Source organism: Actinophytocola xinjiangensis (assembly GCF_001921215.1).
GTDB classification, from domain to species: Bacteria; Actinomycetota; Actinomycetes; order Mycobacteriales; family Pseudonocardiaceae; genus Actinophytocola; species Actinophytocola xinjiangensis.
Window position 1 is genome coordinate 1 of the sequence record NZ_MSIF01000024.1, and the last position, 57,671, is coordinate 57,671.

The following is a 57,671-nucleotide window of genomic DNA, read 5'->3' on the forward strand; positions in this document are numbered from 1 at the left end:
CCGCGCGGCACTGCGCGAGCTGCTCGGCGCGGCCGGCGTCGACGCCGCGCCCGGCGGGTTCGTCGTGCCGGCGACCGGCCGGCGGGTCAGCTGGGCCGAGCTGGCCGCGCTGCTCGTCGAGGCCGGCCGGCCCGGCCTCGACGAGGTCCACACGTTCGCCCCGCCCACGGTGACCTGGACGATGGGGGTGCACGCGGTGGCCGTGGTGGTCGACACCCTGACCGGTGGCACGTCGGTGCGCCGCTACGGCGTGGCGCACGAGACCGGCCCGTCGCTCAATCCCCGGGTCGTCGACGGCCAGCTGCGCGGCGGTGTCGCCCAGGGCATCGGCGGCGCGCTGCTGGAGCGGGTCGACCACGACCCGGCGGCCCAGCCGCTGTCGGCCACGCTCGCCGACTACCTGGTCCCGGAGGCGACCGACGTGCCGGCGATCCGCCTGGCCCACCTCGACGCGCCGAGCGGGCTCAACCCGCTGGGCATCCGGGGGGTCGGCGAGAGCGGGATCATCGCCAGCGGGTCGGCCATCGCCGCCGCCGTGGACGACGCGCTGGAGGAGTTCGGCGTGCACGTGGCCCGGCACCCGATGACCAGCGACCACCTGCTGGGCCTGATCGAGGAGGCCCGCCGGTGAAACCCGCCCCGCTCACCCTGGTCCGGCCGCCCGACGTGGCGGGCTGCCTGGCGGCGCTCGATCGGCACGACGGGACGGTGGCCAAGGTCATCGCCGGCGGCCAGAGCCTGATGCCGTTGCTGGCGCTGCGCATGGCCACCCCGGACGTGCTGGTGGACCTGGGCCGGGTGAGTGAGCTGACCGAGGTGTCGGTCCGCGACGACGAGGTCGAGCTGGGTGCGCGGGTACGCCACCGGGACCTGGCCGCCGGGACCGCCGGGCCGCTGCCCGCCGTGCTGGGCCTGGCCGCCGCGCACATCGGCCACGACGCCATCCGCAACCGGGGCACCCTGGGCGGCAGCCTCGCGCACGCCGATCCGGCAGCCGAACTGCCCGCCGCGATGGTCCTGCTCGACGCGCGGCTGGTGTGCCGGTCGGTCGGGGGCACCCGCACCGTCGCCGCCAGGGACTTCCTGGTCGGCCCGTACCTGACGGCGCTGCGCGAGGACGAACTGCTCACCGGCGTGCGCGTTCCCCGGGCGGCGGCCGGCACCCGGTACGGGTTCGCCGAGTTCTCGCCCCGGCACGGTGACTACGCCCGTGCCGGGGCGCTCTGCGCGGTCGGCGTGACCGGCGGGACGGTGCGCTCGGCGCGCGCCGTGCTGTTCGCCGTCGGCCCGGTGCCGGTCGACCTCGGCGACGCACTGGCCCCGGCGATCGGCCGCCCCCTCGACGGGTGCCCCTGGGACGAGCTGGCGTGGGCCGCCGTGGCCGGCCTGCCGGTCGAGGACCCCGCCCGGCGCCGTCTGGTCGCCACCGTGCTCGCCCGGGCCCTGGCCGGGGTCGGCGGAGAGGAGGACCGGTGACCGAACCGCGCAACGCCGTCGGTGTCCGGGTGAACGGCGAGCCGGCCCGCGACGTCGTGCCCGACCGGCTCACGCTGGTCGACTACCTGCGCGACCGACGTGGGTTGACCGGTACCAAGATCGGCTGCGAACAGGGCGTGTGCGGTGCGTGCACGGTGCTGCTCGACGGGTGTTCGGTGCGGTCGTGCCTGGTCCTGGCCGGTCAGGCGGACCAGGCCGACGTGGTGACCGTCGAGGGCCTGGCTGCCGCGTCGCCCGCCGTCGGGGAACTGCGCGCGGCCTTCGACCGGCACGACGCGTTGCAGTGCGGGTTCTGCACCCCGGGGTTCCTGGTGGCCGCCGTCGAACTGCTCGCGCGGGAACGGCTCGACGAGCCGACCGTGCGCGCGGCGCTGTCCGGGAACCTGTGCCGCTGCACGGGGTACGGCGGGATCGTCGCCGCCGTGCTGGAGACGCACGAACGCCTCGGCCCGGTCCCGCTCGCCGCCCCGCCACCCGCTCCGGAGCCCCCGCCGCCGGCCGGGCGCCGGTCGCTCGGCCCGCCGCTCGCCGTGGCCGGGGTGCTGCTCGCCCTCGGTCTGCTCGTCCGCCGGCTGGTCGCCCGCCGGTCCCGAACGGAAGGAACCGCATGACATTCCCCGACCCGGTCGCCCAGGCCAGGCACCTCACCCAGCGCTTCGTCAGCAACGGGGTCCCGCTCGACGATCTGCACACGATCACCGGGTCCCTCGACGACTGGCCCAGCTGGTACGCGGCCTGGGAGCGGATGGGGGACACCCAGCTGGCGCACGCGGCCGACGCCGAGCGGGCCGGCGCGACGCTCACCGCCGCCGAGCTGCGGCTGATCGCCGCCCTGGAGTTCCACTTCGGCAAGTTCCTGTTCGTGCACGACCAGGGCGCGCTGCGCGCCGGTACCGCGAAGTCGGCGCTGGCCTACCGCCAGGCGCTGCCGCACCTGCCGTGGCCGGGCCGGATCGTGGACGTGCCGCACGCCGGCGGCACGCTGCCGGGGGTGTTCCGCGCCCCGCACGGGCCAGGTCCGTGGCCGGCGATCGTGCTGGTGCCCGGCCTGGACGCGGCCAAGGAGGAACTGCATCTGTTCAGTGAGGTGTTCCTGCGCCGGGGGATGGCCACGTTCGTGGTGGACGGCCCCGGGCAGGGCGAGTCGGAGTTCGACAGCCGGCTGCCCTCGGCGTGGGAGGACGTCGCCGCGTCGGTCCTCGCCACGCTCACCGGGATCGCCGGGGTCGACCCGGGTCGGATCGCGATCGTCGGGGTCAGTCTCGGCGGCTACTACGCGGCGCGCGCCGCGGCCAGCACCCCTGGCCTGCGCGCCGGGGTCTCGCTCGGCGGGTGCTACAGCATGGCGCAGGCGTGGCCCAGTCTCGCTTTCCTGAGCCGGCAGGCGTTCCAGGTGCGCACCGGCGCGGCGGACGAGCCGGCGGCGCTGGCCAACGCCGAGGAGTTCAGCCTGGCCGGTCATCCGCCGGAGCGCGACATCCCGTTCCTGGTGGTGCACGGGGAACGGGACCGGTTGTTCGACCTGACCCAGGCCAGGCGGCTGACCGAGCACTTCGGCGACCGCGCCCGGCTGGTCCTCGAACCGGAGGGCAACCACGTCCTGCACAACCTGGGCTACCGGGTCAGACCGCTGGTGGCGGACTGGGTCCTGCGCCTGCTCGGCGCGCTGCCGGTTGCCGCCTGACCACCCTGACACATCACACGTCAGAACCGCCCCTGTGTGGGGCATCGACAGAGAAGTCGAGAAGAGAGAAGGCCTGACATGCGCACACTCATGGCATCCCTGCTGGCGGTGACCACCGCCGTGACCCTCGCCGGCTGTGGCTCCGACGCCGGCGAGGACGGCGACGTGACCCGGATCAAGATCGGCTACCCGTCCGACACCGCCTCCTACGGCGATCTCTACGTCTGCCAGGACGAGGGCATCTTCGACAAGCACGGCCTGCAGGTCGAGCTGACCCTGCTCAAGACCAGTTCCCAGCTCGTCGCGGCGCTGTCCAGCGACGCGGTGCAGATCGCCGGCGGCGACGGCCGCGCGATCGCCACCGGCGCGCTGCAGGGCGCCGACCTGAAGATGATCGAGCTGAAGCTGCCCAAGTACTTCGTGGAGATGTTCGGCGACCCGTCGATCAAGACCGTGGAGGACCTGCGCGGCAAGAAGGTCGGCGTCACCGCGCCCGGCTCGGTCACCGACGCGGCCACCCGGCTGATGCTGGAGGACAAGGGACTCAAGGACGACGTGCAGGTGTCCAACCTGGCCTCGCTGCCCGCGCTGATCGCCGCGGCCAAGAGCGGCGAGATCGACGCGCTGGTCACCGCGCCGCCGCAAGGTGTGTCCACGGAGGACCAGGGCTGGCACAAGATCACCGACATGACCGAGTACGAGACCGCCGGCAGCGTCTACGCGGTCACCGGTGAGTACGCGCAGGAGAACAAGGACACCGTGTCGAAGTTCGTCCGGGCCAACGTGGAATGCCTGGCGTTCCTCAAGGACGAGGCCAACCGGGACGCGAGCATCGACGCCATCCAGAAGTACACCAAGACCGAGAACCGCGACATGGCCGCCTACGCCTACGACTTCTTCACCAAGGTCTGGACCACCGACCCGGTGGTGGACGAGGACATCGTGCGCGAGGCGTTCGTCGACGCGGCCAGCGGCGGCGAGGTCCCCGACGACATCTCCCAGTTCATCGACAACAGCTTCCTCGACGCGCTGCGCGACGAGGGCGTCATCGAGAAGTCGGACAGCTGATGACGCTCACCAGCGACCTCTCCCCGGCGACCCGCCGCGCCGCCTCGGGAATCCGCGAGCACTACGACCTGTCCATCGGCGGGGAATGGGTGCCGGCCGCCAGCGGCGCGCGCACCCCGTCGATCGACCCGACCACCGAGGAGCAGGTCACCGAGGTGGCCGAGGCCGGCCCGGCGGACGTCGCGCGCGCGGTCGACGCGGCGACGCGCGCGGCCGGTCCGTGGGCGGCGCTCGGCTGGCAGGCCAGGGCGGCCGCGCTCACCGAACTGGCCGACCGGGTCGCCGCGCACGCCGGCGAACTGGCCAGGATGGACGCCGTCGACGCCGGTATCCCGGTGGACGGCATGGCCAAGGACGTCGACAACGCGGTCGCCACCCTGCGCTACTTCGCCGGCCTGGCCAGCGAGCTGAAGGGCCAGACGATCGAGGTCCCCGGCGTCGGGCTGAACCTGACGCTGCGCGAGCCCTACGGCGTGGTCGGGCGGATCGTGCCGTTCAACCACCCCATCCAGTTCGCCGCCAGCGGCATCGCCGGCCCGCTGGCGGCCGGCAACGCCGTGGTGCTCAAACCCGGTGACACCACACCGGTGTCGGCGCTGCGGCTGGCCGAACTGGCCGACGGTGTCCTCCCACCCGGGGTGCTCAACGTGGTCACCGGCGGCCGGGAGGCCGGCGCGGCGCTGGTCGCGCATCCCGGCGTGCCGAGGATCGCGTTCACCGGCGGCGTCGAGTCCGGCCGGGCGGTGGCGCGCGCGGCGGCCGACCGGCTCAAGGCGGTGACCCTGGAGCTGAGCGGCAAGAACCCGCTGATCGTGTTCCCCGACGTGGACGTCGCGGCGGCGGCCGAGGCCGCGACCCGGGCGATGAACTTCACCAGGGGACAGGGCCAGTCCTGCGGGTCGCCGTCGCGGATGCTGGTGCACGAGTCGGTGCGCGCGGAGTTCGTGGCCGAACTGGTGGCCAGGGTCGAGGCGCTGAGCGTGGGTGACCCGCTGGTCCCCGGCGTGGAGATGGGGCCGCTCGCGTTCGCCGGGCACCACCAGCGGGTGCTCGGCCACCTCGAACGCGGCCTGGCCTCCGGCGCCCGGCTGGTGACCGGCGGCGGCCGGCCGGAAGGTCTCGGCCCGGCCGGGTACTTCCTGGCCCCGACGGTGTTCGACGACGTCACCCCGGAGATGGCGCTGGCCACCGAGGAGATCTTCGGGCCGGTGGTCAGTGTGCTCGGCTGGACCGACGAGGACCAGGCGCTGCAGATCGCCAACGCGCTGCCGGTCGGTCTGACGGCCAACATCTGGACCAACGACGTGACCACCGCGCTGCGGTTCGGCCGCGCGGTCCAGGCCGGCTACGTGTGGATCAACGGCGCCGGTCAGCGGCCGCTGGGCGCCCCCTTCGGCGGGCACAAGCTCAGCGGTATCGGTACGGAGAACAGCCTGGAGGAACTGGTGAGCTTCACCCGTGTGAAGAACCTGTCGATCGGTCCGGGGAGCCGGCCGTGAACGGGCGGGTGGCCGTGATCACCGGCGCCGCCCACGGTCTCGGCCGCGCCTACGCGGTGCGGCTGGCCGAACAGGGCGCCTCGGTGGTGGTCGCCGACCTGGACGGGGCCGGCGCGAAGGCGGTGGCCGAACAGATCACCGCCGACGGCGGCCGGGCGCACGCGGTCGCCGTCGACGTCGCCGACGAGGAGGCGACCGCGGCGATGGCCGCCGAGGCGGTGGGCGCGTTCGGCCGGATCGACGTGCTGGTCAACAACGCGGCGATCTTCCTGACCGTCGCGATGGCGCGGGTGCCCTTCGACGAGATCACGGTGGCCGACTGGGACCGGATGATGGCGGTCAACGTGCGCGGCACCTGGCTGGCCTGCCGGGCGGTCGTCCCGGCGATGCGCGAGCGGAGCTACGGCAAGATCGTCAACGTGTCCTCGGACACCGCGCTCAAGGGCTCGCCGTCGCGGGTGCACTACGTGGCCAGCAAGTCGGCCATCCTCGGCCTGACCCGCACGCTGGCCTCGGAGCTGGCTCCCGACGGCATCCGGGTCAACGCGATCGCGCCGGGCATCGTGCTCAGCGAGCCCGATCCGACGCCCGAGCGGCGAACCCGCGCGGCGGCCAGCCAGCTGCTGGCCGGCGCGCTGGTCCCCGACGACCTGGTCGGCACGGTGGCCTTCCTCGCCTCGGCGGCGTCGGACCCGATCACCGGCCAGATCCTCGCGGTCAACGGGGGCGGCTACATGTGAGGTGTCTCAGCCGCCGACGCGGCCGTCCCACGGGCGTGGGGCGGCCGCGGCCACCCCGGCCCGCACGAGCGCCCGGCGCACCGAGTGGTCGACCAGGTCGTCCACGGTCGCGGGCAGGGTGTAGAAGGCGGGCACCGGCGGCATGATCACCGCGCCGGCCTCGGTCGCGGCGGTCATCGCCCGCAGGTGGCCCAGGTGCAGCGGGGTCTCCCGCACCATCAGCACCAGCGGCCGGCCCTCCTTGAGGCACACGTCGGCGGCCCTCGGGATGAGGTCGTCGGCGTGGCAGTGGGCGATGGCCGAGAGCGTCTTGATCGAGCACGGCGCGACGAGCATCGCGTCGACCGGGTAGGACCCGGAGGCGATGGTGGCGCCGACGGCCGACGGGCGGTGTGTGACGTCGGCGAGGTCGGCGACGTCGGCCGGGGTCAGCCCGCCGCACTCCTGGGCGATGGTCAGCGCCGCCGACCGGGAGATCACCAGGTGGGTCTCGACGTCGGGCAGCTCGCGCAGCACCCGCAGCATCCGGACGCCGTAGGGCGCCCCGCTGGCCCCGGTCATGGCGACGACAACCCGCATCGTTCGTCCTCGGTTTCCTCGGAAGTGTGGACAGAAGTCGACACTTTCTCTTCATGGGCTACCCGTTCAGTATGCCCTAAAACTACAACCAACAGCGACGATGCTCCGAACTGGACATCACGTCGCCGCGTCTGATTCACTGAGGTGTCGACACTTTGCGGTCGACCGGACCAAAGGGGTGAAGCTCGATGGGTGTGTCCCTCGACGAGATCGTCGACCTGCGGACCTGGCTGACGGCCGTGCGGGACATCGGCGACCTGCGCGACGTACACGGCGCGGACTGGAACCTGGAGATCGGCGCCGTCTCCGAGGTCAACTACCGGCTCCCGTCGCCATCGGCGCTGCTGTTCGACCAGATCACCGGCTACCCGGCCGGCATGCGGGTCCTCACCAGCAGCATGTCCAACGCCCGCCGCCTCGGCCTGACCCTGCGACTGGGCACCGAACTCGACGACCACGCGCTGGTCCGCGCCCTGCGCGGCAAGCCGGCGCAGTGGCTGCGCGACCACGAGCACTACCGGGCGCGCACCGTCGACACCGGACCGGTGATGGAGGTCGTCGAGCGCGACGAGGAGATCGACCTGCTCAGCTTCCCGGTGCCGTTCTGGCACGAGCACGACGGCGGCCGCTACATCGGCACCGGCTGCGCGGTGTTCACCACCGACCCGGACACCGGCTGGGTGAACGCCGGCTCGTACCGGATGCAGGTCCAGCACGCGCGCGGCGCCACCATCAACATCGAGGCCGGCAAACACGGCGCCATGCACGTCCGCGAGTGGTTCGCCCGGCACGGCCGCGCCCCGGTCACCGTCACCCTCGGCGGCGACCCGCTGATGGTCGTGGCCGCCGGGACCGAGGTACCGGCCGGGGTGTCCGAACTGGACTACGTCGGCGCGATCCAGGGCCGGCCGGTGGACGTCATCCCCGGCGAGGTCACCGGCCTGCCGGTGCCGGCCAACGCGGAGATCGTCGTCGAGGGCTGGCTGCGCCCGGAGGTCACCGCCGAGGAGGGCCCGTTCGGCGAGTGGACCGGGTACTACAGCGGCGGCGCCGGCCAGGTGATCATGCTGGAGGTCGAGCGGGTCTACCGCCGCCGCGACCCCATCCTGCTGGGCACCCCGCCCGGCAAGCCGCCGCACGACTACTCGTACATGCGCAGCGTCATGAAGTCGAGCATGATCCTCGACGCGCTGCTGGCCACCGGACTGCCCGAGGTGCGCGAGGTGTGGGCGCACGAGGAGGGCGGCGGGCGCCAGCTGCTGGCGGTCTCGATCGACCAGAAGTACGCCGGACACGCCCGCCAGGCCGGCCTGCTCACCTCCCAGCTGCCCGCCGCCGCGTACATGAACAAGTTCGTCATCGTGGTCGACAGCGATGTCGACACCCGCAGCCTCAGCGAGGTCATGTGGGCGGTCTGCACCCGCACCGAACCGGCCGCCGACATCGAGATCCTGCGCAAGACGTGGGGCAGCCGGGTCGACCCGCTCGCCGACCCCGGCGCCCCGCGCTACAACACCCGCGCGGTGATCGACGCGTGCCGGCCCTTCGAACGGCTCGCCGACTTCCCGGTCGTCGCCGAGGCCAGCCGCGAGCTGTGCGACCGGGTCGTCGCCAAGTGGCCCGACCTGTTGGGGGGACGGTGAATCCCGAGCCGGCCGCCCGGCCGGGCGACACCAGCCGCGCGGAGCTGCTGCGGGTGCTGGGTCGCGAACACGGCGCCGGTCTGGTCGACGAGATCGTGGTGAAGGTCGGCGCCGACATCATCGAGGGCCGCTACGAGCCGGGCGACGACCTGAACTCCGTCGAGCTGGCCAGGGTCTTCGGCACCAGCCGCACCCCGGTCCGCGAGGCGCTGCAAGCGTTGCAGCGCGAGGGTTTCGTGGACATCTCGGCCCACCGGCGGCCCCGGGTCACCACCCAGTCCCTCGCCGAGGTCCGGGACATGTACCAGGTGCGTGCCCACCTGTACCGGATGGTCAGCCGGTGCGTCGTGGACGTCGCCACCGACCGGGACCTGGCGGGGCTGCGCCTGGTGCAGACCAGGCTGCACGACGCCGCCGAGGCCGGCGACGTCGACGGCTACTTCTGGACCAACGTCGAGTTCCGCAACACCGAGGCCCGGCTGACCGGCAACGCCACCCTGTGCCGCCTGCTGGACAACCTCGGCCTGCGGATGCTGCGGCTGCGCCACCTGAGCCTGTCGATGCCGGGCCGGATGGCCGAGTCCGTGGCCGACCACGAGCGGCTGCTGGCCGCCTACGACGACCGGGACGCCGACGTCGCCGCCGCCCTGACCGCCTCCATCGTGCTGCGCGGGCTGCGGGCCATCGAACGCTCCGGCTGGATGACCTCGAGGGGGACCGTCACATGATCGTCGACTGCCACGCGCACGTCGTTCCGGAACCACTGCTCGCCGAGGTGGCCGGCGGGGCCTGGGACGGGGTCACCGCCCGGCACACCGACAACGGCTGGCTGGTGTCCCTGCCGGGCACCGGCGAACGGCTGGTCCGCGAACGCATGTGCCGCGCTGAACGTCGCCTGGAGTACCTGGCCGGCACCGGCATCGACCGCCAGGTCGTGTCGCCGTGGCTGGACGTGCAGCCCACCGCCGGCATGTCGCCCGGCGCCGCCCGGTCGTGGGCCCGCCGGCTCAACGAGGCGTTGCGCGAGCACACCGGCGAGGGCACCGCGGGCCGGCTGGCGACCGTCGCGCTCGACGACCCGGACACCGCCGCCGCCGACCTCGCCGAGGAGATCACCCGCCACGGCATGAGCGGGCTGGTCCTGAGCACCGACCCGGCCAACGCCACCACCCTCGCCGACCCCCGGCTGGAACCACTGTGGACGGTGGCCGCCGAGCTGGGGATCCCGGTGCTGCTGCACCCGTCGGCCGACGGGCCGTCCCGGGTACTGCCCGACAGCGACGAGTTCGCCAACGCCTACTGCCGGCTGGTGGACACCAGCTTCGCCCTCGCGCGGCTGCTGCTGTCCGGGGTGCTCGACCGGCACCCGGCGCTGCGGCTGGTGACCGTGCACGGCGGCGGCCTGGTCCCGTTCCAGAGCGGGCGGCTGGACGGCGCGCACCGCGCCGACCGCCTGGCCGCCCACCGGATCGAGCGCGACCGGCCGTCGGACTACCTGGCCGACCTGTACTACGACACGGTCGCCCTGTCGGCGCCGGCCATCCGGTTCCTGGTCGACCTGGTCGGCCCCGACCGGGTGCTGCTGGGCAGCGACTACCCGTTCGCGCTCGGCGACCCCGACCCCGTCGGCACCGTCACCGCCGCCGGCCTGACACCCGCCGCGACGACCGCCGTGCTCGGCGGCACCGTCACCGGCCTGATCCAGGGGAGCGTTCGTGCCTGACTTCGTCGACGGCCCCGGTGGCCGGATCGCCTACCGGCGCCGGGGCAGCGGGCCGCCCCTGCTGCTGTTGCACCCGCTGGCCCTGTCCGGCCGGGTGTGGGAGCCGCTGACCGACCGCCTCGCCGCCGACTTCGACGTGATCGCCCCGGACGCGCGGGGCCACGGCGAGTCCGGGTGGGACGGTGCGGAGTTCGGCGTCACCGACCTGGCCGACGACGTCGTCGCGCTGCTCGACGGGCTCGGACTGGCCAGTGCGCACGTGCTCGGCATGTCCATGGGTGGCAGCGTGGCGCTCACCCTCGCCGGCCGCGCGCCCGGCCGCGTCGACCGGCTCGTGCTGGCCGACTCGACCGCCTGGTACGGCGAGGACGCCGTGCCGGTGTGGACCGAGCGGGCCGGGCGGGTCGCCGCCACCGCTCGCACCGCCCAGATCCCGTTCCAGGTGGACCGCTGGTTCACCGACGCCTTCCGCCGCACCCACCCGGCCCAGGTGAACCGGGTCGTCGGGATCTTCCTGGCCACCGACCCCGCCGCGCACGCCCAGGCCTGCCTGGCGCTGGGCCACCTGGACAGCCGGGAGCTGCTGGCCTCGGTCACCGCGCCGACGCTCGCGTTCGCCGGGGAACAGGACTACGCGACCCCGCCGGCGATGAGCGAGTACCTCGCCGCGCACGTCCCCGACGCCACCGCGCTGACCCTGCCCGACCTGCGTCACCTGTCGCTGGTCGAACGCCCGGAGCTGGCCGGCCTGGTCCGCGCGCACCTCACCGGCGCGCCGCCACCGGCCGAGTTACCTGGCCAGGACTGCGGTTGCCACGCCGAGGCGGTGGCGTCGTGAAGCCTCGCGCGTTCGCCTACCACGCCCCGGCCTCGGTGCCCGAGGCGCTGGCGCTGCTGGCCGAGCACTCCCACGACGCCAAGGTCCTCGCCGGCGGTCAGAGTCTGGTGCCGTTGCTGAACTTCCGGATGTCGGCGCCCGAGCACCTGATCGACGTCAACCGGCTGCCCGGCCTGGACACCGTGGTCCGCGAGGCCGGCGGCTGGCGGATCCCCGCCCTGGTGCGGCAGCGGACCGTCGAGCGCTCACTCGAGCTGGCGGCGGCGTTCCCGTTGTTGCCGGCCGCGCTGGCCCAGGTCGCGCACCCGCAGATCCGCAACCGGGGCACGGTGTGCGGCAGCGTCGCGCACGGCGACCCGGCCGCCGAGCTGCCGACCGTGCTGACCGCCCTGGGCGCCACCATGCACGTCGCCTCCACCCGGGGTGTGCGGGCGGTCCCGGCCGACGACTTCTTCCTGTTCCACTTCACCACCGCCCTGGAACCCGACGAACTGCTCGTCGGGGTCACGCTGGCCGACCTGCCGCCCGGCACGGCCACCGGTTTCGCCGAGTTCGCCACGCGCAACGGTGACTTCGCGCTGGCCGCGGTCGCCGGGGTGGTGCACCGCGACGACGACGGCGTGGTGCGTTCGGCCCGGCTGGTCGCCGCCGGGGTGGCCGGGACACCGGTGCGCCTGGCCGCCGCCGAGGCGGCCCTGGTCGGTTCGGCGCTGACGCCGGCCGCGTTGGTCGCCGCGCAGCACGCCGCGCGGGGCGAGGTCGACCCGTCGGGGGACATCCACGCCCCCGGCGCGTACCGCAAGCAGCTCGTCGGCGTGCTCACCCGCCGGGTACTCACCGGCCTGACCAGGCAAGGAGGTGTCGCTCGTGCCGGAGAACACGGTCGGTGAGGACACACACCGCATCACCACCACGGTCAACGGCGTCACCCAGGAGTCCGTTGTGGACAGTCGGCTGTCACTGGCCGACTTCCTCCGCCACCGGCTGCGGCTGACCGGCACCCACGTCGGGTGCGAGCACGGCGTGTGCGGGGCCTGCACGGTGCACCTGGACGGGGCCGCCGTCCGGTCCTGCCTGATGTTCGCCGTCCAGGCCGACGGGCACACCGTCGACACGGTCGAGGGCCTGGCGAACGGGGACGAGCTGTCCCCGTTGCAGGAGAGCTTCGCCCGCCACCACGCCCTCCAGTGCGGCTTCTGCACCAGCGGTTTCCTGATGAGCGCGGCCGAGGCGCTGCGCGAGGGACCGGTGGACACCCCGGAGCGGGCGCGCGAGGTGCTCTCGGGCAACCTCTGCCGCTGCACCGGCTACGCCGGCCTGGTCTCGGCCGTGGTCGAGGCGTCGGACGGGGGCGAGGGCCGTGGCTGAGAAGATGATCGGCGTGGCGGTGCCCCGCCGCGAGGACCGCCGGCTGCTCACCGGCGCCGGCACCTACCTCGACGACCTCGACCTGCCCGGCTGCTACGAGGCGGCGTTCCTGCGCAGCCCGCACGCCAGCGCCAGGGTGCTCGCCATGGACACCACCGCCGCCAAGGCTCTGCCGGGCGTGATCGGCGTGTGGACCGGCCGCGACCTGGCCGACCTGGTGAAGCCGATCCCGCCGAAGGTGACCAACCCCAAGCTCTACGACGTTCCCCGCTACCCGCTGCCGCCGGAGTACGCGCGGTTCGTCGGCGAGCCGCTGGCGGTCGTGGTCGCCACGTCCCGGCACATCGCCGAGGACGCCCTGGAACTCATCGACGTGGACTACGAGGTGCTGCCGGCCATCGCCTCCACCGGGGCGGCGCTCGCCCCGGACGCCCCGTCGGTGCACGACGAGGTGCCCGGCAACGTCGCCGTGCACCTCACCCAGACCGCCGGTGACCCGGAGACCGCGCTGGCGACCGCCCCGCACCGGCTGCGGGAACGGTTCGTGGTGGCGCGGGGCGGCGGGCACTCGATGGAGACCCGGGGGATCGCCGCCAGCGTCGACCGGGCCACCGGTGAGATCGTGGTGTGGCCGTGCACCCAGTCACCCCACTACACCCGCAACCTGATCGCCTACTTCTGCGACGTGACCGAGGACGAAGTCCGGGTCGTCGTGCCGAGGGACAACGGCGGCGGCTTCGGCCCCAAGGCCCAGTTCCACGGCGAGGACGCGGTCGTGCCGTACCTGGCGCGGCTGCTGGGCCACCCGGTGAAGTGGATCGAGGACCGGTCGGAGAACTTCGTGGCCACCATGATGGAGCGCACCCAGGTGCACGACGTCGAGGTCGGTTTCGACGACGACGGCCGGCTGCTGGTGGTGAAGAACGTCTTCCAGCACGACCAGGGCGCCTACTGCGCCGGGCTCCAGGTGCCGACGATCACGCTGAGCACACTGCCCGGCCAGTACCGCATCCCGAACATCCACACCGAGCTGATCGCCTGCTACACCAACATGGTGCCGACCAGTTCGGTACGCGGCGCCGGGCGTCCGCAGGCGGTGGTGGCGATGGAGCGGATGATGGACCGCATCGCCGAGCACCTGGGCGCCGACCCGGCGCAGGTGCGCCGGGTGAACCTGGTCCAGGCCGACCAGTTCCCGTACCAGGTCGGCCTGACCTTCCGCGACGGCTCCCCGCTGACCTACGACAGCGGCGACTTCCCGGCGCTGCACGAGGCGGTCCTCGACCGTTTCGACTACGCGGGCGAACGCGACCGCCAGCGGGCCGCCCTGGCCGAGGGCCGGCTGGTGGGCATCGGCCTGGGGGCCTATGTGGAGGGTTGCGGTCTCGGCCCGTACGAGGGCGCGCGGCTGCGTCTGCGCCGCGACGGCACGGTCCTGGTGACCCTGGCCGCCACCCCGCTGGGCCAGGGCTACGAGACGGTGTACGCCCAGATCGCGGCCGACGGTCTCGGCCTGGACATGCGCCACATCACCGTGGCGACCGGTGACACGGCCAGCATCCCGTTCGGCCAGGGCAGTTTCGCGTCCCGCACCACCGTCACCGCCGGCTCGGCCACCCTTCAGGCGGCGCGGCGACTGCGGGAACGGATCCTGGACGTGGCCGAGGTGCTGCTCAAGACCAGTGCGGCGAACCTGTGCTTCGTCGACGACCGGGTGTGCGTGGTCGGCGAGCCGGACCACGGCCTGACGCTCACCGAGATCGCCCAGGTGGCCAACATCGGCAAGCACGGGATCACCCTGCCCCCCGGCGTGAACCCCGGCCTGGAGACGACGTCGTACTTCGCGCCCGAGCGGGCGGCCTACGCCAGCGGCATGCACGCCGCGACCGTCGAGGTCGACCCGGAAACCGGCCAGATCCGCATCCTGCGCTACGTCATCGGCCACGACTGCGGCACCGTGATCAACCCGATGCTCGTCGACGGCCAGGTGCTCGGCGGTTTCGCCCACGGCATCGGCAACGCGCTGTACGAGGAGCCGCACTACGACGCCGCCGGCCAGCCCCAGACGACGAGCTACCTGGACTACGCGCTGCCGTCGGCCGTCGAGGTGCCGCCGGTGGAGCTGGTGCACCTGTACACCCCGAGCCCGCTGAACCCGTTGGGGGTCAAGGGGGCGGGGGAGGGCGGCACCATCCCGGTGCCGGCGACGGTCGCCAACGCCGTCGAGGACGCGTTGCGGCCCTTCGGTGCCCGGATCACCAGCCTGCCGCTCACCCCCGCCAAGATCGTCGCGGCCCTGACGGCCGGCTGAGAGGAGTCCGAATGCAACTCACCAACACGTTCACCGTCCCGGTCCCGGTGGACACCGCCTGGACGACGCTGCTGGACGTGGAACGCGTCGCCCCCTGCATGCCCGGCGCGTCCCTGGACAGCGTCGACGGGGACGACATCACCGGCAGCGTCGCGGTCAAACTGGGCCCCATCATGATGCGCTACCACGGCACCATGACCTTCACCCACCGCGACGACCAGTCCCACCGCGTCGTCCTGACCGCCAAGGCCAAGGAGGTCCGGGGCGGCGGCTTCGTCAGCGCCACCGTCACCGCGAGCCTGGTCGCCGCCGCCGAAACCACCGAGGTCAACGTCACCACCGACCTGGAGGTGACCGGCAAGGCGGCCCAGTTCGGCCGCAACGTCCTGGCCGACGTCAGCCACCACATCGTCAGCCAGTTCGCCGCCAACCTGGCCAAGGAGATCCAGACCGTCGCCGCCCCGTCCACTTCGGACACCCCGGCCGTGGCCGCCCCCGCTGCCGCGTCGGTCGTCGAGCCGGCGGAGTCCAGCCTCAACGGCCTGTCCCTGCTGGCCGCCCCGGCCCGCCGCCTCCTGCCGCCGGTCCTCACCGGCGTCCTCGTCGGCCTGGTCATCGGCCGGGTCACCAAACGCTGACGCCCTCCCTACCGGGAACGGCCGCCGAGCAGCGCGCGGGCCAGGATGCCGGGGCGGGTCAGGGCCGTCGGGGGTTCCAGCAGGCCGATGACGCGGATGAACGCGTTCGCGACGACCGGGTCGTGTTGGGCGATGCGTTGGAGGCGGGCCACGTAGCGGTTGGTGAGGCGGGTGCGCAGCGGCCGGTCGCCCTCGATCTCCGGGAGGGCGAGGTCACCGCCGGCGTTGAACTGCCAGACGGGGTCGACGATCGTGGCCGCCTCGGCGAAGAAGCGGTGGGCCAGGTCGGTGTCGCCGGTGGCGAGGCAGCGGTGGAGGGCTTCGGCTTCCAGGCAGGCCACGGTCATGCCCTGGCCGTAGATCGGGTTGAAGCTGCAGATGGCGTCGCCGGTGACGATCAGGCCCTCGGGGAAACGGCGGAGGTGTTCGTAGCGGCGGCGCAGGCTCGCCGGGAACTTGTGCACCTTGGGGTCACCGATGGGTTCGGCGGCCTTGATGGTGTCGAGGACGTCGGGGGGCGCGGAGCGTGCGACGAACTCCAGCAGCGCCTCGGGGTCGGCCGGCGGGTGGTCGCCGGCCATGCCCACGACGGTCAGGATCCAGCGGCCGCCCTCCTGGGCGGCGTAGACGAAACCGTTGGGGCGCCCGGGAACCGGGCCGACGAGAATCATGTCCTGCGCCGGGCGCAGGTTCGGGTCCAGGCGCAGGAGTTGGGTCACGTAGGCGATGCCGACCTTGATCCGGTCCTCCGCCGGGGCCGGGTAGCCCTGCTCGGTGAGCCAGGCCACCGCGCGGCCCGACCGGCCGGTGGCGTCCACCACCAGGTCGGCCTCCAGCAGGTCGGGGCGCCCGCCCGCCCGGTACACGACGTTCGCGCCGGTGACGCGGCCGTCGGTGAAGTGCGGGCCGGTGGTCTCGCAGTTGTCGACGATCTTGACGTTGGTCAGGGCGGCGACCCGGGCGCGGACCATGCTTTCCAGCAGCGGCCGGCTCAACTGGATCGCCAGCGAACCGGTGTCCACTGTGGCCAGTTGGTAGCCACCGAGGCGGAACCTGGCCTCCAGCAACAGGTTCGGCATCGACGCACCGGCCTCGACGAACTCGTCCACCAGGCCGGGGAACAGCGAGTCGAGCACCTGGCCGGCCCGCAGCAGCACCGTGTGGTAATGCCGGCTCTGCGGAACACCCTTGCGGTGCACCGGCCCGGCGGGAAGTTCGTCCCGCTCGACCACGATGACCCGCTCGTAGAAGTCCGCGAGTGCCCGCGCGGCCAGGAGACCGGCCATACTCCCGCCCAGCACCACTGCCTGTTCCCGCCCAGTTGTCGTCATACGACCCAGTTTCCGGTCGCCGCCCGGTCGAATCAACGGCCGAAAACGGATACCTTACCGGCGCTCCAGTGGATGCCCGGCGCCATTTCACAATTCAACAATGCGGTGACCAGGAGTTTGGTGCCTGTTCGATCATCACATCAAGTGGAAATGATCTCGAATTCTCCGACTGCGGGTCGGTCGTTCATTTCGGATGACCATTTCCCGGTCGCGGGGCGTCGGTGTTCACATTTCGGGCGGCTGTGTCGTCGTACCCGGGGACAGCGACCCACCCCCTGAGGAGGACACGGATGAGCAACCTCGCGGCCATCGTCGACCGCGTCGAGATCGAGGCGTTGCGCGGTGAGCACGTCGACGCCCCGCTGAGCGGCGACTACGACCGGTTCGCGGCACTGTTCACGGACGACGCGGTCTGGCGGATCCCGTTCGCGAACGTCGAGCTGGTCGGGCGCGCGGAGATCCGCGCCGGGATCGAGCGGCTGCAGAACGCGTGGGAGTTCTGGGTGCAGAACACGCACACCGGCATGATCCGGCTCGACGGCGACACCGCCACCGGCCGGGAGTACGTCTTCGAACTCGGCCGGCAGGGCACCGGCACGTCGGTGGTCATGTACGGCGTGTTCCACGACCGCTACCGGCGCACCGAGGACGGCTGGCGGTTCGCCGAACGCGTCCTGCGGCCCCGCTACCTCGACACCACCCCGCTGACCGGCGGACCGCCGCGGGGCTCCTGGTCCGACGTCTGATCAGCGCGGTTTCCGTGCCACGGCACGGAAGAGGACGTGGCTGTGGTCGAGCAGGTTCGGGTCGGCGAACGCGGTCCGCGCCGAGGCGAGGTCCTCGGCGGTCAGGATGCCGGCCGCCACCAGCTGCGGGCTGAGCCGTTCGAGCCCGAGTTGGCCGAGCCGGGCCGAGGGGGTGCCGCCGCGCACGGTCATGGCGGTGGCACCGACCTCGGCGTCGGTCAGTCCGGCCTCCTCCAGCGGCAGCGGCAGTGTCGACGCCCACGTCGAGAAGTCGCTGCCGACCCGCTCGCTGAGCAGCCGCACCACGCCCGCCCGCGCCGCGCGCACGGCCGCGCGGTTGATCAGGTCCGGGCTGATGTGCGCGTCCTCCACGACCAGCCACCCGCCGGGCGCGAGCCAGGACACCAGCCGGTCCAGCACCGCCCGCCGCGCGGGCAGGTGCACCAGCAGGTGACGGAGGTGGATGAGGTCGAACGCGTCCCCCGGCGCCGGATCGGCGACGACGTCGTGGCGCAGCACCCGCACGCCCCGCTCCGCGAGGTCGTCGAGGAACCGGACGTCCACGTCCGTCGCCACCACCGATCCCGCCCCCGCCCGGTCGGCCAGCCACCCGGCGATCGACCCGGCGCCGGCGCCCACCTCCAGGCACCGCCACCCGGGCGCGACCCCGATCCGCTCGAACGCGGCGACCGTGCCGGGGTCGGCGGCCCGCTCCAGCAGCCGGAGGCGGTCGAGTTCGGACGCGTCGACGTCGAGGACCGTCCCGTAGGGATCCGGTTGGTGCTGGCTCAGGCTCACAGGGAACTCCCTCCGGCGCATGCGGACCACCCCCAGCGTGCCCCGGCCCACTGGAGCACCGATGATGTCGGCGGTGAAGCCGAAACCGTCCCATCAGGAGTTTCCACCAGGAACCGGACCGTGAGGACGAATGCCCCAGGGGAAGGACATTTCCTGTCCGGCGCGACGAGGCGACCTACGAGAGCGTCGCCAGCGTGGGAGCGGCTACCGATGTCAGTCCGATGTGGACGAAGAGAGGTCCTCGGCCACGTCGGACCGAGGCCGGGCGAGGACGCAGAACTCGTGACCTTCCGGGTCGGACAGGCAGGTCCAGGAGACGTCGTCGCCCTGGCCGACGTCGAGGTCCGTGGCGCCGAGGTCGCGCAGGCGGGCGACCTCCGCCGCCGAGGTGGTGTCGCCGTGGGGGAGTAGGTCGAGGTGGAGGCGGTCGGGGGCCGTCCTGCCCACCGGGGAGCGGTGGAACTCCAGGGACGGGCCCGAGGCGCGGAGGACCGCGTGCTCGTCGGTCACCTCGCGCAGGGGCCAGTCGATGGCCCGGGACCAGAAGTCGGCCATGGCGCGGGGGTCCACGCAGTCGAGGGTGATCGCCGACACCGGGGTGGGGTCGCCGTCGCGGACGGGGAACTCGTTGCCTTCCGGGTCGGTGAGGGTCGGGCCGTCGCCGGTGGACAGCCGCAGGCGCAGCCGGGTGCCGGCCACGGGGGCCGGTACCCCGACCACGTCGATGCCGATGGCCGTGGGATGTGGCCAGCGCAGGCCGCCGGTGGGGCCGACGTAGGTGGTTTCGCCGGGGTAGGCCGTCCAGCCGAGGGCCCGCGCCCAGAACCGGGCGACGGCCGGCGGGTCGACCGCCTTGATGTTCACCTGCACCGGGCGCAACGACATCCGATGATCCTAGTTCCACCCTTTGGGCGCTGACCGGGAGTCCGCCACCGTGTCACGATGCGCCGTCCATGATCGATTGACGGTGAAGGAGACAGGCCCATGGAGGAAACCACCAGGCGAACCCTGTTGCGCTCCGCGGCTCTGGCCGGCGCGGCGGTGACGGCCGTGGCCGCCGCCCCGGGCACGGCGTCGGCGAGCACGCCGCCGTGCAACTGGACCAAGGAGGAGCGCGAGGACCGCGAGCGGGTCATCAACGTCGGCTTCACCGACGCCGAGGCCGACGCCTGGCTGCACCTCAACCGGGGGATCGCCGCGATGCTCGCCCTCCCGGTCATCCACCCCTCCTACAACGCGGAGGTCGTGGTTCTCGCCCACGGTCTGCAGGAGAAGCTGATGATGCGGCCCTCCTACCGCGACTACGTCGCCCAGTGGCCGCAGGGCGCCGCCCCCACGACCGTGCCCGAGTGACCCTGTCGACACCTCCGGTCCCCACTGACCCCCGGGAGGTCTGCTGACGCGGCGGCGCGAGCCCGGTGCCGGGCCCTCGACCGGCGCCGGGTGTCGTTCGTCCGGGTGTCCGAGGTTGTCCGCACTCCCCGGAAACGCGGTCGCGTGCTCCCCTCGGCTGGTTACCTCCGGCCACCGACCGAGCGAGATGAGGGGATGACCCATGGGAGGATTCCGCGTCGACGACCAGGCCGTCGACGGGTTGGCCGGCCAGCAGGGCCGGCTCGGTGAGGACGCGAACGCCGGCAGGACCTACCTCGCCGCGCACACCGACCTCGCCTGGAACGGCGAGGGCCTGATCAACCTGCTCGCCGGTGGGCACCGGGACGCCAGGGCGCTGGCCGAGCGGTTCCACGAGACGCTGAACCTGCGGTCGGCCACACCGGGCCAGGAGGCGTTCCGCGCGGCCGCCGCCTACTACCGGCGCACCGACGGCGAGTCCGCCGAGCGCTACGACCGGACCTACCCGCCGCGCGACCCGGCGCAGGCCAGGAAGGGACTGCCGGACCTGCGGCTGGCGGTTCCGCCCAATCGCGACCCGCACGAGCCGACCGCGCGGTACACCACGCCGCCCGACCACAACGCGGAGTTCCCGCACGAGCCGGCGATCACCGACCTGCTGAGCCCGACCGCGCTGGCCAGGGACGCGATCTGGACGGTCACCGACCTGGCGGCCAAGCTCGGGTTCCTCGACCGGGCCTACGATCCGCTGGACTCGTTCGTCAAGCCGATCTCGGGGGACTGGGCCGCGCTGCGGGGCTGCGCGGACGTCTACCACAACGTCGCGGCGGCCCTGGGGGACATGGCGGAGAACACCACGTGGGCCGGTGACCGGCTCGACGACTTCTGGGAGGGCAACGCCGCCGACGGCGCGCAGACCTACCTCTACCAGCTGGCCAGGTCGGTCGGTGTGGCCCAGGCGCCCTTCGACGAGTTGGCCGAGCAGTACAAGGCGGTCGCCCAGGGCGCCGCCGACGTCGGTGACCTGGTCGGTGGGCTCATCTGCGACCTGATCGACGCCGTGCTGATCGCCATCGCCGCGGCCGAGGGGGCGGCGATCTCGGCCGGCACGATCGTCGGCATCCCGCTGGCGGTCGTCATCGCCGACGTGGCGCTGGTGGCGGAGATCATCAAGTGTGTCCAGATCGTCCTGAAGATCCTTGAGGTCATCGACAAGGTGAACAAGGTCATCGACGTGTTCAACCTGGCCGCCGGCAACTTCGGGCGCGTCGTGGTTCCGGAGAACCTGCGGCAGCTCTCGCCGCAGGGCGCCCCGGCGAACCTTCCCCGTTGAGACCCGAGTGGACGGACGAGAGAGATGACCGAGGAGCGACCGACGGCCGCGCAGCGGGCCCAGGAACTGTTGGCACGGCTGGCCGACTCCCCACTGGGCGCCGGCCTGCGCGACGAGAACCAGCGCCGGCGCGCCGTGTTCGACCTGCTGGCCACCAGCGACACCCCGGTCGTGCGCGAACTGGGCCACGAACTGGGCGCGGGCAACATCGGTGTGCGCGCGAGCAGTGACGTGCCGGCCTACCGTGAGGTGCTGGACAGCGGCCTGCGCCGCCTGGCCGCCCTCGACCTCGACGCGGTCACCACCCGCATCGAGCAGGCCATGGCCGCCGTGCCGCCGTCCGTGCAGCCGTCCGAGCCGCCTCCCCAGCCGCCGGTCGACGACGACGAGGAGTTCCAGCGGCCCATCATGCGTGACTACCGGAACTGACCCGTTACACATCCACTAGGGTTGCCACACCGCGCGGGCGGGCGCGACGAGGGATGGTGTGGGGGTCTGGATGGGACAGTCGCCGGAGTTGGCGCGTGCGGACGGTGACACCGCCACCGGCCCGGGACCGATCGCGACCCGCGCCGAGTTCGGGGCCCGGCTGACCGGCCTGCGCGACCGGGAACGGTTGAGCATCAACGCGGTCGCCGGCCGCACCGGCATTCCCCGGTCGACCGTCGCGGACTGGTGCCGGGCGCACCGGCTCCCGCACGCCGGCCAGCACACCCAGTTCGAGTCGATGCTGCGGGTGCTGGGCGTCGAGGACACCGGGCCATGGCTGACCGCGCTGGCCAGGATCCGCGCCGGGACACCCCGCCCGGAACCGGGAGCGCCCTACCCGGGCCTGGCGAGCTTCCGGATGGCCGACGCCGAGTGGTTCTTCGGCCGCGCGGAGCTGACCCGCCAGGCGGTGGCGCGCTGCCACGACGCGCTCAGCTCCCCGGACCGGCCGGCGGTGCTCGTCGTGGTCGGACCGTCCGGGGCCGGCAAGTCCTCGCTGATCCACGCCGGACTGTGCCCGGAGCTGACCGGATCGGGGTTCGCGTGCGTGTCGCTGACCCCGGGGGCGACGCCGCTGCGGCGGCTGGACGACCATCTCGCGGCCGCGCAGGGGCGGCCGGTCGTGGTGGTCGACCAGCTGGAGGAGCTGTTCACCGAGTGCGCCGACCCGCGTGAGCGGGAACGGTTCCTCGACCGGCTGGTGGCGTTGGCCGACGGGCCGGTCGAGGACCGGACGCTCGTGGTCCTCGGCCTGCGCGTCGATTTCTACGCGCGGGCCGCGGCCCACCGGTCGCTGGCGCGGGCACTGGAACGCTCGCAGCTGGTCGTCGGCGCGCTGACCAGGGACGAACTGGTCGACGCCGTCGTGGAACCCGCGCGCCGGGCTGGTTTCTCGGTCGACGAGGACCTGCTTGCCATGGTGCTCAACGACTTCGTGCCCAGCGGCGCGGTCACCGGCCTGCACGACGCGGGGGCGCTGCCGCTGCTGTCCCACGCGTTGCGCGAGACCTGGCGGCGCGCCCGGCGCCAGCGGATGCGGGCCGCCGACTACCTGGCGGCCGGCGGCATCGACGGCGCGATCGCCCAGACCGCCGAGGAGGTCCACGACGGTCTGGACGCCGCCGCCCGGGACGTGGCGCGCCAGGTCTTCCTGCGGCTGGTGCGGGTCGACGGCGATGGTGACGGCGACGGCCCGGTCACCCGGCACGAGGCCCGGCTCTCCGAGCTCACCGGCATCGGCGGGCGGGACGTGGTCGCGCTGTTCGTGGCCGCTCGTCTGCTGACGGCCAAGGCGGACACGGTGGAGATCACCCACGAGGCGCTGGTGGTGGCCTGGCCCAGGGTCCGGTCGTGGATCAGCGGTGCCCGCGAGCAGTTGCGGCTGCACGCCCAGGTGCGTCAGGCCGCCCGGTACTGGATCGACAGCGGCCACGACGGCGCGGCGCTGCTGCGCGGCGGCCGGCTGGCGGCCCTGCGGGTGCTGCTGGAGGACAGCGCGCCGAGCCTGGAGCTCAGCGCGGACGAGCGGGCCTTCCTGCTCGCCGGGATCGCCGCCGAGCGACACTCCGAAGTGGACAGACGGCGCCGGGACCGGCGGCGCCACCAGCTCTCGGCCGGGGTGATCGCCCTGGTCGTCGTGGTGGTCGGGGCGATCGTCGTGGCCGTCCAGACCCGGGCCGCCGCCGACCGCGTCGAGCGCCTTGCGCGCTCGGGCGACATCGCCGGCAAGGCCGAGCGGCTGCGCGAGCACAGCCCGGAACTCGCCGCCCAGCTGGGCCTGGTGGCCTACCGGGTCGATCCCACCGTCGAGGCGCGCTCGGTGCTGCTGGACGCCACGGCCCAGCCGCTGGCCACCCGCCAGGTCGACGAGCGGCGCCCGGCCGACCTGGTCGTCCCGGTCGGCGATCTCCTTGCCGTGGCAACGGAGAACGGCGGGGTCCTGCTGCGCGACCGGTCGGGCGCGAGCCCACCGGTGACGGTCGTGGCCGAGGGCGGCGAGGCGGTCACGGCGATCGCGGCGAGCGGGACCAGGCTCGCGGTCGTCACCGAGCGCGGCGCGCTGCGGCTGTGGGACCTGCGCGACCCGGCGACCGTTCCGCCGCCGGTGGAACTGTCCACGCGGGCGGTCGACGTGTCCGCGCTGGCCTTCGCCCCCGACGGCCGGACCCTCGCGGCGGGCGGCGACCGGCAGGGCGAGCCGGGCACGGTGACCCTGTGGCCGCTGACCGGCCCCGCGCGCGAGCCGGTCCGGCTGACCGGGCCGACGATGGGCGTCACCGACGTGGCGTTCGCCCCCGACGGTGCCACGCTCGTCGCCGCCAGCCGCGACCGCCGCGTGTACCGCTACCGGCTCGCGGGGTCCGGTGCCCCGGTGGCGTTGCCGCCGCTGGCCGGCCCGGACGGCCAGGTCCACGCGGTGGCCTACGCGCCCGACGGGCGGACCGTGGCCGGCGGCGTCGCGGCCGACCACGCCGTGTACCTGTGGGACGTCACCGACCCGCGCGGCCCCCGTCTGGTCGCGAAGCTCGACCAGCCCAAGAGCTGGGTGAACGCCGTGCGGTACAGCCCCGACGGCCGCCGGATCGTCGCGGCGAGCGGCGACGGCAAGCTGTGGGTGTGGGACGCGGGGACCCACCGCGTGCTCGGCACGTTCGCGCACCCGGTGGCCGTCGAGTCGGTGGACCACGTCGACGGGCGCACGATGGTCACCGTCGCCGGCGACGGCGTGGTGCGCACGTGGACGATGGACGGCCCGGTGTACACCGACACCCTGGACGCGGTGTTCACCGTGGCGTTCACCGGTTCCGGCGACACCCTGCTCGCCGTCCCGAACCTGCACGACAACCGGCTGCACCTGCTGGACGCCGCGAGCCAGGCCCGCCTGTCCCGCGTCCGCACCCTCACCCACTCCGGCCGGTTCGACGGCCTGTCAGCGACCGGCGTGTTCTCCCCGGACGGCCGCTACCTCGCCGCCGGAGCACGGTACGGCGGCCTGTACGTGTGGGACCTCGCGGCGAGCCCGCCGGTGGAGATCGGCGCCGCCCAGGTCGCCCAGGACGGCCTGACCTGGCTCGACCACCACCCGACGAGGCCGCTGCTGGTGGCCAGCGCCGGCAACGACGCCGCCGTGGTCGTCGACCTGTCCGACCCGCGCCGCCCCCGGTCGCTTGCCCGCCTCGACGACACCGACGCCCGGCTCAACGAGGCCAGGTTCAGCCCCGACGGTTCCCTGCTGGTCACCGCCGACGCCGAGGGCGGGGTGCGGCTCTACCGCGTCGACGACCCGTCCCGCCCGAGCCTGGCCGGCACGGTCACCGTCGACAGTGCGATGAGCCCGGTGTTCGACCCCCGGGGCCGGCTGCTGGCCGTGGGGTCGGGCGACGGCCGGGTGCACCTGTGGGACGTCAGCGACCCCAGCCGCCCCCGGGCCGTCGGCCAGCCACTGGACGGCCCGGTGTCCGACGTCTGGCAGATCGCCTTCCACCCCGACGGCACCCGGCTGGCGGCGGCCAGCACCGACGAGTCGGTGTACGTGTGGGACGTCGCCGATCCGGCCGAGCCCCGGCCGTTCGCCGTCCTGCGCGCCACCACGGACTCCGTCCGCTCGGTGAGCTTCGCGCCGACCGGCGACACCCTGGTCGCGGGCGCCGGCGACGGCTCCGTGCGGCGCTGGATCACCGATCCGGACGCCGCCGCCCGCTGGATCTGCGCCACCGTCGGCACCCCCATCACCCCCACGGAGTGGACCCGACTGCTGCCCGACCTCCCGTACACCCCACCCTGCGGTTGACCGTCCGCGTCTGATGCCCGTGGCACGAATGGCGGATTGGAGCCGCTTGCCCACTCTGCGTAATGTGAAAGGTTGCTAGTAAGTACCCAACGGAAGCGGGATGCTGTGAATATCGCGCGAAGACAGGCTGTTGTGTTCCTGTTGGCCGTTCTCGTATCCGCACTGGTTGCCGTGCCCGCCAGCGCGACCGATCGTGGTTCTGGCCCGGAGCCCGCCTCGGTGACCGGGCCACCACTGCTGAACCAGCCCGTGTTCAACGACCCCACGGTTACCGTCGCCGGGGGTGGGCCGAGCGTCGAGCAGAGCGCCATTATGGACCAGCTCATCAGGCTGATCCGTGCGGTCCCCGGCGACGGCTGGATCCATTTCGCCATGCATGAGTTCGCGCCTGGTGATCGTTCCTCTGAGGTGGTCGACGCGCTCATCGAGGCCCACGACCGAGGCGTCGGGGTTCAGGTGATCCTGGACGGCCAGGAGGACGGCAACAACAACGCGGTGTTCGCCCTGCTGGCGGCGGAACTCGGTTCGGTGGAGTTGGCCAGATCGTGGGTGATCACCTGTGACGAGCCCCTACTGCCAGACACTCGTGGCTGTATCGCCAGGAACTACCTGCATTCCAAGTTCGCGCTGTTCTCTAGTGTCGTCATTGACGGGACCGAACATTCGAACGTCGTCTTCCAGACTTCCTCGAACTTGGACGACTGGTACCTGTACAACTCCTACAACGATTCCTACACGTTTACCGATGCGGCCGTGTACCAGGATTACCTGACGTACTTCGGGGACCTGCGGGTCGGCCGGAACCAACCGGTCAACCCTGGCTACTACTGGAGTTCGGCGACTGGCACCCGGCATCGCGGGATCTTCCTGCCCAGGGAGCAGAGTTCCGGCGACACGATCGTCAGCATCCTTCGCCTGGTGGAATGTAGCTACACGGATGCCGACGGCGTCACCCGGCAGACCGACATCAGGATGGTGCTGACCGCGTTCAATCAGCATCGCGCCGACATCGCGAGGGAGTTGCTCCGGCTGCGCGGGGAAAACTGCTGGATAGACATCGTCCACCTCGAGGACGCCAAGGAGCCACCGTCCAGTGTCGACACGGCGATCAGGACGATTCTCGGTATGCCGGCCTCGAATGGAAAGCTGATCCAGATGACACCGTGTCGATTCCAGGTGCCGACCAATTCGCTCTGGGTCGTGCCGCACACGAAGGTGATGATGGTGGACGGCTTCTACGACGACGACATCGTGCCTCGGGTCTATACCGGAAGTGCCAACTTCGTGCACCAGGAGAACTCCGACGACTCGTTCGTGAGGATCATGGACCGGGGCATCCACACCCAGTACCTCACCTGGTTCTACAAGATCAGGAGTGCGTGCCAGTCGAACGGCTGACCGTGTTGAGTACTGACCCACCGTCCGCCCATCCGGAAAGTCTTTACTAAACCTTTACTTACGGCCGGGGTGGCGTGACACTGGCTGGGAGGGGAGTACTTCCGTAGGGCTTACCCGGTCAGTACGGACATCCCGATCGGTGTCCTCGGGAAGCCGCCCGGTGGGTGAAGGAGACCTCGAACCCGAGCGTTCGAGGAGGTCCTGTGCCTGACACGACCATTGGCTCACCCGCGTTGTGGGCCGTGAGTATCGCGGTGCTGCTGGCGCTGCTGGTCGCCGACTTCGTCGTGACCCGCCGCCCGCACGAGGTGTCGATGCGCGAGGCCGTCGGCTGGTCGGTGTTCTACCTGACGCTGCCCGTGCTGTTCGGACTGTGGCTGTGGTCGGCCTTCGGTGGCGGGCAGGCGTTGGAGTTCATGACCGGCTTCGTGGTGGAGAAGTCGTTGTCGGTGGACAACCTGTTCGTCTTCATGTTGCTGCTGACGGCGTTCGCGGTGCCGGTGGCCGTCCAGCAGCGGGTGCTGCTGTACGGGATCGTCGGCGCGCTGGTGCTGCGTGGCGTGTTCATCGCCGCCGGGGCCGCGTTGCTGGCGGCCGGCACCTGGGCGTTCCTGGTGTTCGGCGTGGTGCTGCTCGCCTCGGCGGCCAAGATCCTGCACCAGGCCGGTTCCGAACCGGTCCGGGACACCTCGCGGATGCGGTCGGTTCGCCTGCTGCGCCGGCTGATGCCGGTCACCGACGACTACCGCGGGGCCCGGCTGACCGTCCGCGAGAACGGGCGGCGCGCGCTCACCCCGCTGGCGGTCGTCGTGGTGGCGGTGTTCGCGACCGACGTGGTGTTCGCCGTCGACTCGGTGCCCGCGGTGTACGGCATCACCGAGGACCCGTACCTGGTGTTCGCCACGAACGCGTTCGCGCTGCTGGGTCTGCGGGCGCTGTACTTCGTGCTGCACTCGGCGCTGGCCAAGCTCGTGCACCTCAACCACGGGCTGGCGGTCATCCTCGCGTTCATCGGCGTGAAGCTGGTGCTGCACTGGGCACACGAGGTGTGGCCGGCGGTCCCGCAGATCCCCACGCCGGTCTCGTTGCTCGTCATCGTCCTGGTTCTGGCCACGGTCACCGTCACCAGCCTGCTGGCCCGCCGCCGCGAGGCCGCCAGGGTCGACGCCCCGGGGAGCTGATCGTGATGACCGCACTCGTCGTCAACGGCCTGGTCGAGCTGTTCACCACCCTGCTGGTGATCGCCGCCCTGGTGATCGCCTGCGCGGCGATCACCCCGCCCCGGCCGTGACCGAACGCACCCGCAGCGCGTGGTACAGGTCGTAGCGCGCCGACGGGCCGCGTAGCAGCGCGCGGCCCAGCAGGTCCTCGACCCTGGCCAGGCGCTTGCGCAGGCCGTGCGCGGAGATCCCCAGTTCGCTGGCCACCGCGGTGGTGCGCAGGTCGTGCCGGAACCAGGTCGACACGGTGGTCAGCAGCGTGCGCCGGTCCTCGCCCAGCAGCGGGGAGAGTTGGACCTCGGCCCAGCGGCGGATCTCCGGGAGCGTGAACAGCTCGTCGAACCCGAGCGGCTCCGGCGGGTTGCCGGGGTGCGGGCGCTCGTCGATCAGTTGCAGGGCCAGGTTGAGCTCGGCCTGGATGGCGAAGCGTGACAGGTCCCGGTCGAGTTCGGTGCCGATGCGGGTCAGGCGCGCGGACAGCGTGTTGCGGTGGATCTTCAGCTGGGACGCCGCACTGGCCCCGAAGTCCAGCCACGACAACAGGGTCGCGAGCAGTTCGAACGCGTCCGGGTCCTGGGGCCGGGCCGGCCGGTAGGCCAGCAGCGGCGCCAGCGTGCCCCTGGCCCACGCCTGTCCCGCCTCGCCGAGCAACTCGCCCAGCTCACCGTGCGGCGAGAACCGGGCGAAGCGCTCCGGCCGGTTGCGGGCCACCGACAGCGCGTGGAACGCCTGCTTGTAGCCGACCGGCAGGTCGCGCAGCGCCACCCGCAGGCCGACCCCGACCGTGGTCTCCGGCACGGTCGCGGTCAGCTCCTCGACCAGCGCCGCCGGGGTGTCCTCGCCGCCGGGGGCGATCACGATCACGTGCCCGCCGTACACCGGGCAGGGCACCACCCACGCGCGTTCGCCGAACACCTCACGGCAGCGCGGGGACAGCCGGTCCCGCGAACCGGGCGTGCCGGAGACGATGTACACCCGCGCCAGGTCGGGCAGTGCCGGACGCAGCGCGGCGGCGGTCCGCCGGGCCCCGGACACCTGCCCGACCATCAGCAGGTGCAGCACCGCCTCCCGGACGGTCGCGTCGGCGGCGTCGAGGCGCGCGGCCCGCCGCTCGGCGACCGCCGCGCGCCAACACAGCCACAGTGGACCCACCGCGGCGGCGACCAGGCCACGGTGCGCGCTGGTCAGCGACCCCTCCCGGGCGAGGACCAGCACCGGGCGCTCCGGCGCCGGCCCGACCGGCAGCACGGCCACGTCGTACCCGCCGGCGTGCACCGCGACCGACCCGACCTGCCCGGACCGCACCCGCGCGAGGTCGCCGGCGAGTTCCCCGGCGACCAGCCGCGAGAGCCGCCCGGCGCCCTCGGGGGCCACGACGGTCGGCTCGCCGGCCGGACCGGCGAGCACCGCCTCCCCGCCGAGGCGGCGGGCGAGCAGGTCGAGCACGCGTGCCACGCCGTCCGGTCCCGACGCCTCCTGGTACACGAGGCGTAACTGACCGTCGTCGGTGTCGCGGGTCGGCATCCCGGGGCAGCTCCCTGTCTCTCCGCCTGATCGACGCGCCTGGCGCAGCGGAGAGTGACCCCAACACCAGGCGCACTGTGCACACCAAAACTGGGGTGACTCGCCCTCCCAGTCTAGCGTTGCCGGTGACCGTGAGTGACTCGCGAGGGTTGCGCACGGGCGCCCGTTCCGGGGGGACACGGGCGCGACCGGGGAAGGGGTGTCCCGGGCACCGGCGGGGAGTGCCCGGGACGGCCCGGTGTGATTCCGAGAGTGGTTCCGGTGTGGACGGTGCGTGGTCAGGTGGTGGCCGCGCAGGCCCGCCGGCGGTAGCTGTCGAACACGGTGGCCGCGTTGTCGCCGAAGTCCTCCCACGGCCGGCCGGCGGCGTCGGTGCCCAACTGTGCGAACAGCGGCACCGCCTCGGCGCCCCGGCCGGAGCTGACCAGGCCGTAGGCCGCCCAGCTCCGGTCGCTGTTGGCGTGCACGCCCCGGCCGCCGGTGGCGCTGCCCAGCCAGGTCAGCAGCACGTCCAGCGCGCGCCGCACCCTCGGGTCCTGCCAAACCCGCTCGTCGTGGTCCTCCAGGTCGTAGGCGACCTGCACGACCAGGAACGCCAGCGACGGGGACGCGGCCGCTGCCCGCTCGGCGAAGGCGAACAGGTGCTCGTAGGACCCGTTGCCCTCGGGCGACAGGTACATCAGGGCGAACTCGTGCCCGGTGCGGTGCAGCGGATCGCGGGCCTGGAGTTCCTTCCAGATCGCGGCGAAGGCGATCGGGTCGTAGCCCTGGGCGCGGGCGAGCGTGACCAGCGTGCACCACGGGGTGGGGTCGTTGGGCGCCAGTTCGGTGGCCCGGCGGGCGGCGGTCTCGGCGCGTACGACGGTCTCGTGGAACGCGTCGTGCTGGTCGGCGCGGGTGGCGGCGCCCGGCTTGTTGCCGCGCAGCTTCCACGCCAGCCAGAACAGCGCGTGCGCGTCGAGCACCGCCAGGTGCGGGTCGTACTCGCCGGTCACCGCGCGCCAGGACCGCACCCAGGTGTCGTCGTCGGCCGCGGCCTCGCCCAGCGCGTGCACCGCGACCGAGCGCAGTGCCCAGTCGCCGGCGCTGCGGGTCAGCAGGTCGACGGCCGGGCGGTGGTCACCGGCCCGCGCGGCCGCCACCGCCGCGCTGACCACCGGGATCCGCCGGGACAGGCTGGTGCTCAGTGTCTGCTCGGGCGGCAGGCCCCACCGGGTCACGTCGACCGCCGGCAGGTCGGGCAGGCCCGGCACGATCTCGGCCGGGTTGACCGCCGGGTCGACCTGGCGGATCAGCGCGATCAGCGTCTCAGGCGGGGCGGCCTCCATGTAGGCCGTCACCGACAGGCCACGGCGCTTGGCCTCCTTGCGCAGGGCCATCAGCACGCGGGTCTTGGTTCCCAGCAGCAGTGCCACGATGTTCTCGCCTTCCGTGTGGTGGTGCGGCCGCGTCGAGCAGGGCGCGCAGGGCGGTCGTGTTCGGCGGGCTGGCGACCGCCGCGTCGACCAGCCCGCGCAGCGACGCGCGGAACCGCTGGTCGAGCACCATCCGGCCGACCGAGGGCCAGGACTCCTGCCAGCGGATGGCACCGGCGTCGGTGAGCGTCGCCACGACCGCACCAAACAGTCCTTTGTGTACGTACAGCCGGGCGCGTTCGGCCCGCACCCGTGGGCTGTCCGGCTGGCCGGCTGGGTCCGGCGCGAACTCGCCCAGCCGGCCGGCGTCCAGCGCGTCGAGCAGCGTGCGCAGCCGTGGGGGCCGCCCGGTCAGCCGGGCGGCCGTGGCCAGTACCTGGTCGGTGTTCCCGGTCAGCGCGGCGACCCCGCCGACGCGCACCAGCGTCGGCCAGTCCACCCGCCGCTTGCCGTGCGCCTCGGGCACCAGCCCGTCCAGCAGCGCCGCGTCCAGCAGTGGCAGTGGGTCGCGCAGCAGGCCCAGCGCGTTGCCGGCCGGCACCCGGACCGTGCCGGGCGCGGCGAGCGCCTCGATGGCCGCGATCCGCTGGGCCAGCGGCGGGTGCGTGTCGTACGGGTCGGACTCGGCCGGCGGGTCGGCGCGCAGCCCGGCTAACTCGTCGTGCAGCGCGGCACACAGCCTGCGGTACCCGCTGAACGCGTCGGCCGGCAGGTAGCCGGCGTCCCAGCCGACCACCAGGTGGTTGTTCACGAACACGTCCCACGACTCGGCGATCGGCGCCAGCTCGCGGAACGCGGCCACCGTGGCCGCCGACCCGACCGCGACGGCCGCCGCCTCGTCCGCCGCGCTCTCCTGACGCCGGCTCAACCTGGTCGACGCGCGCAGCGTCACCCCGCCGGTGTGCCGCAGCAGGAAGTGCAGCCCCCGCTGGAGCAGGTCGTCCCGGTTGATCGTGCCCAGCGTGTGCACGAACGCCCGCCGGCTGCGGTAGGCGATGCCGGCGAAGCGGGTGTCCCGGTTGCTGTAGTGCGCCAGCTCGTGGGTGAGCACCGCGGCGAACTGGGCCGAGGTCAGCTCGGCGACCAGCGGGGCCCCGATGAACAGGTGTCGCCGGGTGGCGATCAGTCCCAGCAGCCGGGTGTCCTCCCGCACGGCGGCGTTGGCCTGCGCCACCAGGTGGATGTCGTCGGGCGGGGCGGTGCCGGCGACCTCGGCGAGCCGGCGGACCAACGCCCACAGCTCCGGCTGCTCGTGCTCACGCACCGGCACGCCGTGCACCGGGTGGTCGATCCTGGCCGCCAGCACCCACAGCCCACGGCCCAGCACCAGCACCGTGGGCACCACCCCGATCGCGATCTTCACGGCGGTGACCGGGGACTCGGTGAAGGCCCAGACGTTGAACCCCACCAGCCCCACGATCAGCACCAGCATCCCGAGCGGGACGACACTGACCAGCACCACCCAGGTCACGGTGCGCGCCAACAGTTTCACGATGTCCACCCAGGACGGATCGGCCGTGTCAGTTGGACCAGACGACCGGGCTGTCGCTGTAGTCGTCTCCCTCGGAGAAGGTGGCGCCGGTGACCGGCGTGCCGTTGGACGCGGTCAGCGAACACGTCTCGTAGGACGCACCGGCGGTGGTGAAGTCCTTCGACGCGGTCTCGTTGTCGCACTTGCCGGGGATGTCGCCGATGAGCACGACTCCGGTGCCGGAACCGCCTTCCAACTGCCCGCGGAGCTTGAGCGAGGCGTAGGACAGGTCGGTGCCGCCGACGTTCTCCACCGTCATCTTGATGAAGTAGGGCGTCATGCCCTTCGCCCGCTCGCCGAACGCGGCCATGTCGGCCTCGGTGCCCTGCTCGATCGCCGTGACGGTGACGGCGATGGTGCCCTCCTTGTCGGCGGTGTACCGGAACGGCAGCACGGCCCGGTCTCCGACCTTGAGCTCGGTGCCCGGCGCGGTCACCTCACCGCCGGCGGCGGCGTCGTCACCGCTGGTGGTGGTTTCCTCGCTCGACTCGGAGGTGACCGGCGCCTCCTCCTCGGTGGTGGCGGCGGTAGTGGTGGTCTCCGCCGCCTGCGCGCTGCCGTCCTCCTCGCCGCCACAGGCCGACAGCAGCAGCCCGACGGTGGCCATGCCGGCCGCGAACACGATACGTCCCTTGTGCACTTCCCCAACCTCACTGATCCCCGAGAGAGATGTTCGACGGAAGCAACCTTCCAGGCCCCGGTACACGTCCGGAACATTCCCGGAACACTCCTCAGTGGATCGTGGAACGCACGCCGGCCGCCTCACCTCCCAGCCGCGCCGCCTGCTCGTCGTGGCCGGCGGCCGCGTGCAGCCCGGCGAGCTTGTCCAACACCCCGGCCAGCAGGTACGGGTAGTCGATGCCTCTGGCGATCTCCACGGCCCGCTCACCCTCACCGATCGCCGCCGGCAGGTCGTCGCCGTGCAGCCGGGGGTCGAGCAGGTCGACCTGGACGCGGATCTCGAACATCGGGTCGTAGAGCACCCGCGCGATCTCCAACGCCTCGGTCAGCCGCCGCCGCGCGCTGTCGTACTCGCCGGCCGCCAGGTGCAGGCAGCCCCAGGCGTGGCCGGCGTAGAACGCGCCGGAGGGCCCGATGTCCCCGGCGCGGGCGGTCAGGTCGGTGAACGCCTCCCGCGCCTGGTCGTGCTGGCCCAGGGCGAGCCAGGCCTGCCCGAGCCAGTAGGTGTCCCGCGCGATCAGCGTCCGGATGCCCTGCTCCCGCGCCCGCGCGACGACCTCGGCGAGCACCGCCACCGCCTCCCGGGGTCGCCCGGCCTGGAGATGCGCGAGCCCGACCTGCGAGTAGGCGTGCAGCGCGGCGGCGGTCTGCCCGTTGGCGGTGAGCCGCTCGTTGGCCTCGGTCCCGGCCGCGATCGCCTCGGTCAGGTGTCCGTTGGGCACCAGGAAGAACGGCGCGTTGCTCAGTGCCTCCAGGTAGCCGCGCTGGTCGCCGATCCGCTCGAACAGCCGCATGGCCTCGGCGTTGGACTCCTCGGACGGGCCGTAGCGGCGGCGCGTGTAGCGCAGGCCGGCCATCGAGATCAGCAGCCTGGCCTGCCCGCGCAGGTTCCCGGCCTTGCCGGCCAGTTCCATGGCGGTGTCGTAGCACTCCTGCCAGTCGTCGAAGTACCGCTCGGTCTCGAACAGCGTGTGCCCACCGACGGCCAGTTCCCAGCACAGCTCGTCGCTGCCCAGCCCGGCCGCCTGTCGCACCCCGGCGACCAGCGCGATCCGCTCGGTGTCCAGGATCGTCATCGGCGGCACCGACGCCGGCAGGCTCGCCTCGACCAGTTCCGGCCGCCACCGCGCCGCGTCCCGCTGGAACATGTTCTGTCCCATGTGGTCCCGGTCGGCGATGTCGGTGAGCGCCAGCAGCGCCCCCAGCGCGCGCCCGACGGCGGCGTCCCGGTCCCGCGGGTCGTCCTCCTCCTCGGCGCGTTCCCTGGCATAGGCCCGGATCAGGTCGTGGAACCCGTAGCGCGCCTGCCCGTGCGGCGAACCGGTGACGTCCAGCAGGTGGACGTCGACCAGGTCGTCGAGCAGGTCCTGCGCCGCCCGCAGGTCGGTGTCGAGCACCGCGGCGGCGGCCCACAGCGGGAAGTCGGGGGCCTCCAACAGCCCGAGCGCCCGGAACAACGCCCGGGCACGCGGCCGCAACCCCTCGTAGCTGAGCCCGAAGCTGGCCCGCACCTCCAGGTCGCGGTAACGCAACGCGTCGAGCCGGTGACGTTCGTCGGCCATCCGTGACACCAGGTCCGACACCCGCCAGTGCGGCCGCGACGCCAGCAGTGACCCGACGATGCGCAGCGCCAGCGGCAGCCGCGCGCACTGCCCGACCAGCGCGGCCAGATCGGCGGGGGTGGCGGCGGCCAGTCGCTCGTCCATGCCGCGCAGCAACGCGAGCCCGTCGTCCTGGGCCATCTCCCGCAGCTCGAACCGGCGGGCGCCGCCCAACGCGCTCAACCGCACCCGCCCGGTGACGATCACCCCACAGGTCCCGCTGGCCGGCAGCAGCGGCGCGATCTGCGCCTCGTCCAGGGCGTCGTCGAGGACGACGAGCACCCGCCGCTGCGCCAGCAGACTGCGGTAGAGCGCCGCCCGCTCCTGGGCGTCGTCCGGCACCGCCGTGGCCGGCACTCCCAGTGACCGCAGGAAACTCCCCAGCACGATCGTCGGATCGACGGGCTGCGCCCGGGTCCCGGCCAGCACGGCGAACAGCTGCCCGTCCCGGTAGACCGCCCCCAGCCGGTGGGCGGCCTGCACCGCCAGCGCGGTCTTTCCCGTGCCACCCGGCCCCGACAGCGTGACGATCGGCGGGCCGGCCTCCCGCCCGGTCCGCAACACCGCTTCGATCTCGGCGAGCTCACGGCGCTGCCCGGTGAAGTCCCCGACACCGGGCGGCACCATCCTCGGCGCGGCGGTGTCGTCGACGTGCTGGTCGTGCGGGGTGGGGCCGAGGGCGGGGTCGTCGTCCAGCACCGCCTGGTGGAGGTCGCGCAGCTTCTGGCCGGGTTCGAGCCCGGTCTCCTGGACCAGGACGTCCCGGGCGCGCAGGTAGGCGTGCAGGGCGTCGGTGCGGCGCCCGCAGCGGTGCAGGGCGAGCATCAGCTGGCCCCACAGCCGTTCGCGGAACGGGTGCTCGGTGGTCAGGGCGGTGAGTTCGCCGAGCAGCTCGACATGCCGCCCCAGCCGCAGGTCGACGTCGACCCGCTCCTCGACGACACACAGCCGCAGCTCCTCCAGCCGGGCGACCTCGGGAACCAGCTCGGGAACGTCGACCGTGCCGGCGAACGCCGGACCGCGCCACAGGCCGAGGGCCTCGCCGAACAGCCGCCGCGCCCGCTCCAGCTCACCGGCGACCAGCGCCGTTCTGGCCAGCGCGGTCAGATCCTCGAACCGGGCGGCGTCGAGTTCGTCACGGTCGACGCGCAGCAGGTACCCGGAGTCGTCCCGGGTGATGCGGTCGCCGAGGGCCTGACGGAGGCGGTGGACGTAGCTGTGGACGTTCTTGGTGGCGCTCTTGGGCGGGTGGGTGCCCCAGATCGCGTCGGCCAGGGTGTCGGGCGGGACCGAGCGACGGGTGAGCAGGATGGCGAGGACCAGGCGGGTCTTGGGGGTGCCGAGGTCGACCGGGGTGCCCGCCTGCCAGACGGCCAGGGGGCCCAGTACACCGAAGTCCATGTGGTACTCACTCCTTGGCTGTACTGTATCTGGCGCTGTGGAGTGGATGTCGGTTCCTGGCGCGCGGTTCCGTGAGTGGTCAGTGGCTCAGATCTCGGGGCAGTGGGATCTGGTGCGTCTCCACCCCGGTATCGTGCGGCGGCACGCGAGAGGTGAGGGAGGTAGATGAATATGGCTGTCAGTGGCCGTCTTCAGCCTGCCCTTTTCCGTTCCGCGCGAGGATAACGCGCGGTCACGAAACCGGAGTATCGCGTGTCTCTGATCACCGACCGTCTCATTCTGCGGTCATGGAGCAACCCTGAGGTCACCGCTGTCCTGGATGGTCAGCGTCCGCCGCACTGGGCGGAGGACTTTCCCGCCGAGGGGGACCGGGTCATCGCCGGTCTGTTCGCCGAGCATCCGCTGTGGCTGGGGGAGTTCGGCCACCGGCAGGTCATCGAACGGCACACCGGGCTGGTGGTCGGGTCGATCGGTCTGTTCTGGCCGCCCAGTGACGGCACCGTCGAGATCGGTTACGGCATCGTCGCGTCGCGGCGGGGGCTCGGGTACGCCTCGGAGGCCACCGGCGCGCTGACGGCCTTCGTTCTCGGGAACGCCGGGGTGCACACGGTCGAGGCCGAGGTGGAGTTGTCCAACCCGGCCTCCGTGCGGGTGCTGGAGAAGGCCGGGTTCCGGCGCTCCGGTGCCGACGAGCGGGTCGCCCGCTACACCAGGCGGTAGGCAACGGGGGGGCCGGCGGTCACTCCGCCGGCCCCGACACTTTGTGTGGGCGCGGGTTCCGTCCGCCCCGGCGGTGATATACATGCACGCATTGCAATGTGCGAATGTATAGGAGACACGATGGCCAGTCGCCTTCAGTTGCTGTGGGACACCCGGGTGGCCCACCGTCAGGCCCCGGACGCCATCGCCCGGCGCCAACGTGACCGCCTGGCCGCCCTGGTCACCCACGCCCGAACCCGTTCACCCCACTACCGCGCCCTCTACCAGCACCTGCCCGCCGTCGTGACCGATCCCGGGCAACTCCCGGTCACCAGCAAGGCCACGCTCATGCCCCATCTCGACGACTGGGTGACCGACCCCGCAGTGACCCGCGCGGCCCTCCAGGACTTCGTCGGCGACCCCACCCGGGTCGGCCAGAAGTTCCTCGGCCGCTACCCCGTCACCACCACCTCCGGCACGACCGGAACGCCCGGCATCTTCCTGTCCGACCGCCACGCCGTCGCGGTCACCTCGGCGCTGGCCACCCGCATGCTCGCCGCCTGGCTCACGCCACGGGACGTTGTCCGGGTGGCCAGGCGCGGCGGCCGGACGGCCATGGTGATCGCCACCGGCGGACACTTCGCCGCCGCGTCGGCCGCCGCGGCTCTGCGGTCAAACCCTGTGCACCGCAACAGGATCGGTGTCTTCGGTGTCCACATGCCACTGCCGGAACTCGTCGACGCGCTCAACGGGTTCCGGCCGGCCATCCTCTCCCCGTACGCCAGCCTCGGCGCCCTGCTCGCCACCGAGCAGCAGGCCGGCCGGCTGCGCATCGACCCCGCCCTGGTCGCCCTGTCCGCCGAAGGGCTGCCGGCGGGGGAGTACGCGCGGATCGCCGACGCCTTCGGTGCCCCGGTCCGCCACGGGTACGCGGCCAACGAGTGCCCGTTCCTCAGCTACAGCTGCCCGCACGGCTGGCTGCACGTCAACAGCGACTGGGTCATTCTCGAACCGGTCGACGCCGACCACCAGCCCGTCCCGCCCGGGGAGCGGTCGCACACCGTCCTGGTGACCAACCTCGCCAACCGGCTCCAGCCGATCCTGCGTTACGACCTCGGCGACGCCGTCCTGGTCCGCCCCGACCCCTGCCCGTGCGGCGACCCGCTGCCGGCCCTCCAGGTCCAGGGCAGGGTCGCCGATCTGCTCACCTTTCCCGGCGGGGTCACCATCGCGCCGCTCGCCCTGAGTCTGGCGCTGGAACGTGTCCCCGGCGTCGAGCGGATCCAGATCGTGCACGCGGCGCCGGCCGCCCTCACCGTCCGGCTGCGGCCGCGGGAGGTCTGGCCGGCGGTGCGCACCGAGCTGACTGGTGTGCTCGCGCGGCACGGGCTCGGTGACGTCGCCGTCACCTGCGCCGACGAGCCGCCGCGACAGTCGGCCGGGGGGAAGTTCCGGGCGGTGATCCCTTTGAGTTGAACGGTGCTACATTGAATATATGCATAGTAAAGTGAAATCATGACCGCGCTCGCGGGCATCGCCGGTCTGGGGTTCGCGGTGATGCTCGTCGCCGTCAACCCGGTGCTGCTGCGCGCCGGGCTGCCGCTGCCGGGATCCACCCGCCCCCTGGCCGAGATCAGCGACTCGCTGGCCTGCGCGGCCAGCCGGATCCGGGCGCCGTCGGTGATCGTGCCGCTCGCCTGGTTGTGCACCACGGTCTTCGCCGGGGGACTGGTGGCGACGCTGTGGGGCGACGACCCCGGCACGAACACCCTGGCGCTCATCGGATTCGCGGCCTTCCTCATGCAGAGCGCCGTGTTCGCGGTCGTCGAGGCGCTGCGGTTCGGGCTGGTCTCGGCGGCCACCCGCGCCCCCGGCTCGGTCGCCGGACTCTGGACCATGGCCAACGTCCTCGGCGGGTTCAACCGGGTCTTCCTCACCCTCGCCCTGGTCGGCTTCGGCGCGGCCGGCGAACGCACCGGCCTCATCCCCGGCTGGCACGCCTGGCTCGGCCACCTCTGCGCGGCGCTGCTGCTCGCCCTGGCGATGCTCACCCCCTACAGCCTCGGCGGTGACCGACACCCCACCGCCCGCCGGATCGACTCGCTCGGCTGGCTCGCCGGCGGACTCGCCTGGATCACCTGGATCGTCGCCTTCAGCGTCCAGCTGCTGGCCCACTGACGAAAGGACCCGTCGTGACGACCTATCGGCGAAGCCGCGCCCTGCGCGTCGGCGACACGATCGTCGGCTGGCTCATCTGGACCGGGCTGGTACCCAACGGGTACCTGCTGACCACCGTCGGACGACGCACCGGCCGGGAACGCACGACACCGGTGGCCGTCGTCGCGCACGAGGGCCGGCGCTGGCTGGTGTCCCCCTACGGCGCGGTCGCGTGGGTGTTCAACGCCCGCGCCCACGGGAGCGTGGTCCTGCGGCGGCGGTTCACCCGCCGCGAGTACACCGTCCGCGAACTGCCCGCCCAGGAGGCCGGTCCGGTGCTCCGGCGCTACTACGTCCTGTCCGCGCCGTCGCGCCCGTACATCAACGCCACCAAGGACTCCCCGGTGGAACGGTTCGTCGCGCAGGCGCCCCGGCACCCGGTGTTCGAGCTGACGCCGCGCTAGTCGACCGGGCCGCGCAGGGTCAGCACGACCCGCAGGACGTACTCGACGGCCGTGCCGAACGCGGCACCGCGCAGCTCACCCCGGTCCGACAGGTTCCTGGCGGCGAACTCCAGCATCCGCTCGGTCCCGCCCCGCCGCACGACCAGCGCGGCGATCTCCTCCAGGTCCAGGTCCGGGTGGTCGCCGCGCGCCAGGGCGAACTCGACGACCAGCTCCTCGACCGTCATGTCCGCCTCCCTCCGCCACCGCCCAATCTACCCGGCGGGGGTCCGCACGAGCAGAGATGTGGGCCGCCCGCCCGGGTTCCAGTATGGAACGCGGTTGCGCGGACACGGACCAGTCGCGGCCCCGGTCACTGCTCAGGGAGGTTCTGTGGAAACCACGGATGTGCCGACGCGGGAGGAAATGCGACGCCGCGCGTCTGAGTTGGTCCCGGTGCTGCGGGCGAACGCGGCCTGGACCGAGCAGAACCGGCAGCTGCACCCCGAGTCGATCGAGGCGGCCGCCGACGCCGGCATCTTCCGGATGCGGGTGCCCAAGCGCTACGGCGGCTACGAGTGCGACGCCCAGACCCTGGTCGACGTGAGCATCGAGCTCGGTCGGGGCGACGGCTCCACAGCCTGGGTGTTCTCGGTCTACTGGATCCCCGGCTGGATGGTCGGCATGTTCCCCGACGAGGTCCAGGACGAGGTCTTCACCAGCCCCGACGTGCGGGTCTGCGGCACCCTGAGCCCGTCCGGGATGGCCGCGCCGGCCGACGGCGGCATCGTCGTGAACGGCAAGTGGGGCTTCATCAGCGGTGCGCTGCACGCCCAGTGGCAGGAGATCATCGCGATCCTGGTGCCCGAGCAGGGCGAGCCGTACCCGGTGATGGCGCTGGTGCCGATCTCCGAGCTGGAGATCGTCGACGACTGGCACGTCGGTGGCCTGCGCGGCTCCGGCAGCGTCACCACCGTCGCCAAGGACGTCTTCATCCCGCAGGCGCGGGTGCTGCCGCTGCCCTCGGTGATGACCGAGCAGTACGCCTCGGTGCTCAACGCCGAGAGCCCCGCGTTCCGGGTGCCGCTGCTCGGCGCGGCCAACTCGGCGTCGGTCGGCGGCCCGGTCGGGCTGGCGAAGGCGGCGCTGGAGCTGTTCTACGAGCGGATGAACCGCAAACTCACCTACACCAACTACGAGAGCCAGGCCGAGGCGCCGATCACCCACCTGCGGGTCGCCGACGCCGCCGTCAAGATCGACCAGGCCGAGTTCCACGCCCGCCGGGTCGCCGAACTGGCCGACCGCAAGGGGCTGACCGGTGAGCCGTGGACGCTGGAGGAGCGGATCCGTTCCCGCGCCGACATCGGCACGATCTGCAAGCTGACCAAGTCGGCGGTGGAGACGCTGGCCATGTCCAGCGGCGGGTCCTCGCTCTACGACACCTCGCCCATGCAGCGGATCCTGCGCGACATCCAGGCGATCAACCTGCACGCGCTGATGGCCCCGGACGCCAACCACGAGCTGTACGGGCGGATGATCTGCGGCCTGGAACCCAACACGACCTACGTCTGACGGCTGTTCCCGAGCGAGGCGGGTGACGCGGCGGCGGTCGGCCGGTGACGGCCGTCCGACCGGCGCCGCCGCCATCCGCCCCTGGACCAAAGGACACGCGTGATGGCAGTCCCCGCGATCGTTCCGGAGTTCGGTCACCCCCAGCCGCCCGAGCCGGGCCTCACGCCCGAGGAGGTCATCGCCCGCGCCGAGACCATCGCGGCCACGCTGGTTCCCCGCCAGCACGAGGTCGAGGAGCGCACCTTCTACGGCCTCGACGTGCACGAACGTTTCCGCGAGGCCGGCTTCTACCGCATCCTCGTCCCCCGCCGCTACGGCGGCTACGAGTTCGGTGTGGACACGTTCATCCGCGTCTCGATGGCGCTGTGCCGGGGCTGCCCGTCCACCGGCTGGATGTACACGCTGGGTGCGGCGCACGCGCTGGCGGTGGCGACCCTGTTCGATGAGCGGGTGCAGGACGAGGTGTTCGCCGGCGGTGACTTCATCTGCCCCGCGACGGTGCTGCCGGCCGGCACGGCCGTGCGCGCGCCGGACGGCGGCTGGACCATCAACGGCACCTGGAGCTACTGCTCCGGCTCGCCCTACGCCTCGCACTTCCTCGGCCACGTCCTGGTGACACCCGAAGAGGGCGCCGAGCCGGTGCCGATGATGTTCATCGCGCCGCGCGACCAGTGGCGGCGGCTGGACGACTGGGGCGCGCTGATGGGCCTGAAGGGCAGCGGCTCGCACAGCATCACCATCGAGAACGGTCACATCCCGGCGCACTACGCCATGGACACCCACCTGAGCCTGCTGTCGGTCACCGACGGCACCCCGGGCGCCGCACTGCACGGCAACCCGATGTACGGCGGCGGGCCGATGAGCTTCATGGTGGTCGAGTCCGGCGCGCTGGCCGTGGGCATCGCCAAGGGCGCGGTGGACGCCTACGAGGACCTGATGCGCAGCCGCAACACCCTGTTCCCGCCGATCGTCCCGCGCACCGAGGACCCGGACTTCCAGTACTGGTACGGCGAGGCGAGCGGTCTGATCGCCACGGCCGAGGCCGCGATCATGAACACGATCCACGAGTGGCAGCGGATGTGCGAGGAGGGCCCGGCGGCGTTCACCCGGGAACGGGAACTGCACCTGGCGTCGGTCGTGCGGGAGGTCGTGCGGCTGGCGTGGCGGGCGGTGGAGCACTACGCGTTCCCGACGGCCGGGTCGAGCGCGGTGCGCACCGGCGAGCGGATCGAGCGGCACTGGCGCGACCTGTCGACGGTGATGAGCCACGGCGGCATCGCCATCTTCCTCAACGCCATGGCGGTCCGCGAGTACGCCAGGGTGAAGCTGGGCGTCGAGCACTGAGCCCCGGCGACGTGACGAAGGCGCCCCTCGCGAGGGGCGCCTTCACCGTGTGCTCCTCAGCCGGCGTTCCAGGCGGCCCGCACGACCCGGTCGTAGTCGGGCTGGGCCTCGATGGTCGGCACGTACTCGGCGTGCACCACCGTGTCGTCGGCGTCCACCACGAACACGGCCCTGGCCAGCAGCCGCAGTTCCTCGATGAGGACCCCGTAGGCCAGCCCGAAGGACAGGTCACGGTGGTCGGACAGCGTGCGGACGTGGTCGAGGCCGGCGGCGCCGCACCACCGCGCCTGGGCCGTGGGCAGGTCCACCGACACGGTCAGTACCGGGATCTCGCCGTGCTCGGCGACGACCTGGTTGAACCGGCGGGTCTGCGCGTCGCACACCGGTGTGTCCAGCGACGGCACGGCGGAGATCACCCGCACCGCTCCGCCCAACGAGGAGAACGTCACCGTGGACATGTCGGTGGCCACGACCGTGAAGTCCGGTGCCCGGTCGCCGACCCGGATCTCGGGACCGACCAGGGTGACCGGACGGTCCCGGAAGGTCGTGACCGCGCGCCGTCTCGGCTGTGTCGCCGGCTGTGTCGCTGTCATCGCCGTCAGCCCGCGACCGGGCTGGTCTGCTGGGAGAACAGCCGCCACTGGCCGTCGTGGCGCACCGAGACCCACGTGGCACGCACCGCACCGTACTTCCCCAGATCGGTCTCGCCGGGCGGCAGCACACCGCCGTCGGTGATCACGACGGCGACGTCGGGGGTGAGGACCTTGACCTCGATCGGGTCCTGCACCAGGCGCGTGCCACCGAACCGGCCGGCGAACGCGTCGCGCAGGTAGTCGCGGATGGCCTCCCGGTCGGTGAGCTGGTCGTCGTCGAACAGAATGCTGCCGTTCTCGACGAATCCGTCGGCGAAGGCGTCGGCGTCGTTGTCGTCCCATGCCGTCCCGGCGCGCCGCAGGGCGGCGAGAACCGCGGACTTCTCGCCATTGTACTCGGACATTCGAGCCTCCCTGGAGTGTGCGGATGTGGCCATTGTCCAGACGTCATGGTCCCGTGCGCCATCATGGTTCGCCATCTTGTGCGGTGCGGGATTTCTTGATTATTTATCGCAAATGTTCAGCACTGGTGGAGATGGGTTGACCACCGGAATTATGTGACGATATCTCCCGCGCACAGGCGATGGAAATTGGATGGCACGGTTCGATTCGATCTCGACTAAGGAGTCAGCGTGGTCACACCAAGCACCGAAGTCGAAGCCGCGGCCGAGCAGGCTGGCTACCACGGCGAGTTCCTCGACGAGTTCTACGGTTCCTTCACCAGCGAGCGGGAGAAGGAGGTCCTCAGCATCCCGCTGCGTCTGGTGACCTCGTGGGCGAGCTGGGACGCCGAAGCCGTCGCGAGCGTGTTCACCAAGGACGGGATCCTGATCCTGCCCGGTGACGTGCTCAAGAAAAGCCGTGACGAGATCCAGGCCTTCATGACCGCCGCCTACGCCGGCCCGTTCAAGGGCAGCCGGGTCGTCGGCAAGGTCGTCGACGTCCGTTTCGTCTCCGAGGACGCGGCGCTGCTGCGCACCCACGGCGGCATCCTCGGCCCCGGCCAGACCGAGATCGATCCGGCGATGGCCGTGCGCTCGACCTGGGTCGTCGTGCGCTCGGAGGACCAGTGGCAGCTGGCCGTCTACCAGAACAGCCCGCGTGGTGCCGGGGCCACGCTGCGCTGGTGAGCGCCACCGACACGTCCTGGGGTGCGGCCTCGGCGCACCTCGCGGCGCTGGGGGTGCCCGAGGACACCGGGTTCTACGGCGAGTTCACCGGCGAGGACGAGAAGGCGGTGCTGACGATCCCGCAGCGGATCACCCACGCCTGGGCGACCAACGACCCGGACGCGTTCGCCGACACGTTCACCGAGAACGGCAGCGTGCTGCTCCAGGACAACCAGCTCACCAGCCGCGAGGAGATCCGGGAGTACCTGCGCCGGGCGTTCGAGGGTGGTCTGGCCGGTGCTCGGGTGACGGGTGTTCCGCTCGACGTGAAATTCCTCGCCCCCGGGGTCGCGATCGCGATCACCGAGGGCGGAATCGTGCTGCCGGGCGAAACCGAGATCGCCCCGGAACGCCGGATTCGCGCGGTGTGGGTGGTGGTTCGCGGCACCGACGGCACGTTGTCGCTGATCTCCCACCAGAGCAGCCCGATCGCCAGTTGACGTGAATTCCAGAGAAATCGGACGGTGAGCGATGAGTACCGAGTCAGCGGACCCGATCCCGCTCTCATTCAGCCAGGATTTCATGGTCATGTTCGACCAGGGTGACCAGCAGGGCCCGTTCGGTCCCCGCTACCACGTCGTGTACGGCTGGCGGGTGCGCGGCGGGATCGACGTCGCGACGCTGCGCGCCGCGCTGGCCGACGTGGTCACCCGCCACGAGATCCTGCGCACCGTGCTGGTGCGCGACGAGCAGTCCCGGCACCCGGAGCTGTTCGCGCCCAGCCAGCCGGAGCTGGAGATCCGCGACCTGACCGGCACCGAGGTGTCGGCCAGGGACCGGGCGGCGGAGGAACTGCTGATCGAGATCGAGGCGAGCGAGTACAGCTTCGCGCGGGCGCCGATGCTGCGCGGCGTCCTCGGCCGTTTCGACGACGGCGACTCGGTACTCGTCCTCATCGCCCAACACATCTCGGCCGACGTGTGGTCGATGCAGGTGATCATCAAGGAGCTGGCGGAGTACTACGCCGCGCGGTCGGCCGGCCGGGAGCCGGAACTGCCGCCGGTGGTGCAGTACCGCGAGTACGCGACGTGGGAGCGGGCCGCCATGGCCGGCGAGTCCCTGGAACGTTCCCGCGCGTACTGGCGCGAGACCCTCGACGGCGCGAAGCTGATCCCGACGCCCAGCGACTTCTCCCGGTCGGCGAACCTGCCGAAGAACACGTCGGTGGAGCGGTACCTGGTCGGGACGGACGTGACGACCGCGACCCTGGAGCTGGCGCGGGCGACGCGCAGTTCGCCGTTCATGGTGCTGTTGGCCGCCTACAAGGTGATGCTGCGGGAGCTGACCGGCGAGACCGACATCACGGTGACCACGATGATGTCGGGCCGGGGCCAGTCGCGCTTCGAGAACACGGTGGGCTCGTTCTTCAACTTCATCGCGCTGCGGACGTCGCTGGCCGGGTGCGAGAGCTTCCGCGAGGTGGTCGAGCGGGTGCGCCGGACGTGCCTGGGGGCGTTCTCGCACGCGATCCCGTTCCCGATGATCATGGGTGATGTTCCGGACCTGGCCCAGGCGTTCTTCGCCGAGGACTCCCAGGTGTTCGCGTTCCAGGTGTTCCAGTTCCCGTTCGTGATGTCGGCCCAGCGGGTGGGGGACCTGGAGTACTCCGAGATCCGCCGGCGTCTGCTGCCAGCGTCGGTGAGTACCGACATCCCCGACGGTGCACTGTGGACGCTCGACATCGACCCGACGACCAACGAGATGATGGGCCAGTTGCAGTTCAACAGCAACCGTTTCGAGGCGAGCACCGTGGGGGGCCTGGTGGCCAGGTACCTCCAGGTGCTCAAGGAGTCGGTGTCCACACCGGACTGAGGAGATAACGTGGTCAGCATGTCGTTCGCCCCCGTGCCGTCGGGGGTCACCGCCAAACCGATCCCCGGTGAACGCGGCCTACCGGTCCTCGGCGTGTCCGGCAAGATGATGCGCGACCCGTTGGGGTTGCGTCAGGAACAGTACGAACGCCACGGTCCGGTGAACTGGTTCCAGGCGTTCGGCATGCGCCAGGTGGGCCTGTTGGGTCCGGACGCGGCCGAACTGGTGGCGATCAATCGGGACAAGGCGTTCGGTCAGGGCTGGGAGCCGATCCTCGGCACGTTCTTCCCGAAGGGCGTGCTCCTGCTGGACTTCGAGGAACACCTGCATCGGCGCAGGCTGATGCAGAACACGTTCTCCCCGGAGCGTCTCGGCGGCTACCTTCGCCGCATGCAGACCGGTATCACCCGGGACGTGCGGGGCTGGCGGCCAGGCGCCCGTTTCCTGGCACGGGAAGCGGTCCACGACACGCTGCTGAACGTGTCGACCGGGACCTTCCTGGACATCGGGAACCCCGGGGACGCCGCCCGGGTCGGCGAGGCGTTCGTCAACACGGTCCGCGGCCCGTACACGATGATGCGGTTGCCGCTGCCCGGCACCCAGTGGAGCAAGGCGCTGCGCGGACGACGCCTCCTGGAGGAGTACACGGCCAGCCAGATCCCCGCCAAACACGCCGGCGACGGGGACGACGTGTTCAGCGCCCTGTGCCACTCCCGTGACGAGCAGGGTCATGGCCTGTCGGAGGAGGACCTGGTCAACCAGATCATCTTCCTGATGATGGCCGCGCACGAGACCACGACCAGCGCCCTGTCGTCGATGATCTACTTCCTGGGCCGGCACCCCGAGTGGCAGGACCGCCTCCGCGAGGAGTCGCTGTCCCTGGACGAACAGCTGGACCTGAAGGACCTGGACCAACTGGCCACCTGCGACATGGTGATGAAGGAGTCGGTGCGCCGCTTCCCGCCGATCAGCGAACTGGCCCGGCGCACGGTGAAGGACACGGAGGTCCACGGCCACTTCATCCCGGCCGGGACGGCGGTGAGCGTGTCGGTGCTGTTCAACCACCACATGGAGGAGTACTGGCCGGACCCGATGACCTGGGACCCCGGCCGGTTCGCCGCCGACCGGCGGGAGGACAAGAGCCACCGGTTCGCGTGGACGCCGTTCGGCGGGGGAGTGCACAAGTGCATCGGGTTGCACTTCGCCAGTCTGCAGATCAAGGCCGTGATGCACCAACTGGTCCGGAACTTCTCGTGGCGCCTGCCGGAGGGATACCGGTTGCGGACCGACTGGTCCGGTCCTCCCGCGCCCAAGGACGGGCTCCCGGTGGTCCTGTCACGGATCGGTTAGGGGTCTGCACGCCGCTGCCCGCCGCAAGGCGGGCAGCGGCTTTTTCCTGGTGTCACGACAGGTTCGGGGTTGGCGGCGGACCGCCAACCCCGAACCTGGTCGTGAAGAACCCCAACCCTCAGGCAGCCACCGAAGACTCCGAAGACGACGAGGACGACGAACCCAACGGCCCGACATGCCGCAACCTCACCATGATCAACACAGCGACGGCGGCCAACAGCACCCCAGCGATCCCACTGGCGACCTGAAGCCCCTCGGTGAACGCCCCCCGGGCCGACTCGAGAACGGTCTCCGGCACCCGGTCAGCGACCGTCACCGCACTGGCCACACTCTCCCGAACCTCCTCCGGCGACGCTCCACTCATCTCCCCCCGGTACACCACCGTCGCCACGGTTCCGATGACCGCGAACCCGACGGCGGCCCCCAACTCGTTCCCCACCTGGGGAATGGCCGCCGCGGCGCCGGCCTTGTCCGGCGGCGTCGCACCGAGCACCAGACCCATGCCCAGCGCCACCGTGGGCCCGCCACCCAGACACCACACGCTCCAGCCGACCACCAACACCCCGGGTGAGGTCTCCGGCCCGATCTGGGTGAACAGCACCAGAATCACCGCGACCACCAGCAGGCCGACACCGATGATCACCGCCGGTCGGATCCGGCGGGCCAGGATCGGGGCCACCATCGAGCTCACGGTGGCCATGGCCATGCCGGGCAACAACGCCAGCCCGGCCTGGAGCGGGGACAGGTTGGCCACGGACTGGAACCACTGGGCCATCAGCAGCATCACCCCGCCGGAGAGCAGGGCGTAGGCGATCAGACCCACCATGCCGATGCGGAAGTCCGGGATTCGGAACAGGTTCACGTCCAGCAGCGGATCCGCCAGCCGTCGCTGTCGGCGGATGAACAGCACCGTGAACAGCACGCCGACGATCACGGCCAGGGTCGGCACCAGCTGGAGGCCGTACTTGGCGATCTCCTTGATTCCGTAGATGCACGGCAGGATCGCGGCCAACGACATCACGGCACTGACCAGGTCCAGGCGCCCGGCCTCCGGGTTGCGGTACTCGGGCAGCAGCACCGGGCCCAACACCAGCAGCAGCACGATCACCGGCACGCCGATCAGGAACACCGAACCCCACCAGAACTGTGACAGCAGGATCCCGCCGGCCACCGGGCCCAGGATCGCGCCGGCGGTGAACGACGCTGCCCACACGCCGACCGCCAGTCCCAGCTGCTTCGGGTCGCGGAACATGTTGCTGACCAACGACAACGTCGACGGGGCCAGGGTCGCACCGGCGACACCCAGCAGGACCCGGGCGACGATCAGCATCTCCGGGCTCGTGGAGTACGCGGCCAGCAGGGAAGCGGCTCCGAAGGCCGCCGCACCGATCAGCAACAGCTTTCGGCGGCCGATCCGGTCACCCAGGCCACCCATGGTGATCATGAAGCCACCGACGAGGAAGCCGTAGATGTCCATGATCCACAGTTGTTCGATGCCGTCGGCGCCGAGGTCCGCGCTCAGGTGTGGCAGCGCCAGCACCAGCACGAAGAAGTCGAACGCCACCAGCATCACGGTCAGCGCCAGGACGGCGAGGCCGACCCATTCCCGTTTTCCGGCCTTGGTCGGTAGGACGTCAGCGGTCACGGTCCGATACCTCCTCGCCTCGCGCGTGATTACCCAGCGTCACCAGGGTGCGGGGTCGGCGGGCTTCGCAACATCTTTGGCAGTGCGGAGCCGAACTCCGGTACCGGGAATCGCGCACGCGGCGAGATGTGCGCCGCGTCTCGTCCGGCCCACGATGGCTTCGCCGCGGAAAGGTCGCCAAAGGAGAGCCTTGATGACCACAGTGGACACTTGGGAACTGCTGACCAGGAAGGACGACCTGGCGGTCCGCGAGGTCCGCCCCGCGCCACGGCAGCGACTGGCCGACGGTCAGGTCCTGCTCGCGGTCGAGAAGTTCTCCATGACCATGAACACCATCACCTACACCAGGATGGGCGCCAGCGAGCTGCCCTTCTGGGAGGCCTTCCCCTCCCCGGACGGCTACGGCCGCACCCCCGTCTGGGGCTTCGTCCGGGTCGAGGACTCCCGCCACCCGGACATCACCGCCGGCGAGCGGTACTACGGCTGGGTCACGGCCGCGACCCACCACGTCGTCACCCCCGAACGCACCACGCGCGGGTTCGTCGACACCGCCCAGCACATCGCCTTCATGCCCACCTGGTACCGGACCTTCCAGCGCGTCGCCGAACCCGACGGTCTCGATGACCGGCGCGTGGTCTACCGCCAGATCTTCCCCGCCTCGTTCAACCTCGCCGACTTCCTCGTCGGGCAGGCCGCGGGCGGCGCGAAGTCCGTCCTGGTCACCAGCGCCTCCAGCAAGACCGCGATCGGCCTGGCCGAGGAGCTCATCGCCCGCCGCGCCCGCCTGCCGGTCAACGCCGTCACCTCCGCGCGCAACGTCGACTTCGTCCGGGCCCTCGGCTGCTACGACACCGTCTCCAGCTACACCGACCTCACCACCGCCTCGGTGTACGCGCCGGCCGTGTTCGTCGACTTCACCGGCGAGCACCGCAAGATGGCCGCCGTCTACGACCGGTTCCCCGGCGAACTGGCGCACACCGCCCTCGTCGGCTACACCCACCCGCTGTCCGAGCAGCAACCCCCGCCGCTGACCGAGCCGGAGCCGGAGATCTTCTTCACCCCGATCGTGGAGGAGCAGGCCGCCGCCGAGGAGGGCGAGGAGCGGTTCTACACCCGCTACCACGCCGCCGAGGACCGGTTCCTCACCTCCACCGAGCGCTGGCTCACCGTGCACCGTCACAGCGGCCCGGACGCGATCGTGGCGGGCTTCAACGCCCTGCTCGACGGACCCCAGCCGCCCGACGAGACGCACGTCTTCACACCGTAGGAGCAGCCCGTGACCCAGAACATCGAGCGGACCCCGCCGGCCGCCCCCGACGAACGGCCGGGCGGCGGGTTACCCCGCCAGCGGACCGTGACCGCCCGACCGGCGACGCCGTGGTGGCGCCGGCCGTGGATGATCCCGCTGTGGGTGATCACCGCGGCCTTCCTGTACCTGCAGATCAACCCGTTCGTCGGCACCCCGGAGGCGCAGGCACCGGTCCCGCCGCACGACAGCTTCCCGCCCTACTACACCCTGCTGATCGTCCACATGATCTTCGGCACGATCGCCATGCTGACGGTGTGCCTGCAGGTGTGGCCGTGGCTGCGCCGCCAGCACCCGGCCGTACACCGGATCAGCGGCCGGTTCTACGTCGGCGCGTCGGTCGTCGCCGGCATCTGCGGGCTGGTCATCATGCCGTTCGCCCCGGCGCCCGGCAAGATCGGCGTCACGATGTCCACCACGCTGTGGGTGGTCTTCACGGTGGTCGGCTACTGGGCGGTGCGCAACGGCCGCTACGCCATGCACCGCCGCTACATGCTGTACAGCTTCGCGCTGGTGATGAACAACGTGTGGGCGCTGTTCGCGTCGAAGGTGGTCTTCGGCCTGGAGCTGAGCTTCGACTTCACCTACTTCGCCGAGGGCGCGCGCTGGGTCGGCTGGGTGGTCAACCTGATGGCCGTGCAGTGGTTCCTGTACCGGACGGCGCGGCGCCCGGTGGAGGGCCCGGTGCGCTGACCCCCGGGACCGAACGACCAACGCCCGGCCGGGAGAACCCGGCCGGGCGTCCGGTGTCCTGGCTAGGAACCGACGGCGGTCCAGCCGGGGTCGCGGGGACCCTCACCCAGACAGGTCGCGGTGTAGTGGTCGAGTGCCTTCTGCGCCTCGGCACTCGCCCTGGCGAACCGCGCGCCCGGCTCGGCGCCCTGCTCCAGCACGTCGGCCATCGCCTCCATGACGGCCCGCTGGATGCCGTGCGAGCCGGGGTAGACCGGGGTGCTGGCGCCCGGCGACCGGTCGGTGCGGTCCAGCTGGCGGGTGGCCACGTGGTGGACGGGGTGCTCGGCGAACCAGCCCTCGCGTTCCAGCAGCGCGACCGCGCCCTTGGTGACCGGCGTGGAGCCGATGGTCCGGTGCCACTCGGCGGCGTGCTCGGCGGTGTTCAGGTACTGGATGAACGCCAGCGCACCGTCGCGGGTGGCCGCGTCGAGGCCCTCGGCCAGCCACAGCGCGTCACCGCCGACCCAGTTGCCGGCCGGGGCGACCCGCCCGTTGTGCGGCAGGACGCTCACCGCCAGCTCGAACCCGGCCTCGGCGGCCGCCTGGCCCATGAAGCCGCTCTCGAACGAGGAGCCGACCCGGAAGGCGACCTTGCGTTCGACGAACGCCGTGCCGCTGCCGACCCAGTCCTCCAGGCCGCCGGTGTGCAGGAACAGCCCGCGCTGGTGCAGGTCGCGCCACCACTGGACGTAGGCCATCAGCTCGGGCGTGGTGAGGTCGACGGTGGTGGCCCGCCCGGCGCGGCCGTTGTCGTTGTCCAGCAGCAGCCCGCCCTGCTGGGCGACCGCCTGCTGGAACAGCTTGCCATCGTTGGGCCAGGTGATGGCGTGGGCCGGTCCGCCGTCGAGTCGGGCGACCGCCTCGCAGGCCGAGGTCAGCTCGTCCCACGTGGACGGAATGGCCGCCACACCGGCGTCGCGCAGCAGCGAGGCGTTGGTGTAGAGCAGCATGGTCGAGAGCGTGAGCGGGACCGCGACGATCTCCCCGCCGATGCGGTAGAAGTCGTCGCAGGCGTCGACGAGGTCGTCGACGACGACCGGGTGCCCGAGGATCTCCGTGCGTCCGCCGATCTCCCGGGCCACCGAGGTGAACAGCGGGTGCCCGTCGGCGGTGACCGTGTCGATGGCCTGTTGGGAGGCGCCGGAGTAGTAGGAGGCGATGGTCGGTGGCCGGCCGGCCAGCGTCTCCCGGGACACCTCGGTCGGCAGGTCCTCGTAGTAGCAGCCCCGGACGTTGATCCGGTACTCCGGATGGGCTCGTTCGAATTCCGCCGCCCGTTTCCGAACCGGGTCGAGAAAGCCGGGGAACGGATACTCGGACAGCAGCGCGTCGATGACGATCGGTGGTGTGGCGGCTGCGGAGCTGGACGGCATGGGATCTCCAGTCTCTCGTCGGCATACGGATTCATGATGTGCGCCGGCCCGAGCGGGTCACATCTCCCGGGCTGCTGATCCGCCGTGCCCGAACGGGCAGCGGCGCACCGGTCGTTGACCCCAAAGGGTGGCTTTTGCGGACGGTCGATTGACGACGGTCCGTCCGGCGAGGATGCTGTCCGCACCGGCAGGCCGATTCCCGGCAGCCGCTGGATGATCATTTGTTCATCGAGGTGATCCCGTGGCCTCCGAGGAAATCAGAAATCTACGACAACGGGTCTCCCGGGAATTTCTCGGACGGCCCGGAATAATCGGCGTCGGGGTGGGCGCGAAGCTCGTCGGCGGCGACCGACCGGGCAGGCGGCCATCACGGTCTTCGTCCGGGAGAAGGTTCCGGTGGCCGCACTCGCCCCGGCAGACGTCCTCCCGCCGGACGTCGACGGGGTGCCGACCGACGTCCTGGTCATGCGCGACCCCCGCCCGGCCGGCGAACCGCTCGGCGCGGTCTACCCCGCCACCGACGACACCTTCGTCGACAACGCCCGGCACCGGCCGCTGACCGGCGGCGTCGCCATGCGCGGCAGCCTGGTCGAGGGCAACATCGGCACGCTGGGCTGCCTGCTGCACGCGGTGGGCGACCCCAACGCGGTCTACGCCCTCACCTGCCACCACGTGCTCGCCAGCGTCCTGCCGCGCTACAACGGCGACCGGGTCTACGACCTGACCGTGGCCCACGAACCGCAGGTCGGCACCACGGTGTGCGGGCAGAACGACCTGAAGACCCACTCGACGTGTTCCGAGGGCATCTTCGGCCGTTACGCCGGGGGCGTCGAGGACGCCGACTGCGACGTGGCGGTGGCCAGGGTCGACGGCGGCACCAGCTACTGCTACGACCTGCGCCAGGCCAGCGTGCCGGCCAGCGGCGACCCCGGCGACGACGACGTCGCGGTCACCGGCATCGCGCCGATGCCCACCAACCAGCAACTTGCCGACCGCAGTTACCTGGTCCGCAAACGCGGCGCGCGCACCGGCCTGACCGGCGGCTACGTCGTCGCGGCACACACCGAGGTGCTGTTCCCGGCCCCACCGCCCGACGGCGGCCCCGTCCGGGTGTGGGCGCGCGACGCGCTGGTGTTCGCGCCGCACCCCAACCCGGCGGTCCCCGCCGGCGAGCACACCCACTACCTGGCCGAGGGCGACTCCGGTTCGGTCACGGTGGACACCGCCAACCGCGTGCTGGGCCTCAACTTCGGGCGCGCGCTCGCCGGAGTGCTCCGCCCCGAGCTGCCCAACCCGCCGCCGAACGTCTACTTCGGCGTGGCGTTCCCGATCACGACGGTCATCGCCCGGCTCGGCGGGCTGGGCCTGACCCTGGCCGTCGGCACGGCCACCGAAGCGGGCGACTCGCACACCGTGCCCGGCCGCCCGACGGTCACCACGCTGGTCGACGGGGAACGGGTGGTGGTCCCGGTGCCCGAGCCGGTCGCGGTGACCACCGCCGCCGGGCCGCCGCCGGCCGGCGCCGACCGGCTCGGCGCCGACCTCGAACGCAGCGCCGGCGGGCGCGCGCTGCTGGCGTTCTGGCACACGCACGCCACCGAACTGCGCCAGCTGGTCAACTCCGACCGCCGGGTGGCGGCCGTCTGGCACCGCAGCGGCGGCTCGGCCGTCTACCAGGTGCTGCTGCGCGGTCTGCACGGCGGCACCCTCACGGTCCCGGCGACGGTCAACGGCCAGCCGCTGGGCCACTGCCTCGACCGGCTGCACGACGCGCTGCGTGCCGCCGCCGGGGAACCGCTGCGCGCGGCGCTGGACCGGCTGCGGCGCCGGCTGCCCGACCTCGCCGGCCTGACCTACCCGCAACTGCTGGCCGCGCTGGCCGACGAGTCCGAGGGAGAGCCGGTGCGCCATGGACACTGACGCCGAGCTGTACGCGGCGGCCGCGCGCGCCACCGAGCGGCTGCTGCGCATCCCCGGGGTGAACGCGGTCGGCGTCGGGCCGAAACGGGTGGGCGGCGTCGCCCAGGGCGTCGGCGCGATCCAGGTCCACGTCGACCACAAACGCCCACTGTCCGAAGTGGACAAAGTGGACCGGATTCCGGCCGAGATCGAAGGCCACCCCACCAACGTGGCCACCCTGATCAACCGGCGGTACGCCGCGCTGCCCGACCCGGCACCGGGCGAGTGTTACGGCAAACGGCAGCCACCGCCGGACATCGACACCCAGTTCAAGGACGCGGTGCTCGCCGGCGGCGGCCCGATCTCCGGCCGGGTCGACGAGACCCACCGGGGCACCATCGGCCTGCTGATGGAGGACGTCGCCGGCACCAACAAGAAGATCTACGCGCTGACCTGCTACCACGTGCTCTGCAAGCTCAGCGGCACCGGATCCGACCAGACGGTGGTGGCCGGCCCGGTGCGCGAGAAGGCGATCGTCGGGCAGGTCGACCCGAACGGGAGCTGCTCCTGCTCACACTGCTGCGACGACGGCTTCGGCGAGTTCGTGCAGGGCGAGGTCTTCGGCCACAGCTGGCGGGACATGGCGCTGGTGCGGCTGCGACCCGGCACGAAGTACATCGGCGGCATCAAGGCCCTCGGTCCGGTGGCGGGCATCGCGCCCAACCCCACCGTCGACCAGCTGAACAAGGACACCTACCTGGTCCGCAAGTACGGCAACGTCACCGGGAAGACCGGCGGGCGGGTCGTCTCGTCCATCATCGACCCCGGTGCGGGGGACCCGGTCGCGCACTTCGTCGTCGTGCCGCACATCCCGAAGGGCGCGGCCCCGGACAGCCTGCACTTCGCCGTCGAGGGCGACTCCGGCGCGGCCGTGGTCACCCCCGACACCCGGGTGATGGGCATGCTGACCGGCATCGGGACCTACGAGGCCAAGGAGTTCTTCCCCGGCACCGACGGCTTCGTGAACGCCACGCTGGTCGCGCCGCTGAGTGCGATCCTGATCCGGTTCCGCCAGCAGCTCGACCCGAAGTTCGACGTCACCCCGGTCCTGGCCACCAGCCCGAACGACATCCGCACCGTGCCGCCGAACGCGACCGCGCTGCTCGACGGCGAACAGGTCGCCGTGCGCATGCCCAGCGCAGCCGCCGTGGCCCAGGGACTGGCCCAGGGCCCGGGCGAGGCCGCCCGCCGCCCGCACGAGGTCCGCGACCGGGTGCGCGCCGACCTGTCGGCGAGCCCGTTCGGTCAGGAGCTGGTCCGGCTCTGGCTGCGTCACGGGCCGGAGGTGGTGGACCTGGTCAACCACGACCGGCAGGTGCTCACCACCTGGCACCGCAGCGGCGCCTCCGCCGTCCACCAGCGACTCGCCCGCCTGCCCGACACCGCCGCCCTGACCACCGCGCGGTTCCCCGCCACGGTCAACGACGCGCCGGTGGCCGACTGCGTGGCCAGGATGCACGCGGTACTCGCCCGCCGGGGAAGCCCCGCACTGCGGGCCGCGCTCGACTGGCTGGTCCCACGCCTGCCCGACCTGGCCGGCCTGACCTACCCGCAACTGCTTGACGTGTTCGACGGCACGAGGGTCTGAGGAGCGTCCATGGTGGACAGCGCGGGAACCGTGGAGCGGCTGGGACTGGAACTGGCCAGGGCGATCGGCGCCCTCGGCAACCGCCTGTCGGGCAACCGGCTGCTCGACCTGCTGGCCGAACTGGGCACCGTGTTCCCACCGGCGCTGGTGGCCAACCCGACGGTGAAGGCCGCGCAGCAGGCCGTGGCCACCGCCACCGGCGCGCTGGAACCCACCGCCACCGCGCTGCGCGACGCCGTCACCGCCGGCGACACCGCCGGGATCCTCGCACGCGGCGCGGAACTGCTCACCCGCTGCGGCCAGCTCGGCCCGGCCTACCAACAACTGGCCGGCGCCATCGGCACGGTCGGCCCGACCCTGCCCGGCGTGCCGGCCGACCAGGTCGCCGACCTGGTCGCCGACCTGCCGCGCAAGCTCCTCGACCTCGCGGTGCTGCACGTCGCCGACCCGGCCGGCCGGCTCACCGGCGTGTTCGGACTGTTCGGCCTGGCCGAGGTGACCAGGGTCGACGCCGACCCGGCCAACCCCGCCGGCGTGGACCACCAGCGCGTCGAGCTGCGCCTCGACCAGCTGCCGGGGCTGCTGCTCGACCCGATCGGCCAGCTCGGCCGCCGCTACGGCTGGGGCGGAGCGCTCGACGGCGAGAAACTGCTGGCGGCACTGCGTGACCTGCTGGAGGCCGCCCGGCTGCCGGTGCTGTTCGAGCCGGCCACCGGCGGGCAGCCGGCCCGGCTGGAGGCCTGGGCGGTCGACCTGACCGTCGACGGCGACGGCCTCGCGGTCAGCGTGGTCCTGCCGATCGGCGTCGAGGCCGACACCACCGTCGACGTCGTGCCGCCGCACTGGGTCCTGCACGTGACCGCCTCCGGCCTGATCCCGCCCGGCACCACCGGATCGCTGCGGCCACCGTTCCAGCTGGAGCTGACCCCACCGGACGGCCCGGCCGCGCTGCGCGGCGAACTGGCCCTGCTGGCCACCCCGCCCGAGCCGATCGTCCTGGTCGGCGTGGCCGGCGGGAGCCGGCTGGAGATCGGCGGCGTCGAGGTGCGCGCCGGCCTGGACCTGGAGTTCGCCGACGGCCGGCTGACCGGCGTGCCCACCATCGACGGCGAGCTGACCGGCGGGAAGCTGGTGATCGACGCCGGCTCGGCCGACGGGTTCCTGGCGACCCTGCTCGGCGGCGCGCGGCTGGAGGCCGGGTTCGCCGTCGGCTTCGCGTTCGACCCCGAACACGGGCTGCGTTTCCACGGCGGCGCCGGGCTCCAGGTCCAACTCCCGCTGCACCTCGAACTCGGCCCGGTCGACCTCACCGCGCTGCAGCTGGTCGCCATACCGGGGCCGGACGGGGTGCCGCTGGAGCTGTCGGCCAACCTCACCGCCGCGCTCGGCCCGCTCACCGCCGCCGTCGAACGCGTCGGTCTACTGGCCCAGCTGCGGTTCCCGGACGGCGGCGGCAACCTCGGTCCGCTGGACGTCACGTTCGGCTTCAAGGCGCCGACCGGGGTGGGCCTGTCGGTCGACGCCGGGATCGTCAGCGGCGGCGGCTTCCTGTACCTGGACCCGGAACGCGGCGAGTACGCCGGCGCGCTGGAGCTGACGTTCGCGGGGTTCGTCCAGGTCAAGGCGATCGGGCTGATCACCACCAGGATGCCCGACGGCTCCCAGGGCTTCTCGCTGCTGATCGTGCTCACCGCCGAGTTCGGCACCGGTCTGCAACTCGGGTTCGG

General features: G+C 72.1%; 51 protein-coding genes (1 of these 51 running past the window's edge). 37 read left to right on the forward strand and 14 right to left on the reverse strand.

Features of this window, described 5'->3' with window-relative positions; genetic code table 11:
* The 7 genes from BLA60_RS33425 to BLA60_RS33455 all read left to right on the forward strand — a co-directional run.
* Positions 1-631 (forward strand): molybdopterin cofactor-binding domain-containing protein (locus BLA60_RS33425; RefSeq protein ID WP_154814791.1); only part of this gene is annotated, 631 nt, incomplete at its 5' end.
* On the forward strand, positions 628-1,476 hold the full coding sequence (locus tag BLA60_RS33430; protein ID WP_075137053.1) for an FAD binding domain-containing protein: 849 nt from the start codon (positions 628-630) through the stop codon (positions 1,474-1,476). The genes BLA60_RS33425 and BLA60_RS33430, both read left to right, overlap by 4 nt.
* Positions 1,473-2,108, forward strand: coding sequence for a (2Fe-2S)-binding protein (locus BLA60_RS33435; RefSeq protein ID WP_075137054.1), 636 nt, complete (start codon positions 1,473-1,475; stop codon positions 2,106-2,108). Before BLA60_RS33430 ends, BLA60_RS33435 begins: the two co-directional genes overlap by 4 nt.
* The gene (locus tag BLA60_RS33440) at positions 2,105-3,181 is read left to right on the forward strand and encodes an alpha/beta hydrolase family protein (protein ID WP_075137055.1); all 1,077 of its coding nucleotides are present in this window, start codon (positions 2,105-2,107) and stop codon (positions 3,179-3,181) included. Before BLA60_RS33435 ends, BLA60_RS33440 begins: the two co-directional genes overlap by 4 nt.
* A 78-nt stretch (positions 3,182-3,259) precedes the next feature.
* Positions 3,260-4,249 (forward strand): ABC transporter substrate-binding protein, encoded by a 990-nt coding sequence (locus BLA60_RS33445; protein ID WP_084735626.1) that lies wholly within the window; start codon positions 3,260-3,262, stop codon positions 4,247-4,249.
* Positions 4,249-5,748 carry an aldehyde dehydrogenase family protein gene (locus BLA60_RS33450; RefSeq protein ID WP_075137057.1) on the forward strand — a complete coding sequence of 500 codons (1,500 nt, stop codon included), beginning with the start codon at positions 4,249-4,251 and terminating at the stop codon, positions 5,746-5,748. Before BLA60_RS33445 ends, BLA60_RS33450 begins: the two co-directional genes overlap by 1 nt.
* Entirely contained in the window at positions 5,745-6,488 is a 744-nt protein-coding gene (locus BLA60_RS33455) for an SDR family NAD(P)-dependent oxidoreductase (RefSeq protein WP_075137058.1), read from the forward strand. The genes BLA60_RS33450 and BLA60_RS33455 overlap by 4 nt, the downstream gene beginning before the upstream one ends.
* A gap of 6 nt (positions 6,489-6,494) precedes the next feature.
* Here the strand turns inward: BLA60_RS33455 and BLA60_RS33460 are convergent, their stop codons facing one another.
* Positions 6,495-7,067, reverse strand: coding sequence for a UbiX family flavin prenyltransferase (locus BLA60_RS33460; RefSeq protein ID WP_075137059.1), 573 nt, complete (start codon positions 7,065-7,067; stop codon positions 6,495-6,497).
* 188 nt (positions 7,068-7,255) lie between these two features.
* Here BLA60_RS33460 and BLA60_RS33465 point away from each other — a divergent pair, with 188 nt between their 5' ends.
* The 8 genes from BLA60_RS33465 to BLA60_RS33500 are packed head-to-tail and all read left to right on the forward strand — an operon-like array spanning position 7,256 to position 15,588.
* A complete protein-coding gene (locus BLA60_RS33465; protein ID WP_075137060.1) occupies positions 7,256-8,710 on the forward strand; it encodes a UbiD family decarboxylase in 1,455 nt (484 codons plus the stop codon).
* Positions 8,707-9,438: a GntR family transcriptional regulator gene (locus BLA60_RS33470; protein ID WP_154814792.1), complete on the forward strand. Its 732-nt coding sequence runs from the start codon at positions 8,707-8,709 to the stop codon at positions 9,436-9,438. Before BLA60_RS33465 ends, BLA60_RS33470 begins: the two co-directional genes overlap by 4 nt.
* On the forward strand, positions 9,435-10,433 hold the full coding sequence (locus BLA60_RS33475) for an amidohydrolase family protein (protein ID WP_075137061.1): 999 nt from the start codon (positions 9,435-9,437) through the stop codon (positions 10,431-10,433). Before BLA60_RS33470 ends, BLA60_RS33475 begins: the two co-directional genes overlap by 4 nt.
* Positions 10,426-11,271: an alpha/beta fold hydrolase gene (locus tag BLA60_RS33480; RefSeq protein ID WP_245812323.1), complete on the forward strand. Its 846-nt coding sequence runs from the start codon at positions 10,426-10,428 to the stop codon at positions 11,269-11,271. The genes BLA60_RS33475 and BLA60_RS33480 overlap by 8 nt, the downstream gene beginning before the upstream one ends.
* A complete protein-coding gene (locus BLA60_RS33485) occupies positions 11,268-12,161 on the forward strand; it encodes an FAD binding domain-containing protein (RefSeq protein ID WP_075137062.1) in 894 nt (297 codons plus the stop codon). The genes BLA60_RS33480 and BLA60_RS33485 overlap by 4 nt, the downstream gene beginning before the upstream one ends.
* Positions 12,139-12,639, forward strand: a complete 501-nt coding sequence (locus BLA60_RS33490; RefSeq protein ID WP_075137148.1) for a (2Fe-2S)-binding protein — start codon at positions 12,139-12,141, stop codon at positions 12,637-12,639. Before BLA60_RS33485 ends, BLA60_RS33490 begins: the two co-directional genes overlap by 23 nt.
* Entirely contained in the window at positions 12,632-14,950 is a 2,319-nt protein-coding gene (locus tag BLA60_RS33495; protein ID WP_211288931.1) for a xanthine dehydrogenase family protein molybdopterin-binding subunit, read from the forward strand. Before BLA60_RS33490 ends, BLA60_RS33495 begins: the two co-directional genes overlap by 8 nt.
* A gap of 11 nt (positions 14,951-14,961) precedes the next feature.
* The gene (locus tag BLA60_RS33500) at positions 14,962-15,588 is read left to right on the forward strand and encodes an SRPBCC family protein (RefSeq protein WP_075137063.1); all 627 of its coding nucleotides are present in this window, start codon (positions 14,962-14,964) and stop codon (positions 15,586-15,588) included.
* 8 nt (positions 15,589-15,596) lie between these two features.
* On the opposite strand, the gene BLA60_RS33505 is transcribed toward BLA60_RS33500, so the two are convergent.
* Positions 15,597-16,919 (reverse strand): NAD(P)/FAD-dependent oxidoreductase, encoded by a 1,323-nt coding sequence (locus BLA60_RS33505; RefSeq protein ID WP_075137064.1) that lies wholly within the window; start codon positions 16,917-16,919, stop codon positions 15,597-15,599.
* A 290-nt stretch (positions 16,920-17,209) separates the two neighbouring features.
* Here BLA60_RS33505 and BLA60_RS33510 point away from each other — a divergent pair, with 290 nt between their 5' ends.
* Positions 17,210-17,665, forward strand: coding sequence for a nuclear transport factor 2 family protein (locus BLA60_RS33510; protein ID WP_075137065.1), 456 nt, complete (start codon positions 17,210-17,212; stop codon positions 17,663-17,665).
* Here BLA60_RS33510 and BLA60_RS33515 read toward each other — a convergent pair whose 3' ends face one another.
* Positions 17,666-18,463 (reverse strand): class I SAM-dependent methyltransferase, encoded by a 798-nt coding sequence (locus tag BLA60_RS33515; RefSeq protein ID WP_162293045.1) that lies wholly within the window; start codon positions 18,461-18,463, stop codon positions 17,666-17,668.
* A gap of 213 nt (positions 18,464-18,676) precedes the next feature.
* Positions 18,677-19,348, reverse strand: a complete 672-nt coding sequence (locus BLA60_RS33520; protein ID WP_075137066.1) for a VOC family protein — start codon at positions 19,346-19,348, stop codon at positions 18,677-18,679.
* A 99-nt stretch (positions 19,349-19,447) separates the two neighbouring features.
* On the opposite strand from BLA60_RS33520, the gene BLA60_RS33525 reads away from it, so the two are divergent.
* The 6 genes from BLA60_RS33525 (at position 19,448) to BLA60_RS33550 (ending at position 28,007) form a co-directional block, all read left to right on the forward strand.
* The gene (locus BLA60_RS33525; RefSeq protein WP_075137067.1) at positions 19,448-19,816 is read left to right on the forward strand and encodes a hypothetical protein; all 369 of its coding nucleotides are present in this window, start codon (positions 19,448-19,450) and stop codon (positions 19,814-19,816) included.
* Between the two features lie 202 nt (positions 19,817-20,018).
* Positions 20,019-21,149, forward strand: a complete 1,131-nt coding sequence (locus tag BLA60_RS33530; RefSeq protein WP_075137068.1) for a hypothetical protein — start codon at positions 20,019-20,021, stop codon at positions 21,147-21,149.
* Between the two features lie 24 nt (positions 21,150-21,173).
* Positions 21,174-21,578: a hypothetical protein gene (locus BLA60_RS33535; protein ID WP_075137069.1), complete on the forward strand. Its 405-nt coding sequence runs from the start codon at positions 21,174-21,176 to the stop codon at positions 21,576-21,578.
* Positions 21,579-21,648: 70 nt separating this feature from the next.
* The gene (locus tag BLA60_RS33540) at positions 21,649-25,428 is read left to right on the forward strand and encodes an nSTAND1 domain-containing NTPase (protein ID WP_154814794.1); all 3,780 of its coding nucleotides are present in this window, start codon (positions 21,649-21,651) and stop codon (positions 25,426-25,428) included.
* A 132-nt stretch (positions 25,429-25,560) separates the two neighbouring features.
* On the forward strand, positions 25,561-26,826 hold the full coding sequence (locus BLA60_RS33545; protein ID WP_154814795.1) for a phospholipase D-like domain-containing protein: 1,266 nt from the start codon (positions 25,561-25,563) through the stop codon (positions 26,824-26,826).
* A gap of 203 nt (positions 26,827-27,029) precedes the next feature.
* Complete coding sequence (locus tag BLA60_RS33550; RefSeq protein ID WP_075137072.1) at positions 27,030-28,007, forward strand: TerC/Alx family metal homeostasis membrane protein; 978 nt, start codon at positions 27,030-27,032, stop codon at positions 28,005-28,007.
* A 90-nt stretch (positions 28,008-28,097) separates the two neighbouring features.
* Here BLA60_RS33550 and BLA60_RS33555 read toward each other — a convergent pair whose 3' ends face one another.
* From BLA60_RS33555 to BLA60_RS33575, 5 genes are all read right to left on the reverse strand, one after another.
* A complete protein-coding gene (locus tag BLA60_RS33555; protein WP_075137073.1) occupies positions 28,098-29,570 on the reverse strand; it encodes a helix-turn-helix domain-containing protein in 1,473 nt (490 codons plus the stop codon).
* A gap of 278 nt (positions 29,571-29,848) precedes the next feature.
* The gene (locus BLA60_RS33560) at positions 29,849-30,985 is read right to left on the reverse strand and encodes a hypothetical protein (RefSeq protein ID WP_075137074.1); all 1,137 of its coding nucleotides are present in this window, start codon (positions 30,983-30,985) and stop codon (positions 29,849-29,851) included.
* Complete coding sequence (locus tag BLA60_RS33565) at positions 30,879-32,477, reverse strand: M48 family metallopeptidase (protein WP_154814796.1); 1,599 nt, start codon at positions 32,475-32,477, stop codon at positions 30,879-30,881. Before BLA60_RS33565 ends, BLA60_RS33560 begins: the two co-directional genes overlap by 107 nt.
* 28 nt (positions 32,478-32,505) lie before the next feature.
* On the reverse strand, positions 32,506-33,156 hold the full coding sequence (locus BLA60_RS33570; RefSeq protein ID WP_211288932.1) for a hypothetical protein: 651 nt from the start codon (positions 33,154-33,156) through the stop codon (positions 32,506-32,508).
* 91 nt (positions 33,157-33,247) lie between these two features.
* The gene (locus tag BLA60_RS33575; RefSeq protein ID WP_075137076.1) at positions 33,248-36,199 is read right to left on the reverse strand and encodes an AfsR/SARP family transcriptional regulator; all 2,952 of its coding nucleotides are present in this window, start codon (positions 36,197-36,199) and stop codon (positions 33,248-33,250) included.
* Between the two features lie 252 nt (positions 36,200-36,451).
* Here BLA60_RS33575 and BLA60_RS33580 point away from each other — a divergent pair, with 252 nt between their 5' ends.
* The 4 genes from BLA60_RS33580 (at position 36,452) to BLA60_RS33595 (ending at position 39,519) form a co-directional block, all read left to right on the forward strand.
* Positions 36,452-36,919 carry a GNAT family N-acetyltransferase gene (locus BLA60_RS33580; protein ID WP_211288933.1) on the forward strand — a complete coding sequence of 156 codons (468 nt, stop codon included), beginning with the start codon at positions 36,452-36,454 and terminating at the stop codon, positions 36,917-36,919.
* 120 nt (positions 36,920-37,039) lie between these two features.
* Complete coding sequence (locus tag BLA60_RS33585) at positions 37,040-38,374, forward strand: phenylacetate--CoA ligase family protein (protein ID WP_075137077.1); 1,335 nt, start codon at positions 37,040-37,042, stop codon at positions 38,372-38,374.
* Positions 38,375-38,413: 39 nt separating this feature from the next.
* Positions 38,414-39,076 (forward strand): hypothetical protein, encoded by a 663-nt coding sequence (locus BLA60_RS33590; protein WP_075137078.1) that lies wholly within the window; start codon positions 38,414-38,416, stop codon positions 39,074-39,076.
* Positions 39,077-39,090: 14 nt separating this feature from the next.
* Complete coding sequence (locus BLA60_RS33595; protein WP_245812325.1) at positions 39,091-39,519, forward strand: nitroreductase family deazaflavin-dependent oxidoreductase; 429 nt, start codon at positions 39,091-39,093, stop codon at positions 39,517-39,519.
* Here BLA60_RS33595 and BLA60_RS33600 read toward each other — a convergent pair.
* Positions 39,516-39,746 carry a hypothetical protein gene (locus BLA60_RS33600; protein ID WP_075137080.1) on the reverse strand — a complete coding sequence of 77 codons (231 nt, stop codon included), beginning with the start codon at positions 39,744-39,746 and terminating at the stop codon, positions 39,516-39,518. The two genes, BLA60_RS33595 and BLA60_RS33600, sit on opposite strands and share 4 nt — an antisense overlap.
* Before the next feature lie 145 nt (positions 39,747-39,891).
* Here BLA60_RS33600 and BLA60_RS33605 point away from each other — a divergent pair, with 145 nt between their 5' ends.
* Both BLA60_RS33605 and BLA60_RS33610 read left to right on the forward strand, forming a co-directional pair.
* The gene (locus BLA60_RS33605; RefSeq protein ID WP_245812326.1) at positions 39,892-41,070 is read left to right on the forward strand and encodes an acyl-CoA dehydrogenase family protein; all 1,179 of its coding nucleotides are present in this window, start codon (positions 39,892-39,894) and stop codon (positions 41,068-41,070) included.
* Positions 41,071-41,172: 102 nt separating this feature from the next.
* Positions 41,173-42,414, forward strand: a complete 1,242-nt coding sequence (locus BLA60_RS33610; protein WP_075137082.1) for an acyl-CoA dehydrogenase family protein — start codon at positions 41,173-41,175, stop codon at positions 42,412-42,414.
* A 56-nt stretch (positions 42,415-42,470) separates the two neighbouring features.
* Here BLA60_RS33610 and tpx read toward each other — a convergent pair whose 3' ends face one another.
* Both tpx and BLA60_RS33620 read right to left on the reverse strand, forming a co-directional pair.
* Positions 42,471-43,007, reverse strand: coding sequence for a thiol peroxidase (gene tpx / locus BLA60_RS33615; protein ID WP_075137083.1), 537 nt, complete (start codon positions 43,005-43,007; stop codon positions 42,471-42,473).
* A 5-nt stretch (positions 43,008-43,012) separates the two neighbouring features.
* Entirely contained in the window at positions 43,013-43,411 is a 399-nt protein-coding gene (locus tag BLA60_RS33620; protein ID WP_162293046.1) for an SgcJ/EcaC family oxidoreductase, read from the reverse strand.
* A 228-nt stretch (positions 43,412-43,639) separates the two neighbouring features.
* On the opposite strand from BLA60_RS33620, the gene BLA60_RS33625 reads away from it, so the two are divergent.
* The 4 genes from BLA60_RS33625 to BLA60_RS33640 are packed head-to-tail and all read left to right on the forward strand — an operon-like array spanning position 43,640 to position 47,338.
* On the forward strand, positions 43,640-44,137 hold the full coding sequence (locus tag BLA60_RS33625) for an SgcJ/EcaC family oxidoreductase (protein ID WP_075137085.1): 498 nt from the start codon (positions 43,640-43,642) through the stop codon (positions 44,135-44,137).
* Entirely contained in the window at positions 44,134-44,616 is a 483-nt protein-coding gene (locus BLA60_RS33630; RefSeq protein ID WP_084735630.1) for an SgcJ/EcaC family oxidoreductase, read from the forward strand. Before BLA60_RS33625 ends, BLA60_RS33630 begins: the two co-directional genes overlap by 4 nt.
* A gap of 31 nt (positions 44,617-44,647) precedes the next feature.
* Positions 44,648-45,988 (forward strand): condensation domain-containing protein, encoded by a 1,341-nt coding sequence (locus tag BLA60_RS33635; RefSeq protein ID WP_075137086.1) that lies wholly within the window; start codon positions 44,648-44,650, stop codon positions 45,986-45,988.
* Between the two features lie 18 nt (positions 45,989-46,006).
* Positions 46,007-47,338, forward strand: coding sequence for a cytochrome P450 (locus BLA60_RS33640; protein WP_075137154.1), 1,332 nt, complete (start codon positions 46,007-46,009; stop codon positions 47,336-47,338).
* A gap of 118 nt (positions 47,339-47,456) precedes the next feature.
* Here the strand turns inward: BLA60_RS33640 and BLA60_RS33645 are convergent, their stop codons facing one another.
* Positions 47,457-48,983 carry an MFS transporter gene (locus tag BLA60_RS33645; RefSeq protein WP_075137087.1) on the reverse strand — a complete coding sequence of 509 codons (1,527 nt, stop codon included), beginning with the start codon at positions 48,981-48,983 and terminating at the stop codon, positions 47,457-47,459.
* A 193-nt stretch (positions 48,984-49,176) separates the two neighbouring features.
* Between BLA60_RS33645 and BLA60_RS33650 the strand changes: the two genes are divergently transcribed.
* Both BLA60_RS33650 and BLA60_RS33655 read left to right on the forward strand, forming a co-directional pair.
* Positions 49,177-50,250: a DUF2855 family protein gene (locus BLA60_RS33650; RefSeq protein ID WP_075137088.1), complete on the forward strand. Its 1,074-nt coding sequence runs from the start codon at positions 49,177-49,179 to the stop codon at positions 50,248-50,250.
* A gap of 9 nt (positions 50,251-50,259) precedes the next feature.
* Positions 50,260-50,982 carry a DUF2306 domain-containing protein gene (locus BLA60_RS33655; protein ID WP_084735638.1) on the forward strand — a complete coding sequence of 241 codons (723 nt, stop codon included), beginning with the start codon at positions 50,260-50,262 and terminating at the stop codon, positions 50,980-50,982.
* Positions 50,983-51,044: 62 nt separating this feature from the next.
* Here BLA60_RS33655 and BLA60_RS33660 read toward each other — a convergent pair whose 3' ends face one another.
* Entirely contained in the window at positions 51,045-52,397 is a 1,353-nt protein-coding gene (locus tag BLA60_RS33660) for an extracellular solute-binding protein (protein ID WP_075137089.1), read from the reverse strand.
* Between the two features lie 396 nt (positions 52,398-52,793).
* On the opposite strand from BLA60_RS33660, the gene BLA60_RS33665 reads away from it, so the two are divergent.
* The 3 genes in view from BLA60_RS33665 to BLA60_RS33675 are tightly spaced (at most 9 nt apart) and all read left to right on the forward strand, a layout consistent with a single transcriptional unit that may run on beyond the window.
* Positions 52,794-54,317 (forward strand): hypothetical protein, encoded by a 1,524-nt coding sequence (locus BLA60_RS33665; RefSeq protein ID WP_075137090.1) that lies wholly within the window; start codon positions 52,794-52,796, stop codon positions 54,315-54,317.
* Positions 54,307-55,944: a hypothetical protein gene (locus tag BLA60_RS45000; RefSeq protein ID WP_075137091.1), complete on the forward strand. Its 1,638-nt coding sequence runs from the start codon at positions 54,307-54,309 to the stop codon at positions 55,942-55,944. Before BLA60_RS33665 ends, BLA60_RS45000 begins: the two co-directional genes overlap by 11 nt.
* A 9-nt stretch (positions 55,945-55,953) precedes the next feature.
* Positions 55,954-57,671, forward strand: partial view of a DUF6603 domain-containing protein gene (locus BLA60_RS33675; protein WP_084735641.1) — the beginning only. The gene runs 2,848 nt beyond the window's last position; only the first 1,718 of its 4,566 coding nucleotides appear in the window; it begins with the start codon at positions 55,954-55,956; its stop codon lies off the right edge, out of view.

Excerpts from the sequence above, each read along its gene's own strand:
- BLA60_RS33460 (WP_075137059.1), bottom strand. The coding sequence starts at position 7,067 with ATGCGGGTTGTCGTCGCCATGACCGGGGCCAGCGGGGCGCCCTACGGC.
- BLA60_RS33440 (WP_075137055.1), top strand. The coding sequence starts at position 2,105 with ATGACATTCCCCGACCCGGTCGCCCAGGCCAGGCACCTCACCCAGCGC.
- BLA60_RS33650 (WP_075137088.1), top strand. The coding sequence starts at position 49,177 with ATGACCACAGTGGACACTTGGGAACTGCTGACCAGGAAGGACGACCTG.
- BLA60_RS33445 (WP_084735626.1), top strand. The coding sequence starts at position 3,260 with ATGCGCACACTCATGGCATCCCTGCTGGCGGTGACCACCGCCGTGACC.
- BLA60_RS33600 (WP_075137080.1), bottom strand. The coding sequence starts at position 39,746 with ATGACGGTCGAGGAGCTGGTCGTCGAGTTCGCCCTGGCGCGCGGCGAC.
- BLA60_RS33635 (WP_075137086.1), top strand. The coding sequence starts at position 44,648 with ATGAGTACCGAGTCAGCGGACCCGATCCCGCTCTCATTCAGCCAGGAT.
- BLA60_RS33450 (WP_075137057.1), top strand. The coding sequence starts at position 4,249 with ATGACGCTCACCAGCGACCTCTCCCCGGCGACCCGCCGCGCCGCCTCG.
- BLA60_RS33585 (WP_075137077.1), top strand. The coding sequence starts at position 37,040 with ATGGCCAGTCGCCTTCAGTTGCTGTGGGACACCCGGGTGGCCCACCGT.
- BLA60_RS33610 (WP_075137082.1), top strand. The coding sequence starts at position 41,173 with ATGGCAGTCCCCGCGATCGTTCCGGAGTTCGGTCACCCCCAGCCGCCC.
- BLA60_RS33530 (WP_075137068.1), top strand. The coding sequence starts at position 20,019 with ATGGGAGGATTCCGCGTCGACGACCAGGCCGTCGACGGGTTGGCCGGC.
- BLA60_RS33640 (WP_075137154.1), top strand. The coding sequence starts at position 46,007 with ATGTCGTTCGCCCCCGTGCCGTCGGGGGTCACCGCCAAACCGATCCCC.
- BLA60_RS33525 (WP_075137067.1), top strand. The coding sequence starts at position 19,448 with ATGGAGGAAACCACCAGGCGAACCCTGTTGCGCTCCGCGGCTCTGGCC.
- BLA60_RS33475 (WP_075137061.1), top strand. The coding sequence starts at position 9,435 with ATGATCGTCGACTGCCACGCGCACGTCGTTCCGGAACCACTGCTCGCC.
- BLA60_RS33465 (WP_075137060.1), top strand. The coding sequence starts at position 7,256 with ATGGGTGTGTCCCTCGACGAGATCGTCGACCTGCGGACCTGGCTGACG.
- BLA60_RS33620 (WP_162293046.1), bottom strand. The coding sequence starts at position 43,411 with ATGTCCGAGTACAATGGCGAGAAGTCCGCGGTTCTCGCCGCCCTGCGG.
- BLA60_RS33555 (WP_075137073.1), bottom strand. The coding sequence starts at position 29,570 with ATGCCGACCCGCGACACCGACGACGGTCAGTTACGCCTCGTGTACCAG.
- BLA60_RS33505 (WP_075137064.1), bottom strand. The coding sequence starts at position 16,919 with ATGACGACAACTGGGCGGGAACAGGCAGTGGTGCTGGGCGGGAGTATG.
- BLA60_RS45000 (WP_075137091.1), top strand. The coding sequence starts at position 54,307 with ATGGACACTGACGCCGAGCTGTACGCGGCGGCCGCGCGCGCCACCGAG.
- tpx (WP_075137083.1), bottom strand. The coding sequence starts at position 43,007 with ATGACAGCGACACAGCCGGCGACACAGCCGAGACGGCGCGCGGTCACG.
- BLA60_RS33510 (WP_075137065.1), top strand. The coding sequence starts at position 17,210 with ATGAGCAACCTCGCGGCCATCGTCGACCGCGTCGAGATCGAGGCGTTG.
- BLA60_RS33575 (WP_075137076.1), bottom strand. The coding sequence starts at position 36,199 with ATGGACTTCGGTGTACTGGGCCCCCTGGCCGTCTGGCAGGCGGGCACC.
- BLA60_RS33590 (WP_075137078.1), top strand. The coding sequence starts at position 38,414 with ATGACCGCGCTCGCGGGCATCGCCGGTCTGGGGTTCGCGGTGATGCTC.
- BLA60_RS33540 (WP_154814794.1), top strand. The coding sequence starts at position 21,649 with ATGGGACAGTCGCCGGAGTTGGCGCGTGCGGACGGTGACACCGCCACC.
- BLA60_RS33660 (WP_075137089.1), bottom strand. The coding sequence starts at position 52,397 with ATGCCGTCCAGCTCCGCAGCCGCCACACCACCGATCGTCATCGACGCG.
- BLA60_RS33500 (WP_075137063.1), top strand. The coding sequence starts at position 14,962 with ATGCAACTCACCAACACGTTCACCGTCCCGGTCCCGGTGGACACCGCC.
- BLA60_RS33520 (WP_075137066.1), bottom strand. The coding sequence starts at position 19,348 with ATGTCGTTGCGCCCGGTGCAGGTGAACATCAAGGCGGTCGACCCGCCG.
- BLA60_RS33535 (WP_075137069.1), top strand. The coding sequence starts at position 21,174 with ATGACCGAGGAGCGACCGACGGCCGCGCAGCGGGCCCAGGAACTGTTG.